The organism is Streptosporangium carneum, from assembly GCF_027922005.1.
In the GTDB taxonomy this organism is placed as follows: domain Bacteria; phylum Actinomycetota; class Actinomycetes; order Streptosporangiales; family Streptosporangiaceae; genus Streptosporangium; species Streptosporangium carneum.
Map to the genome: position 1 here is coordinate 344,563 of NZ_BSEV01000005.1, position 46,715 is coordinate 391,277.

General features: G+C 70.2%; 40 protein-coding genes, 2 tRNA genes and 1 riboswitch (1 of these 43 running past the window's edge). Of the genes, 24 read left to right on the top strand and 18 right to left on the bottom strand.

What is annotated here, in order from left to right:
- Nucleotides 1–4,680: the 3' portion of an RHS repeat-associated core domain-containing protein gene (locus PKF00_RS15000; protein WP_271218108.1), read on the top strand. The gene continues 2,994 nt to the left of window position 1, outside the view; only the last 4,680 of its 7,674 coding nucleotides appear in the window; its start codon lies beyond the left edge, outside the window; it ends in the stop codon at nt 4,678–4,680.
- Between the two features lie 104 nt (nt 4,681–4,784).
- Nucleotides 4,785–5,375, top strand: a complete 591-nt coding sequence (locus PKF00_RS15005; protein WP_271218109.1) for a hypothetical protein — start codon at nt 4,785–4,787, stop codon at nt 5,373–5,375.
- Nucleotides 5,376–5,645: 270 nt separating this feature from the next.
- Here the strand turns inward: PKF00_RS15005 and PKF00_RS15010 are convergent, their stop codons facing one another.
- Genes PKF00_RS15010 through PKF00_RS15025 form a run of 4 tightly spaced genes read right to left on the bottom strand, consistent with a single transcriptional unit; the run spans nt 5,646 to nt 9,447 of the window.
- Nucleotides 5,646–6,605 carry an alpha/beta fold hydrolase gene (locus PKF00_RS15010; protein ID WP_271218110.1) on the bottom strand — a complete coding sequence of 320 codons (960 nt, stop codon included), beginning with the start codon at nt 6,603–6,605 and terminating at the stop codon, nt 5,646–5,648.
- A gap of 60 nt (nt 6,606–6,665) precedes the next feature.
- On the bottom strand, nt 6,666–7,427 hold the full coding sequence (locus tag PKF00_RS15015) for an SDR family NAD(P)-dependent oxidoreductase (RefSeq protein ID WP_271218111.1): 762 nt from the start codon (nt 7,425–7,427) through the stop codon (nt 6,666–6,668).
- Between the two features lie 60 nt (nt 7,428–7,487).
- The gene (locus PKF00_RS15020) at nt 7,488–8,549 is read right to left on the bottom strand and encodes a sigma-70 family RNA polymerase sigma factor (protein ID WP_271218112.1); all 1,062 of its coding nucleotides are present in this window, start codon (nt 8,547–8,549) and stop codon (nt 7,488–7,490) included.
- A 49-nt stretch (nt 8,550–8,598) separates the two neighbouring features.
- Nucleotides 8,599–9,447: a M23 family metallopeptidase gene (locus tag PKF00_RS15025; RefSeq protein WP_271218153.1), complete on the bottom strand. Its 849-nt coding sequence runs from the start codon at nt 9,445–9,447 to the stop codon at nt 8,599–8,601.
- 142 nt (nt 9,448–9,589) lie between these two features.
- On the opposite strand from PKF00_RS15025, the gene dnaG reads away from it, so the two are divergent.
- The 5 genes from dnaG to PKF00_RS15050 all read left to right on the top strand — a co-directional run bounded on the left by dnaG (nt 9,590) and on the right by PKF00_RS15050 (nt 16,271).
- The gene (gene dnaG, locus PKF00_RS15030; protein ID WP_271218113.1) at nt 9,590–11,470 is read left to right on the top strand and encodes a DNA primase; all 1,881 of its coding nucleotides are present in this window, start codon (nt 9,590–9,592) and stop codon (nt 11,468–11,470) included.
- Nucleotides 11,471–11,610: 140 nt separating this feature from the next.
- On the top strand, nt 11,611–12,759 hold the full coding sequence (gene rpoD / locus PKF00_RS15035) for an RNA polymerase sigma factor RpoD (RefSeq protein ID WP_425582284.1): 1,149 nt from the start codon (nt 11,611–11,613) through the stop codon (nt 12,757–12,759).
- A gap of 367 nt (nt 12,760–13,126) precedes the next feature.
- Nucleotides 13,127–13,984, top strand: coding sequence for an iron uptake system protein EfeO (gene efeO, locus PKF00_RS15040; RefSeq protein ID WP_271218114.1), 858 nt, complete (start codon nt 13,127–13,129; stop codon nt 13,982–13,984).
- Between the two features lie 257 nt (nt 13,985–14,241).
- Nucleotides 14,242–14,922, top strand: coding sequence for a response regulator transcription factor (locus tag PKF00_RS15045; RefSeq protein ID WP_271218115.1), 681 nt, complete (start codon nt 14,242–14,244; stop codon nt 14,920–14,922).
- A 2-nt stretch (nt 14,923–14,924) separates the two neighbouring features.
- On the top strand, nt 14,925–16,271 hold the full coding sequence (locus PKF00_RS15050) for a HAMP domain-containing sensor histidine kinase (protein ID WP_271218116.1): 1,347 nt from the start codon (nt 14,925–14,927) through the stop codon (nt 16,269–16,271).
- A gap of 84 nt (nt 16,272–16,355) precedes the next feature.
- Here the strand turns inward: PKF00_RS15050 and PKF00_RS15055 are convergent, their stop codons facing one another.
- Nucleotides 16,356–16,754, bottom strand: a complete 399-nt coding sequence (locus PKF00_RS15055; protein WP_271218117.1) for a hypothetical protein — start codon at nt 16,752–16,754, stop codon at nt 16,356–16,358.
- A 200-nt stretch (nt 16,755–16,954) separates the two neighbouring features.
- On the opposite strand from PKF00_RS15055, the gene PKF00_RS15060 reads away from it, so the two are divergent.
- Complete coding sequence (locus PKF00_RS15060) at nt 16,955–18,253, top strand: MGH1-like glycoside hydrolase domain-containing protein (RefSeq protein WP_271218118.1); 1,299 nt, start codon at nt 16,955–16,957, stop codon at nt 18,251–18,253.
- On the top strand, nt 18,250–18,711 hold the full coding sequence (locus PKF00_RS15065; RefSeq protein ID WP_271218119.1) for a hypothetical protein: 462 nt from the start codon (nt 18,250–18,252) through the stop codon (nt 18,709–18,711). The genes PKF00_RS15060 and PKF00_RS15065 overlap by 4 nt, the downstream gene beginning before the upstream one ends.
- Nucleotides 18,712–19,024: 313 nt before the next feature.
- On the opposite strand, the gene PKF00_RS15070 is transcribed toward PKF00_RS15065, so the two are convergent.
- A complete protein-coding gene (locus PKF00_RS15070; RefSeq protein WP_271218155.1) occupies nt 19,025–19,336 on the bottom strand; it encodes a YtxH domain-containing protein in 312 nt (103 codons plus the stop codon).
- Between the two features lie 164 nt (nt 19,337–19,500).
- Here PKF00_RS15070 and PKF00_RS15075 point away from each other — a divergent pair.
- Together PKF00_RS15075 and PKF00_RS15080 are read left to right on the top strand one after the other, a co-directional pair.
- Nucleotides 19,501–19,576, top strand: a tRNA-Asn gene (locus tag PKF00_RS15075).
- 372 nt (nt 19,577–19,948) lie between these two features.
- Nucleotides 19,949–21,049 (top strand): nitric oxide synthase oxygenase, encoded by a 1,101-nt coding sequence (locus tag PKF00_RS15080; protein WP_271218120.1) that lies wholly within the window; start codon nt 19,949–19,951, stop codon nt 21,047–21,049.
- A gap of 155 nt (nt 21,050–21,204) precedes the next feature.
- Here the strand turns inward: PKF00_RS15080 and PKF00_RS15085 are convergent, their stop codons facing one another.
- Nucleotides 21,205–22,143 (bottom strand): aminoglycoside phosphotransferase family protein, encoded by a 939-nt coding sequence (locus PKF00_RS15085; protein WP_271218121.1) that lies wholly within the window; start codon nt 22,141–22,143, stop codon nt 21,205–21,207.
- 262 nt (nt 22,144–22,405) lie between these two features.
- Nucleotides 22,406–22,909, bottom strand: coding sequence for a DUF402 domain-containing protein (locus tag PKF00_RS15090; protein ID WP_271218122.1), 504 nt, complete (start codon nt 22,907–22,909; stop codon nt 22,406–22,408).
- Between the two features lie 52 nt (nt 22,910–22,961).
- A riboswitch (SAM riboswitch) is annotated at nt 22,962–23,074 on the top strand.
- Nucleotides 23,075–23,111: 37 nt separating this feature from the next.
- Between PKF00_RS15090 and PKF00_RS15095 the strand changes: the two genes are divergently transcribed.
- The 6 genes from PKF00_RS15095 to PKF00_RS15120 are packed head-to-tail and all read left to right on the top strand — an operon-like array spanning nt 23,112 to nt 31,161.
- Nucleotides 23,112–24,053 (top strand): glutathione S-transferase C-terminal domain-containing protein, encoded by a 942-nt coding sequence (locus PKF00_RS15095; protein ID WP_271218123.1) that lies wholly within the window; start codon nt 23,112–23,114, stop codon nt 24,051–24,053.
- Nucleotides 24,050–25,810, top strand: a complete 1,761-nt coding sequence (locus PKF00_RS15100; RefSeq protein WP_271218124.1) for an FAD/NAD(P)-binding protein — start codon at nt 24,050–24,052, stop codon at nt 25,808–25,810. The genes PKF00_RS15095 and PKF00_RS15100 overlap by 4 nt, the downstream gene beginning before the upstream one ends.
- Before the next feature lie 56 nt (nt 25,811–25,866).
- Nucleotides 25,867–27,504: an ABC transporter substrate-binding protein gene (locus PKF00_RS15105; RefSeq protein ID WP_271218125.1), complete on the top strand. Its 1,638-nt coding sequence runs from the start codon at nt 25,867–25,869 to the stop codon at nt 27,502–27,504.
- Nucleotides 27,501–28,472, top strand: coding sequence for an ABC transporter permease (locus PKF00_RS15110; RefSeq protein ID WP_271218126.1), 972 nt, complete (start codon nt 27,501–27,503; stop codon nt 28,470–28,472). Before PKF00_RS15105 ends, PKF00_RS15110 begins: the two co-directional genes overlap by 4 nt.
- Entirely contained in the window at nt 28,469–29,554 is a 1,086-nt protein-coding gene (locus PKF00_RS15115; RefSeq protein WP_271218127.1) for an ABC transporter permease, read from the top strand. Before PKF00_RS15110 ends, PKF00_RS15115 begins: the two co-directional genes overlap by 4 nt.
- Nucleotides 29,551–31,161, top strand: coding sequence for a dipeptide ABC transporter ATP-binding protein (locus tag PKF00_RS15120; protein ID WP_271218128.1), 1,611 nt, complete (start codon nt 29,551–29,553; stop codon nt 31,159–31,161). Before PKF00_RS15115 ends, PKF00_RS15120 begins: the two co-directional genes overlap by 4 nt.
- Here the strand turns inward: PKF00_RS15120 and PKF00_RS15125 are convergent.
- A complete protein-coding gene (locus PKF00_RS15125; protein ID WP_271218129.1) occupies nt 31,107–32,363 on the bottom strand; it encodes an MFS transporter in 1,257 nt (418 codons plus the stop codon). The genes PKF00_RS15120 and PKF00_RS15125 overlap by 55 nt on opposite strands.
- Before the next feature lie 297 nt (nt 32,364–32,660).
- Between PKF00_RS15125 and PKF00_RS15130 the strand changes: the two genes are divergently transcribed.
- The gene (locus PKF00_RS15130; protein WP_271218130.1) at nt 32,661–33,194 is read left to right on the top strand and encodes a MarR family winged helix-turn-helix transcriptional regulator; all 534 of its coding nucleotides are present in this window, start codon (nt 32,661–32,663) and stop codon (nt 33,192–33,194) included.
- 337 nt (nt 33,195–33,531) lie between these two features.
- Entirely contained in the window at nt 33,532–35,184 is a 1,653-nt protein-coding gene (locus PKF00_RS15135; RefSeq protein WP_271218131.1) for a methionine--tRNA ligase, read from the top strand.
- Between the two features lie 290 nt (nt 35,185–35,474).
- Here PKF00_RS15135 and galK read toward each other — a convergent pair whose 3' ends face one another.
- Entirely contained in the window at nt 35,475–36,593 is a 1,119-nt protein-coding gene (galK, locus tag PKF00_RS15140) for a galactokinase (RefSeq protein WP_271218132.1), read from the bottom strand.
- 163 nt (nt 36,594–36,756) lie between these two features.
- On the opposite strand from galK, the gene PKF00_RS15145 reads away from it, so the two are divergent.
- Nucleotides 36,757–36,830 (top strand) — tRNA-Ile (locus PKF00_RS15145).
- 129 nt (nt 36,831–36,959) lie between these two features.
- Here PKF00_RS15145 and PKF00_RS15150 read toward each other — a convergent pair.
- A complete protein-coding gene (locus PKF00_RS15150; RefSeq protein ID WP_271218133.1) occupies nt 36,960–37,217 on the bottom strand; it encodes a site-specific integrase in 258 nt (85 codons plus the stop codon).
- Between the two features lie 210 nt (nt 37,218–37,427).
- On the bottom strand, nt 37,428–37,619 hold the full coding sequence (locus tag PKF00_RS15155) for a hypothetical protein (protein WP_271218134.1): 192 nt from the start codon (nt 37,617–37,619) through the stop codon (nt 37,428–37,430).
- Nucleotides 37,620–37,644: 25 nt separating this feature from the next.
- On the opposite strand from PKF00_RS15155, the gene PKF00_RS15160 reads away from it, so the two are divergent.
- From PKF00_RS15160 to PKF00_RS15175, 4 genes are all read left to right on the top strand, one after another.
- Complete coding sequence (locus PKF00_RS15160) at nt 37,645–38,313, top strand: hypothetical protein (protein ID WP_271218135.1); 669 nt, start codon at nt 37,645–37,647, stop codon at nt 38,311–38,313.
- Between the two features lie 213 nt (nt 38,314–38,526).
- On the top strand, nt 38,527–39,264 hold the full coding sequence (locus PKF00_RS15165) for a phosphotransferase family protein (protein WP_271218136.1): 738 nt from the start codon (nt 38,527–38,529) through the stop codon (nt 39,262–39,264).
- 100 nt (nt 39,265–39,364) lie between these two features.
- A complete protein-coding gene (locus PKF00_RS15170) occupies nt 39,365–39,613 on the top strand; it encodes a carbohydrate-binding protein (protein WP_271218137.1) in 249 nt (82 codons plus the stop codon).
- Nucleotides 39,595–40,068, top strand: a complete 474-nt coding sequence (locus tag PKF00_RS15175; RefSeq protein ID WP_344929723.1) for a GNAT family N-acetyltransferase — start codon at nt 39,595–39,597, stop codon at nt 40,066–40,068. Before PKF00_RS15170 ends, PKF00_RS15175 begins: the two co-directional genes overlap by 19 nt.
- Here PKF00_RS15175 and PKF00_RS15180 read toward each other — a convergent pair.
- The 6 genes from PKF00_RS15180 to PKF00_RS15205 form a co-directional block, all read right to left on the bottom strand.
- Nucleotides 40,005–40,751 carry a neutral zinc metallopeptidase gene (locus tag PKF00_RS15180; RefSeq protein ID WP_271218139.1) on the bottom strand — a complete coding sequence of 249 codons (747 nt, stop codon included), beginning with the start codon at nt 40,749–40,751 and terminating at the stop codon, nt 40,005–40,007. The genes PKF00_RS15175 and PKF00_RS15180 overlap by 64 nt on opposite strands.
- Nucleotides 40,752–41,115: 364 nt before the next feature.
- Complete coding sequence (locus PKF00_RS15185; protein WP_271218140.1) at nt 41,116–42,792, bottom strand: heparinase II/III domain-containing protein; 1,677 nt, start codon at nt 42,790–42,792, stop codon at nt 41,116–41,118.
- Nucleotides 42,793–43,055: 263 nt separating this feature from the next.
- Entirely contained in the window at nt 43,056–44,195 is a 1,140-nt protein-coding gene (locus PKF00_RS15190) for a CU044_5270 family protein (protein ID WP_271218141.1), read from the bottom strand.
- Nucleotides 44,188–44,781: an RNA polymerase sigma factor gene (locus PKF00_RS15195; protein WP_271218156.1), complete on the bottom strand. Its 594-nt coding sequence runs from the start codon at nt 44,779–44,781 to the stop codon at nt 44,188–44,190. The genes PKF00_RS15190 and PKF00_RS15195 overlap by 8 nt, the downstream gene beginning before the upstream one ends.
- 110 nt (nt 44,782–44,891) lie before the next feature.
- The gene (locus tag PKF00_RS15200) at nt 44,892–46,136 is read right to left on the bottom strand and encodes an NAD(P)/FAD-dependent oxidoreductase (protein ID WP_271218142.1); all 1,245 of its coding nucleotides are present in this window, start codon (nt 46,134–46,136) and stop codon (nt 44,892–44,894) included.
- Nucleotides 46,137–46,220: 84 nt separating this feature from the next.
- Entirely contained in the window at nt 46,221–46,409 is a 189-nt protein-coding gene (locus PKF00_RS15205; RefSeq protein ID WP_271218143.1) for a ferredoxin, read from the bottom strand.
- Nucleotides 46,410–46,715 lie beyond the last annotated feature (306 nt).

The window sequence follows — 46,715 nt, forward strand, 5'->3', positions numbered from 1 at the left end:
ACAGGTGCACAGGTCTCGGCGACCGACCCGATGGGGACTGTGACGACGTTCGGCTACTCCAAGCGCGGTGAGCCGATCACCACGACGCTGAAGAACTGGACCGGCAGCCCGCTCAATCCGAGTCCCGCCCAGGACGTGGTGCTGGAGTCCAACGCCTATGACCCCGGGGGCAGGCTGGACAGCCGGGTGGACGCGATGGGGCGCAAGACCTCCTACACCTACTTCACTGACAACCGCCTGTCGCAGGTGATCGCCGACGACGTCCGGCTCAACGGCTTCACCACTCCCACGGATGTAGTGCTGACCGACAACACCTACGACGCCGCGGGCAATCTCACCAGACAGATCGCGGGTGGCGGCAAGACCACCATCGACTACGCCTACGACGCCGCGAGCAGGAAGACCTCCAGCACGCTCGATCCCGCCACGCTCAAGCGCAAGACCGCCTACGTTTACGACGCGGCCGACAATGTCACCCGTGAGACCTTCACAGGTGCGGGAACCACACGCACCGAGACCACCGACTACGTTCACAACGCCCTGGGGGAGGTGACACGGCAGACGGTGGAGAACGGCACTGACGACCTGGTCTCCACCTGGACCTATGACGACCGGGGGCTGCTCACCTCGGCGACTGATCCACGGGGCAACGCCTCCGGCGCCACCGCGGCCGACTTCACCATCACGATGCGTTACGACATGGCCGGGCAGCTGGTGGAGTCGAAGTCCCCACAGGTGAAGATCGAAAAGAGCGGCACAGCTGCCGTCGACGGCAGGCCCACGATGAGGTACGGCTACAACAGCGAGGGTCTACGCACCCAATCGGTGGACGCCGAGGGGCGTGTCATCACCTCGGCTTTCGACAAGGCTGGACGCCTGGTCTCAAGCAGCTCGCCGTCCTACAGTCCTCCGGGCGGGACCGCGGTCATCCCGGAGATCAGCTACGGCTATGACGCGGCGGGCCGCTTGACCACGGCCACCGACGAGCGGGGATACGCCACCACGACGCAGTACGACGCGCTTGGCAACCCCGTGCGGGTGACCGACCCCGGTGCCTCGGGGCCCGCTGGTGTCTGGGTCTCGGAGTTCGACCTGTTGGGGGAAACCCTCGCCACGGTGGACCCCACCGGTGCCCGGAGCGAGGCGACCTATGACGACCTCGGTCGTAAGATCACCCAGACGCAGATCGAGCGTAAGCCGACCACTGCGGTGCTGACCACGACGATGACCTACGACGCCGCGAGCCGTCTCACCAAGCGCGTCGTGCCGGGCAACAAGACCACCAGTTTCAAGGTCAACGCCGTCGGCGAGGTTACGGAGATCACCGACCCCTTGCTCCACAGCGCCACTGCCGACTACGACATCCTCGGCCGGGCGACGAAGGCGACCGATCCGTTGGGCAACGCCTCCGAAGCCGAGTACGACCTGGCTGGGCGCAAGACCGCCATCAAGAGCCGCGACAGTGCTGGGGCGACGGTGCGTACCGTCAACTTCGGTTATGACGCGGTGGGCAACCCGACCAGCACCACCTCCGGCGAGGGGCACGTCATCCACCGCGAATTCGACGCACTGAGCCGGTTGACCTCACTGATCGAGCCGGTCACGGCAAGCAAGTCGATCACCACGACGTTCGGCTACGACGCCACCGGGGCGCGTACCCGTCTGACCGACGGCCGCGGCAACGTCACCTGGACCACCTACAACACTCTCGGTCTGGCCGAAACGATCGTCGAACCGGCCACCACCGCCCATCCGGCCGTGGCTGACCGGACCTGGACCACCGTCTACGACGTCGCCGGGAACCCGGTCGCCAACCTGCAACCGGGCGGGGTACGCATCGACCGGACCTTCAACCCGCTCGGCCAGATGCTCAAGCAAACCGGAACCGGCGCTTCGGTCGCCACCCCGGAGCGCACCTACACCTACGACCTTGCGGGCCGTACCACGGCGATCGGCGACTACACCCTCGAATACAACGACCGGAGCCTGCTGACCAAGTTGTCCAAGGCCACCGCCCCGGTGGCCACCTACGCCTACGACAACCGAGGCAATCCCACCCAGCGCGTCGACCCGACTGGTACCGCCACCTTCACCTGGGACGACGCCAGTCAGCTGAAAACCGCCAGCGACCCGGTGGCCGGGCGCACCTGGACCTACGACTACGACCACGCCGGCCGGCTGACCAGCCAGACCTCCAGCGGGACGGCCAACAGCCAGACCTACACCTACGACGCCGTCAACCGGCCCACCTCCCACACCTTGAAGAACGGCTCCGGCACTGAGCTGGCGAAGATCGTCTACGGGTGGGACAAGGACGACAACCTCACCACCAAGACCACCACCGGCACCGCTGGAGCCGGCACCAACGCCTACGGTTATGACCGTTCCGGACGGCTGACCTCCTGGACCGCTCCGGGCGGCGCGACCACCGACTATGAGTGGGACGACGCGGGAAACCGCACCAAGGCCGGCTCCAAGACCTTCGCCTACGACGAACGCAACCGCCTGCTGTCCGGGGACGGGGTCGATTACACCTATACCCCGCGCGGCACCGTGGCGACCGAGACCAAGAACGGCGTCACCAAGAACCTGGCCTTCGACGCCTTCGACCGGCTCATCTCCGATGGGGACGCCACCTACGGCTACGACGCACTCGACCGCCTCACCTCCCGCACCAAGGGCACCGACCAGCGGCGCTATGTCTACTCCGGCCTGGAGAACGACATCGCGGTCATCACTGACGGCGTTGGAGCCGTCCAGGCCAAGTACGGCCGGGATCCGTTCGGCGGCCTGCTCGGCCTGCAGGAGAACGGAACCACCGCACTCGGCGTGATGAGCGACCTGCATGGCGACGTCGTGGGGACCTTCTCCGGAACCGCGCTGGTCGACTCGACCGCCTACGACCCCTTCGGCCAGATCACTCACCAGACCGGCACCCAACGATCCCTCGGCTACCAGGGCGAGTACACCGACCCGGACACCGGCAAGGTCAACATGCACGCCCGCTGGTACCAGCCAGGCACCGGGAACTTCGCCTCCCGGGACGACTGGACTCTCAAACCCGATCCGTCAATCCAGGCCAACCGCTACGGATACGCCAACGGCAGCCCGCTGGTCTACACCGACCCCAGCGGACACAATCCTTTCTGCGACTGGCCGTGGCACCCTGCCTGTCCAATGGATTCAACAGCGGACGACGATGTCGCCAAGGGACCTTGCAAAAGCAATATGGACCCGCGTCCGCAGTGCGACGGTAACGAGCTGAAGGGGAGCACCGGCAGCGCCCCTACCGGCAAAAATGGTGCGAAAGGGACCGGCAACGGCGAAACCACCAACAAAAACGGCGCCAAGGGAACGGTCGGGACCGCTCCGACGGGAAAAAAGAACCCCTGTCACAACTGTGGCAATTCTGGCCCCAAGAATCCAGGGCCGAAGAAGCCGGGGCCGAAGAAGCCGGGACCTGAGAAGCCCGGACCATACAGGCCGGACGTTGACCCGAACAGCAAAACATTCAAGGACGACCCGAACAACGCGACGAGGGATCGCGGCCCCGGAGCAGACCGGACTGCGCGAGACTGGAATGACATCCTATGCACTTATGGGCCGTGCACGGGGAGCCATACCGGTCACCGCGGTATTGACATCATCGACGATGGCGGCGGTGAATGGGATCGCTTCTGTGCGGTGTGCCTGGTCGGGGTCATCGTCCCTGTGATAACGGAAATCGGAAGCGTTCCCGTTGGCGTTGTCTCTGTCATCGCAGGACCCGTCGGCGTCATATTGGACCTCCCGACACCTCCAGAGCCCCCACTCAACTCTCCTGATCCCCCGACGTCTTCGAAGTGCCCGCCTGCAGGCAACAGTTTCGTCCCCGGAACCCGCGTGCTGATGGCCGACGGAACACGAAAGCCGATCGAGGAGGTCAGGGTCGGAGATCAGGTGATCGCCGCCGACCCGGAGTCGGGGCAGGTCGCTGCGAAACCGGTCACTCACCTGATCGTCGGTGACGGTGAGAAGCACCTGATCCGTGTCGTCGTGGGGCCCATCGACGGATCGACCGGGAAAATCGGCGATGTGGCCGCCACGGACGGACATCCGTTCTGGGTGGTCAACCTCCACCGATGGGTCACGGCGAGCGAACTCCTGCCGGGCATGGTCCTGCGGACCGGCGCCGGCACCTACGTTCAGATCACCGCGCTGAAGAAGTGGACCGCTCACCAGCGTGTCTACAACCTGACGGTCGACGGCATCCACACCTACCATGTCGCCGCCGGCGGCCAGACGGTTCTCGTCCACAACGCGAATCCGTGCGAAGAGGGCTGGACGCCCGACGAGAACTACTCGCCGAAGGAAATCGCGGATCGAAGGGCCGAGGCCGAGAAATTCTACAAGGTGCCTCAGGATATTCACGATATCGTGAAGAAAATCCTCGATGATCCAAACTATAGGCAGCGGGTGACCGGCCCCGCCAATAATCGTCAGCCTGACTTCTATCGGGGAGGTAATTCCCGTGCTGGTAGGAGGTGGACGGACTCGAAGATTTATGACAACGGTAATTCGCAGAGTCAGGCCCGAGTTCTCGTCGATCGGGAAGGAAATATAGCGTATATCGGACGAACGAAAGACGGTGTCCACAACTATGACCAGGTAATTCCCTACCCGTGGGCAAAAGTGCGGTGATATAGTTACCGGGTGGTGAAGTTCTCTGGAGTGACGCAGGTGAAAGGGTATTTTTCCTGCGTCACTCCGGAAGCATTGAAAGTTTCGGTCGTCAGGGGTGCGATATGAAAGAAAGTGTTATCGAAGCCTCGTTGGCTGAGGCGGGATTGATTTTCATGGGCATGGTTGCCATCTCTGATCCGCTCATTCCGCCGGATCTTGCGACCCGCGCCAGCAGTTGTTTCTCGGAGGAGCTGACTCTTGCTGAGTCGGTGTATCTGGACGACCCCCTCCTGCTGGAGAAGGCGAATCGTGAATGGTATCGGATGTCTCGGGAAGGCGGGCTGTTCGGGGAGGGGGAGAGGAAGTTTCTGGTGGCCGTTAACTGTGCTGACGGCGACTCGCCCCAGATTTGGTGGTGGGCGAAAGCCGAACTGTCGGATCCGTGGGACATCATGGGTGCTGGAGCGGCCTCGGGTGCTCTCGGTGCTGCTCACTCTTACCCGGGGTTCGTCATGCTCTCTCTCGATGGAGATGTGATTGTTCGAGGAGACAGGGGCGAGGTGTCCATAGACCTGACTGTGGTGCGCGAACCTCATCGTCTCCCGATTTTTCTACGGCACGGTGAATGGTTGGCCGCGTGGCCTGATACTGATGAGTTCACGCGTGCCGCGCTCAAGCGATGGCTGGAAAAAGCCAGAAGTCGGGAGCTCTGAAGAGAGAAGGCGTCCGACCTCTGCCGAGATAGAGGTGAACTCACTATAAGAGTTCGCCGTGTCACCCGATGCTCAACATACTCTGTAAAGGCGAGGTGTCACCGATCGCCACGGATCAGCGTTGTCTCTTCGAAGCCGCAACCGCGTCACGGCTCGTAGCAAGCCGTTCATAGATCACATGTGCAACGAAGACGTGTTCGGCCACCACGTAGAAGCCGCGTCATGCGGATGCGGACAAGAGTTTCCGTATGACGCGGCGGTGTTCCGGTGTCATCCAGGCCAAGGACCCCTAGAGCGGATGGGGCAGTTCTTCGGGGGAGACGGTGCCGTGGTCGTCCCATGGAAGAACTCGGTGACGATCAGGGCGAGGGCGGCCGGGGTGAAACGGTGGGTCTGGCCCTCCAGCGTTCGGCGGCGGGCGTTGGGCAGGACGTCGGTGAGGGCCTGGACGGCGTTGCGTTGCCAGGCGGGGCTCTCGCCGCCGTCCATGACCAGGGTGGGGGCGGTGACGGAGGCGAAGCGCGCGAGCGCCGAGGGGGTTCCGCGCTGGGTGTCGCCCATGATCTGCCCGTCGTAGGCGATCGTGTGCACGACGCCTTCCAGCGCGGGCCACATGGGGTCGTCGCGGATCCCGGCGGCGGCCTCGGCGGGCAGGCCCACCGCGACGGTCATGAACATCGCGAACGCCTCGGCGCGCCGTCCCCGTGCCACGAGCTCGTCGAACCGCTCGAGGAAGTCGCCGGGCATCGGCGGCCTGCCGTCGTCGACGACGAACGGCGGTTCGTAACAGGCGAGCCGGGTGATCGCCAGTCCCCGCACCGCCGCCTCCAGGGCGAGGACCGCGCCGGACGACTCGCCGAGGACGAAGGCGCTTCCGCCCGCCATGCCGATCAGCGCGTCGAGGTCCTCGATCTCCCGCTCGACCGCGTACGGCGCGGCGTCCCCGCTCTCACCGCGACCGCGACGGTCATAGGTGATCACCGTGAAGTACGGTGCCAGCAGCGCCGCCAGCTCGGCCCCGGCCTCGTCGATCGCGCGGTACACGGTCGCGCCGCCGACGCAGATCAGCGGCGGCCCGTCGCCGACCCGGTCGAAGGCGATGAGCGTCCCGTCGCCCGACCGGACGGTGCCCGCCGCGCTTCCCACAGCCTCGCTCTCTGCCCGGTTTCCCGCAGGGACGGTGCCCGCCGGGACGGAGTTCTCCGCAGGGACGGTGCTCGCCGTACTCACGGTTGAGGTCGTCGACGGGGCGTCCGCCGTGCTTTTCGTGGAGTTCGTCATCGTCGTCCCTCAGTCCAGGACCGCGCCGCAGGAGATGTTGACGGCCGCGCCGGTGATCGTGCGGGCCAGGTCGGAGGCGGCGAAGACGGCCGCGTCGCCGACGTCCTCCAGGGTCGCCGCCCGGCCCAGCAGGGTGTGGCCGACGATGTCGCGCTCGATGGCCTCGCGCTGATCGAAACCGGCGGGGATGCTCTCCGGCACGCCGCTGGTCCGCAGGGTGACGACGCGGACGCCGTGTCGTCCCAGCTCCGAGGCGAGCTGGCGGCGCATGGACTCGACGGCGTCGAACGCGGTCAGCAGGCCTCCCAGGTCGTAGCGGCGGGAGGCGGTCGGGTCGCCCGCGCCGCCGAACGCCAGGATCACCCCCGACCGCTGCCGGACCATGTGGCGGGCGGCGGCGCGTGAGGTGAGGAACTTCGAGGTCACGGCGGTCACGACCGGACTCAGGTAGTCCTCCAGCGACATCTCGATCATCGGTGTGCCCTGCACGTCTCCGTCGGAGATCACGTTGACCGACACGTCGAGGCTTCCCGCCTCGGCGGCGACGGCGTCCGCGTGCTCGTCGACGGAGCGTTCGTCCAGCGCGTCGACCCGGGCCGTCTCCGCCAGGCCTCCGGCGGCGCGGACCTGGTCGGCGACCCGTTCCAGGGTGGACAGGGTGCGTCCGGCGAGGAAGACCCGCGCCCCCTCACGGGCGAAGGCGCGGGCGATCGCGCCGCCGACCGATCCGCCCCCGCCGTAGACGATCGCGTTCTTTCCTTCGAGCAACATGGTTCTCTCCTGCGTGTGCACGGCTCTGTCAGCACGTACAACCCGCACGGGATCCGGAACTCATCGCTCGAGGCCCGATTGCTCGCGGATCTCGCGAGGGAGCCCGAACGCGGTGAGGTCGGCCGTCAGGAAGGCGACGACCTCGGCGATCCTCGAGCCCCGCAGGACGAGCAGGTCGAGCCCGGCAGGGACGTAGGCCGCCCTGGCGTCGTCCCACATGTAGGTGCCGAAGGCGAGCTGTCCGTTGGCGTGGGCGGGCAGGAAGTGCCACCGCCGGGTCATCGGCCCCTCGGACAGGAAGGCCCTGATGCCCTCGTGCCCCTCGTACCAGGCGGTCAGCGGCGGCATGCTGTACCTGGCGTCGTCGGTCAGCATCGCCACGACGGCCTCCACGTCGCCGGTCTCCCACGCGGTGGCGTAGCGGTTCGCCAGCCTGCGGACCTCCTCCGCGCCCAGGGAGCCGAGGGCCGCCTGCTGGCTGTCGCCGGGGAGCCGCTCGTCGAGGGTCCTGCGTGCCCGCTGCAGCGCGCTGTTGACCGACGCGACCGTGGTCTCCAGGAGGTCGGCGACCTCGCGAGCGGAGAAGGCGAGGACCTCGCGCAGGATCAGGACGGCCCGCTGGCGGGCCGGCAGGTGCTGGAGCGCGGCGACGAAGGCCAGCTCCACCCCCTCACGCGCCACATAGCGGGCCTCGGGGCCGAGGTCGGCCAGGCCGAGCCTCTCGTCGGGGTACGGCTCCAGCCAGGTGGTCTCGGCGAGCGGGGCGGCGCCCGGGCTGAGATCGGCGGGCAGCTCCCGGCGGGCCCGGCGCTCGATCAGCGTCAGGCACCGGTTGGTGGCGATGCGGTACAGCCAGGGCCGGATCGACCCGCGATCCTCGAACCGCTCCAGGCTCCGCCAGGTCCGCGCCAGGGTCTCCTGGACGGCGTCCTCGGCGTCGTGGAGCGAGCCGAGCATCCGGTAGCAGTGCGCCTGGAGCTCGGCACGGAACGGGCCGACCAGGCGCGCGAAGGCGTCGGGGTCGCCCGACCGCGCGGCCTCCAGCGCTTCTGTTTCGCGTGTGGAGCCACCCGCCCGCGCGGCCTCCAGCGCCCCTGCTTCGCGTGTGTCGTCCCTGAGCATCCGCGACCCCGTCCGTCTCGATGTCCTCCGGAAGGTCCCGACGAGGGGGTCAGTTGCCCAGGGGGATCTTCTCCTCCGGGGTGGGGGAGGGCTTCTTGGCGGGCTTCTCGGTCGCGCCGGGCTTGGAGGAGCACAGGGTCGAGCACCTGGGGGAGGCGCCGACCTGGTTCATCACGGTCCGCACCTCCTCGGCAGGGGAGAGCGTGCGGTTGCCGTCCATCCAGGCGTCGAGGTACTCCCACGGCTTGACCATGCCGCGCCGTACCCACCAGAGCGAGGGGTCGGTCTTCCAGGAGATCGCGAAGTAGAGGTTGCTGGCGGTCGAGCGGGCGTTGCCCGAGTTGCCGACCTGGCCGAGGACCTGGCCCGCGCTGACCCTGACCCCCGGCTTGATGCCCGGGGTGACCTTGTCCAGGTGGCCGCCGAGGTAGCGCACGCCGTCGTCGCCGACGACGGCGACGAAACGGCCCTCGCGGTCGGCGCCCCTGTCGGTCGAGGGCTTCCACTGGTTCTTGGTGTTGACCTCGTCGACCACCCCGCTCACGGGGGAGACGAACGGGCAGCCCTTGCCGGTCCAGATCGTGGTCTTCGGCAGCACGAGCAGCCTGCTCTCGTAGGTCACCTTGCAGTCCTTCACCGGGAAGGCGTAGGTGAACTTCGACAGCTTCGGCGGCGGCACCTGCACCGGGTCCTCGCCCTTCGGGCGGGTCACGCTCGCCTGGGGCATCGGGGTCGGCGTCGGAATCGTCGCCGTGACCGCCCCGGGGGCGGCGGCCGCCATCTCAGCGGCGGGGGGCAGGGTGCTGATGCCGGCGACCCCGCCGGGGGACGCGCAGGCCCCGGTGACGAGCAGCGCACCGGTCGCCACGGTCAGTCGTGCTATGTGCCCCGATCGCATGATCTCCACCAGGGTAACGTTATCGAGAATCAGCCTTTACCTTTGTAACCGACCTCCCGATTGGTCATGGCCCGTTCGGAAAAGTCGGAGCTCCATCCTGCCGGACTCGGAGCTGTCGGGGGGGCAGCACTAGACTCACGGCGTGGCAGGCCGGATCAGTGACGAGGACATCGCGCTCGTGCGGGAGCGCTCGCCGATCGCGGACATCGTGGGCGAGCACATCCAGCTCCGCAACGCGGGCGGCGGCAACCTGAAGGGGCTGTGCCCCTTCCACGACGAGAAGAGCCCCTCCTTCAACGTCACCCCCACCCGCGGCTACTGGTACTGCTTCGGCTGCGCCGAGGGCGGCGACGTCATCACCTTCGTCAGACGCCTGGAGCACCTGTCCTTCGGCGAGGCCGTCGAGCGGCTGGCCAACCGGGCGGGCATCCAGCTCCGTTACGAGCAGGGCGGTTACGTGCCCGGCCGCGAGCAGGGGGAGCGCAGCCGCCTGATCGAGGCGCACCGGGCCGCGGCGGAGTTCTACGCGGAGAGGCTGTCGTCGCCGGAGGCCGCGATCGGGCGCAGGTTCCTGTCGGAGCGCGGCTTCGAGCGGGTCGACGCCGAGCACTTCGGCGTCGGTTACGCGCCCGCCGAGTGGGAGGCGCTCTCCCGGCACCTGATGGCCAGGGGCTTCACCGCCGCCGAGCTGATCAAGGGCGGTCTGGCGAAGGAGGGGCGGCGCGGGCCGATCGACCGGTTCCGCGGGCGGCTCGTCTGGCCGATCCGCGACATCACCGGAGACGTGATCGGCTTCGGCGCGCGCAAGCTGAACGACGCCGAGGACGGGCCGAAATACCTCAACACCCCGGAAAGCCCGCTCTACAAGAAGAGCGAGGTCCTCTACGGGGTCGACCTGGCCAAGCGGGAGATCTCCAAGCGGTCCCAGGCGGTGATCGTCGAGGGATACACCGACGTGATGGCCTGTCACCTGTCCGGGGTGCCGACGGCGGTGGCCACCTGCGGCACCGCGTTCGGCCAGGAGCACATCAAGGTGCTGCGGCGGCTGCTGCTCGACCAGTCGGGGTCGCAGGGTGAGGTGATCTTCACCTTCGACGGCGACGCGGCGGGGCAGAAGGCGGCGCTGCGGGCCTTCGCCGACGAGCAGAAGTTCGTCACCCAGACCTTCGTGGCCGTCCAGGGAGACGGGCTCGACCCGTGCGACCTGCGTGTCACGCGCGGCGAGGCCGCGGTGCGCGACCTGATCGCGAGCAGGGAGCCGCTGTTCGCGTTCGCCATCCGCAGTGTGATCTCCCGTTACGACGTGAGCAGCAACGAGGGCAGGCTGTCCGCGCTGGACGCCGCCGCGCCGATCGTGGCCGGGATCAAGGACCGGGCCCTGCGCCAGCTGTACGCCGTGGACCTCGACCGCTGGCTCGGCTTCAACAACGAGCGGTTCGTGGTGGACCGGATCGCCGAGATCTCCGTCAACGCCCAGCCCACGGCCCAGACCCAGGCTCAGGCCCAGGCACGCGCGCAACGCCCCGCGGGGCCGCGCAAGGTCGCCGAGCTGACCGACCCCGGAGTGCGGACCGAGGCCGAGGTGCTGAAACTGGCCGTGCAGCGTCCCGCGCTGCTCGGGCCGGGCTTCGACGCGATCGGCTCCGAGGCGTTCACGCTGCCCGAGCACGTCGCCCTGCACAAGCTGATCGCGGACGCCGGTGGCGCGGCGGCGGCGGGCCCCGGAGGGCGGGAGTGGGTCGACCGGCTGCTCGACGGCGTCACCGACGCCCTGCGTCCCGTGGTCACCCGTTTCGCGGTCGAGGAACTGCGCGCCGACGTGGCCGGTGAGGAGAGATACGCCTCGGCCATGCTCGCCGCGCTGGAGCTCATCTCGGTCGCGCGGGTGATCGAGCAGCTGAAGTCGCGCATGCAGCGGACCAACCCTGTCGAGGAGCAGCAGGAGTACAACCGGCTGTTCGCCGAGCTCGTCGCGCTGGAGCAGCAGCGGCGGGTGCTGAAGGAACGCGCTTCGGGAAGCTGATCACGTAATTGGCTTTAATTTCCATACGCCGATTCGACCAAACCCCAATAAGGTCTCGGTTCGATAATGATCGCGGCCTTACCTTCGGTGACAAAAATAGGTCTGCCATTTAGGGGACCGAATACAGCAGACTGTCTCCCGTGGGTGCATCGGTGCTGCCAAGTGGGCCGCCATCGGTAGACCAGGTGGCCGACCTCGTCGCGAAGGGAAGGGAGCGCGGAAGCGTCACGGTCGATGACGTGGCCGCCGCTCTCGACAAATCCGAGCTGCCGTCGGACGCGCTTGAACGCGTCGTGCGCATGCTCGCCGAGCACGGAGTGGAGGTTCTCGAGCCACAGGGCGATGAGGAGACCACCCGGTCCGATGAGGAGGATGTCGGTAAACGGGCCCCGACCAGCGATCTGGTCCGCATCTACCTGCGGGAGATCGGCCGGGTCCCCCTGCTCACGGCCGAAGAGGAGGTGGAGCTCGCCAAGTCCATCGAAGCCGGGCTGTTCGCGGAGGACAAGCTCACCAGCGTCGTCTCGCGGCTGGCGTTCCCCGAGTTCAAGGAGCTCGTCTGGGAGGGCACGCGGGCCAAGCAGCGGCTGATCGAGGCCAATCTGCGGCTCGTCGTCTCCATCGCCAAAAGATACGTGGGGCGCGGGATGCTGTTCCTGGACCTGATCCAGGAGGGCAACCTCGGGCTCATCAGGGCGGTCGAGAAATTCGACTACACCAAGGGATACAAGTTCTCCACGTACGCCACGTGGTGGATTCGCCAGGCGATCACGCGGGCCATCGCCGACCAGGCGCGCACCATTCGCATTCCGGTGCACATGGTCGAGACGATCAACAAACTGGTCCGGGTCCAGCGACAGCTCCACCAGGACCTCGGCCGGGAGCCCGCGCCCGAGGAGATCGCGCTGGAGATGGATCTCCCGATCGACCGCGTGATCGAGATCCAGCGCATCGCGCAGGAGCCCGTCTCGTTGCAGTCGCCCATCGGCGAGGAGGACTCCGACCTCGGCGACTTCATCGAGGACGCGGACGCGGTCGTGCCGATGGAGGCCGCGGCCTTCATCATGCTGCAGGACCAGCTCGACGACATCCTCGCGACGCTGTCCGAGCGGGAGCAGCGGATCATCCAGCTGCGCTTCGGTCTCGCGGACGGACACCCCCGGACGCTGGAGGAGGTCGGCCGGGAGTTCGGCGTGACGCGGGAGCGCATCCGGCAGATCGAGTCGAAGACGCTGGCGAAACTGCGTCATCCGACCCGGGCCCAGATGCTCCGCGACTACCTCGACTGAACGCCCCCGTACGGCGGAGGCCCCCGGAAGGAGCACGTCCCGGGGGCCTCCGCCGTGTCCGGGGTCCCGGCGCGGCCGGGGGCGTCGCCGGACCGTCCCTCGCTTCTCCGCCGGGTCACTCCTCGGGATGTCCGCGACGGCGTCTCCCCGGTCGCTCCTCGGGATGTCCGCGACGGCGTCTCCCCGGGCGTCCGAAGACACGCCACGGCCACGTCCCTTTGCCCCAAGTGGTGGATTCGAGGGTTTTCCTCCGCGCCTTCTTCCGGAAACCCGGCGGCTGATCGTCATGCTGATCGGCACGTCGCCGGGGCTGTGACGTGCGACTACAGGATTATGGAGGCCCCACGACAGACATTCAGGAGCGTCCATGCCCGCTGTCCTCCGCCCCGTCGCAGCCTGCGGCCTGCTCACCCTCGTCCTCACCGCGTGCGGCCCGAACGGCGCCGGCACGAGCCAGGACACCACGGCCCAGGGCGGAGCCGCCCAGATGGCCTCGTGGGCCGCGAGCGCGGTCAAGGAGTACCGGACCTACGCGGAGAAGCAGGTCTACGACACCATTGCGAGAACCGCCTACTTCGTCGCCGCGATCAAGAAGGGCGACGTGAGGAAGGCCAGGGCCCTCTACGCGCCGAGCCGCCTCGGCTGGGAGCGGATCGAGCCGGTCGCGGAGGCGTTCCCCCACATCGACGCCAAGGTGGACGCGCGCGAGGCCGATCTCGGGGAGGAGGCGAGGTGGACGGGGTGGCACCGTCTGGAGAAGGCGTTGTGGTTGGCGCCGAAGACGGTCGGGAAGGAGGCCGTGTACGGCGACGAGCTGCTGGTCGACCTCAGCACGCTCAGGGCCGAGCTGCCCCGCGCGGAGATCACCGTGGCCTCCATGACGGCGGGTGCGAAGGAGCTGCTCGACGAGGTGGCGACCGAGAAGGTGACCGGTGAGGAGGAGGCCTTCTCGCACACCGACCTGTGGGACTTCAAGGCCAATGTGGACGGCGCGTTCAAGGTCTACGAGATCCTGCGGCCGGTCGTGCAGGAGAGGAACGCACCGCTCGTCGTGACCCTGGACACCGAGTTCGCCGACCTGCGAGGCCTTCTCGCCAAGCACGCCAAGGGGGAGGGATTCGTCTCCTACACCGACCTGTCCAAGGACGAGGTCAAGGAGCTCTCCGACGCCCTCAACGCCCTGGCGGAGCCGCTGTCGGGCCTGGCCGCGATCACCGCGAGCTGACCCCGCCCGGGTCGCGGCCCGCCCGGGACAGAGAGCCGGGGGCGTGGTTCGCGGAGAATCTTGGTTCGAATGTGATTCGTTCCTTTATGTGCATCGATATAAATGATTGCGAACATCAGGTGGATATGTTGTTCGTCCTCGCAGAAGGTTGGGAGTGATCTCAGGAAGCCCTTGAAGTTCTCCTCGAATCCCGAAAGGGACACGGGAGAACGTGGGGCGCGCGGGAGGAGCGCGGGGGAGCGCGGGGAAGAAGGTCCATGCGGGTTCTGCTGATCGAGGACGAGCCGAGGATCGTCGACATCGTGCGCAGAGGCCTCGCCGTTCACCACATCGCCATGGACGCCAGGGCCGACGGGATCGGCGGGCTGCGCGCCGCCACCGAGAACGACCACTACGACGTGATCGTCCTCGACATCATGCTGCCCGGGCTGAGCGGCTACGACGTGCTCAGGGGCCTGCGGGAACGGCGAGTGTGGACGCCGGTGCTCATGCTGACCGCCAAGGACGGCGAGTACGACGAGGCTGACGCCTTCGATCTCGGCGCCGACGACTACCTGACCAAACCCTTCTCCTTCGTGGTGCTGGTCGCCCGGCTGCGGGCGCTGGTACGGCGCGGCGGTCACGAGCGGCCCGCCGTCATGGCCGCCGGCGACCTGACGGTCGACCCCGCCCTCCGCAGGGTCGCCAGGGGGCAGGTGGAGATCTGCCTGACCCCGAGGGAGTACGACGTGCTGGAGTTCCTGATGCGCCGCAAGGGGGAGGCCGTCGCCAAGAGCGACATCCTGGCGGGAGTCTGGGACGCCGACTACGAGGGCGGCGAGAACGTGGTCGAGGTCTATGTGCGTTACCTGCGCAGAAAGCTCGACGAGCCCTTCGGCCGACGCGCCATCCGCACGGTCCGCACGGTGGGCTACGCGCTCGACCCGGCCGGAGGATGACCGTGGCGCGGTTCTGGGACGGCGTGGGGGTGCGTCTGCGGACGGCCTGGGTGGCCGTGCTGGTCACCGCCGTGGTCCTGGTGCTCGGGGCGGTCGGCGGGGTGTTCGTCCTGCGCAGGACGCTGACGGACGCGATGACCGACACCCTGGTCACCGCGGCGAGGGACCTCGCGGACCAGGTGAGCCAGTCCGACGAGAGGGACCTGGCGGACCTGGAGTGGACGCTGGGCCTCCGCACGGGGGTCGCGCAGATCGTCGACGCGCGGGGCGCGGTCGTCTGGGGATTCCCCGGGCGAGCCCCCTTCACCACCTCCCGCCCCCCGCCCGGAGGAGAGGCCGCCGTCGAGCGGGCCGGGGGCATGCTCGTCGCCGTCCAGCGGGCCGACGTCGACGGCACCCCCTACACGGTGATCGTCGCCGATTCGCTCCAGCCCGTGAACCTCACCACCTTCACCGCCGTCGGCCTGCTGGCGGTGGCCGTCCCGGTGTCGCTGCTGTTCGTCGGAGGGCTCACCTACCGCCTCTCCGGGCGGGCGCTGGCGCCGGTCGAGGGGATCCGCAGCCAGGTCGCCTCCATCGGCGGTGGCGGCGGAGACCTGTCCGCCCGGGTCCCGGTGCCGCCGACACGGGACGAGGTCGCGGGGCTGGCCACGACGATGAACCAGATGCTGGACCGGCTGGAGTCGGCGCAGGCGGCCCAGCGGAGGTTCGTCGCCGACGCGAGCCACGAACTCCGCAGCCCTCTGACCAGCGTGCTGGGCGGCCTCGAACTCGCCGAACAGGACGGCTGGCGCACCGATCCGGAGACCCTGCGGACGATGCGGGCCGAGGCGGTACGGCTGCGCGGCCTGATCGACGACCTGCTGCTGCTCGCCCGCGCCGACGAACGGAGAACGGGAGCGCCACGGGAGGAGGTCGACCTGGACGACGTCGTCGCGCAGGAACGGAGCAGACTCCGCCGTACGAGCACGCTGCTGGTACGCGCCCGGCTGGTGCCGGTCAAGGTCGACGGGGACCGTCAGGCGCTCGTCCGGCTGGTCCGCAACCTGGTGGACAACGCCGCCCGCCACGCCCGCACCACGATCACGCTCGCCGTACGGCCCGACGGCGACACGGCGGTCGTCGAGGTCGCCGACGACGGCCCCGGCGTGCCGGACGGGGATCGCGAGCGCATCTTCGATCGTTTCGTCCGGACGGACGGGGCGAGAGGCAGGGAGGCGGGCGGCGCGGGTCTCGGCCTGGCCATCGTGGCCGAGATCGCCCGCAGACATCACGCCCGGATCGAGGTGGGAGACTCACCCGGCGGCGGAGCGCTGTTCCGCGTCCGCTTCCCCCGGCACGCCGAATGACCTGAGGGGCGTGCCCCTGCGGGACCTGCCGCCTGTCCCGGCCTCTCGGGTCTTCAGGTCCTCGCCGGCCTCCCGGGCGCTGGGTCAGTAACCTCCCCGGCCTCCGGCTCCGCCCTGGCCGCCTCCGCCGCCTCCCCCGCCGCCGGCGCCTCCGGCTCCGCCCTGGCCGCCCTGCCAGACCTGGCCGTCCTGGCCGTCCTGGCCGTTCTGCGCGCCCTGCTCGTCCTGCTCGTCCTGCTCGTTCGGGTTCTTCTGCTGATCGTCTCCCGGCTGCCCCTTCTCGCCGTCCTGGCCTTGTTCGTCCTGCTCGTACGGGCACTCGTCCTGCTTGTTCTGGTCAGGACCGGGCGGTGCGGTCGAGGTGCCGTTGTCCGGGGGCGAGGGTGGGGGAGTGTCGGCGTTGGCGATGGACAGAGTGCCCGCCGCTCCTCCCAGGGTGACGAGAGAAAGTGCACCTATCAGGATTTTCCGCTTAATGTCCATGAGTGCCCCCTTTGGGATGTTCTGCCCGGCGTTAGCCGCCAGCACTCCCAGGCTGCACCCGGGGGCGGAGAAAACGACAACGCCTCTCAGCCGCCCTTAAGCCTTCTGAGGTGCGGCCGAAGACCTTTCGCGGGGAGGCTGAGGGAGGCAGAGCGGGCGAAGCACTGTTTTCTTGGCGAATACAGGCGCAGACTGGGCGAATGGAAGGGCGCTCGGCAGTGGACGACGCCGCGCTCGGGCGCGAGGCCTGGTCCGTGCTCGACGCGAACAGGTCGGGGGCCGCGACCGTGCCCGCGCCCGGTCTCTACCCGCACCAGTGGAACTGGGACTCGACCTTCGTCGCGATCGGAGTCTCCCGCTGTGACACCCGCAGGGCGGGAGCGGAGCTGATCAGCCTTCTGGACGGGCAGTGGCGCACCGGCATGGTGCCGCACATCGTCTTCCACCAGGCCCGCGCCGACGGCTACTTCCCCGGACCGTCCGTCTGGTGCTCCCAGGACCATCCGGACGCCCCCAACGGGGTGCTCACCTCCGGGCTGACCCAGCCGCCCCTGCACGCCCTGGCCGTCTGGTGGATGTGGCGGCACGCGACGGACCGCGACGAGGCGGAGGCGCTCGTCCGCAGGCTGTACCCGATGCTGGTGGCCCAGCACGACTACCTGGCCACGACCAGGGACCTGGGCGGGGGAGGGCTGGCCTCGATCGTCCATCCCTGGGAGTCCGGGATGGACGACAGTCCCGTGTGGGACGCCCCGCTGGACGCCCTGGCCCCCGTCTCCCACGCCTACCGCCGTGAGCCGGTCCCCGGCCACCCCCTCGACAGCCACCACGACCGCTACGTCTGGCTGGCCCTGCGCTACCGCGACTCCGGCTACGACGGCGCCTACCTGCGCGAGGACCACCCTTTCGCGGTCGAGGACCCGATGTTCAACGGGATATGGCTCGCCTCGTGTCAGGCGCTCACCGAACTGGCCCCGCTGGCGGGCGCCGACCCCGGGCCGCACCGGGAGGCCGCGGAGCGCATCCGCGCGGGACTGCTGGAACGACTGTGGTCCGGCGAGGCGTTCCACGCCCTCGACCTGCGGGCGGGACGGCTCAGCCCGGTCTGCACCGTCGGTGGCTTCGGGCCGATGCTCGATCCCGGCCTGCCCGCCGACCTGGTGGCGAAACTGGTGGGAGTGCTGGAGTCGGCGCGTTTCATGGGGGCCGCGGGGTACCCCGTGCCGAGCTGCGAGATCCGTGCCGCGCAGTTCGACCGGTCCCGCTACTGGCGGGGGCCCTCGTGGGTGAACACCAACTGGCTGCTGCGGCGGGCGGCGACCGTCCACGGGCTGACCGGACTGGCGGGGCTGCTCGGCGCCTGCACGCTGCGCCTGGTGCGGCAGTCGGGCTTCAGGGAGTGTTTCGACCCCTTCGACGGCAGCGGCAGGGGCAGCAGGGACTTCTCCTGGTCGGCCGCGCTCACCCTCGATCTGCTCGCCGATAACGTGGACGCATGAAGCTCTTCAACCGGACGCCCGCCGAGGTCCGCACGGCCGTCGCGCCGACCGACCGGGTGCTCACCTACGCCGAGGGACCGGACGGCTACGTGATCGCGACGGACAAGGCGCTCTACCTGGGCGGGCTCCGGCTGCCGTGGTTCCAGGTGGATCGGGGCGTGTGGGACGAGGAGGGGCTGACGGTCGTCACGACCGCGGGGCAGACGCACCGGGCGCTGCTGCCGGAGCCGGGCCGGATTCCCGAGGCGGTGCGGGAGCGGGTGACCGCCTCGATCGTGGTCAGCCAGTACGCCCCGCTGGACGCCAGAGGGGGAGTGCGGCTGGTGGCCAGGAAGACCGACGACGACCGGATGATCTGGGAGTTCGTGTTCGACTCCGGGATGGACCCGCAGGACCCCGGCCTGCGGGCGCTCGCGGAGCAGGCTCTGGAGGAGACCCGCCGCAGTTTCGGCGTCTGAGGAGCGTGCGGCGTGTGAAGCGCCGGAAGCGGTCGAAGCGGCCGAAGTGTTCGGGAGCGTGAAGGGTCCGCCGCGTCCGGGAGCGTGAAGGGTCCGCCGCGTCCGGGAGTCTGAAGGGCCGTGAAGCCCGTCTCCGGGGCGGGCTCGGAGACGGGCTCCACGGGCCGCGCATCGGCAGGGCGGATCGCCGCGGACGCGCGGAAGGCCCCCGAGGGGGCCTTCCCGGCTTGTTCGTGCTCCCGGTCTCCCGCGCCGCCGTCTCCCACGCCGTGACCGTTGGGGGGGAAGGGGGCGAAGGCGTGTGGGCGCGGCTCTAATGGGGAGTGACGGCTTTTTCGTCCTCCGGCCAGCCGGTGCCCGTGTCGTCATGCTTTTCCGCCTCCCAGCCGTTGTGCGGCTGGAGGAACGGCAGCCGGCTCCTGGCCACGTCGCTCACCTTCGTCTTGGCCACGTCGGTGGCCTTGGAGACGCGGGCGCCCACCAGTCCTGCGGCTTCCTGGACAGCGGGGCTGTCCGACACCCGGCGAGCCGCTCGCTTGAGCTGCTCGTAACGCTCCCGGCCCGCGCGGCTCCCAAGGATGTAGCCCACCGCAAGGCCAACGCCGAACATCAGTCGGTAACGCATCTCCACCTCCACAGCCGTCCTTCGCCGGACCCTACCCGCGGATCACGAGTCCTCTCGGACCTACCCCGGAGTATCGATGCGACACACACTCCCGGAGTGCGCTAATCTATTCCTGCGCCGCAAGGAACGGGGAAAACACCCCGCCCGACCAGCGCAAAGCACGATCCCGTGTAGCTCAATCGGCAGAGCAGCCGGCTGTTAACCGGCAGGTTATAGGTTCGAGTCCTATCGCGGGAGCCATACCGGAGGCCCCGGGAGCACAGCCCCCGGGGCCTCCGTCGCGTCATGTCCTGTTTCGGGGACAAATCACGGTGAATCACAGAAAATGAGGGACGTTGCGTCCCGTGTCATCATGCGTTCGTTCGGTGACGCGGGCGCAGTGCCGCGGACCACAGCGATCACAGTGGGGTTGGGCCACTGTGTTGAGGGCACGATGCCGCCCGGAACGGCACCCTGTGCCCGTGATTTCCATTAGGTGGTTTTTCTGTGCCGACCTGGCCGAGGTCATGGCGTCACGCGCCTGAGACGCTTCACGGTGTTCAAACGGAGGTTTACGAGGATGCTCATCAGCGGGCCCGTGGCGGGCCGCCGCCGGAGCACCCGGCGCCGCACGTGGACGTGGCGGCCGCCGAGGAGTACCTGAGGCTGTTCCACGCGGAGAACCCGGCCGCGGGCCCTGTGAGGTCGCGGCTGCGCGAGGTGCGGGCGGAGATCGCGAGGACGGGAACCTACACGCACACGCCGGACGAGCTCGTCTTCGGCGCCCGGGTGGCCTGGCGGAACAGCGGAAGATGCATCGGGCGGCTCTACTGGCACTCGCTGCGCGTACGCGACCGGCGCAAAGTGAGCACGGCGGAGGGGGTCGCCGTCGAATGCGTGAACCACCTCCGCGAGGCCGTGTCCGACGGCAGGATCAGGCCGACGATCACGGTGTTCGCCCCCGACCGCCCGGGTGTTCCCGGGCCGAGGATCTGGAACGAGCAGCTCATCCGCTACGCCGGATACGAGATGGACGACGGCTCCGTCGTCGGGGACCCCCGCTACGTCGGCTTCACCACGATGCTGCGCAAGCTCGGCTGGCAGGGCGGCTCGGGCACGCCCTTCGACGTGCTTCCGCTGGCGATCTCGATGGGTGAGGGGACGCCGCTGCTGTCCACGGTCCCCGGGGACGCCGTGCTCGAGGTGCCGCTGTCCCACCCCGCCTATCCGTGGTTCGAGCGGCTGGGGCTGCGCTGGCACGCCGTACCGGCCATATCGAGCATGTGTCTGGAGATCGGCGGAGTCTGCTATCGGGCGGCGCCGTTCAACGGCTGGTACATGGGCACCGAGATCGGGGCCCGCAACCTGGCAGACTCCGACCGTTACGACCTGGTGCCCCTGATCGCCGGATATCTGGGCCTGGACACCCGCAGCGACCGCTCGCTGTGGCGCGACCACGCCCTGGTGGAGCTGAACGTGGCGGTCCTGCACTCCTTCGACAGGGCGGGGGTGACCGTGACCGACCACCACACCGAGGCCCGGCGCTTCCTGACCCACGTGGAGCGCGAGGAGAGGGCGGGCCGGGTCTGTCCTGCCGACTGGAGCTGGATCGTCCCACCCATCTCCGGCTCCGCGACGCCGGTCTTCCACCGCTACTACGACGACGTGGAGCTGTCGCCGAGCTTCGTCACCCACCCCGACTCCCAGGAGCGTGCCCTCGGTCACCGACCATGACGGGACGAGGGACGGCGGCGGGCCGCCAGGGGCGGGCGCTCGGTGGGGCCGTTGCGGGCGGTCCGCCGTCGTCTCAGAGGCGTCCGGGGGCGTCCGGGGGCCTCCGGGGGGCGCCCGAGAGGCGGCGATCCAGACGATGAGGCGATCAGGCGGGATCAGGCGGTCGGCGGGGAAGCGGTCTGGAGATCGGCGACGAGCTCCTCGAGGTGACGCAGCGCGACGGCCGCGCGGGCCGGGTCGTCGAAGAAGGGGTCGTCGGGGGAGGGCAGGGAGGCCGCCAGTCCCCAGCCGCGGCCCCTGGCCCAGGTCGCGTCGTCGACGTCGAGCGCCGCGCGGAAGACGTTCCGCGCCTCGGCGGGCAGGAGCTTCCACGCGGGCAGCAGGTCGACCGCGGGGTCGCCGACGGCCAGTGTCCCGAAGTCGATGACGGCGCTCAACCTGCCGTCGGCGGCCAGGAGGTTCCCGGGCGCGAGGTCCCCGTGGATCCACACCGGCGGGCCGTCCCACGCGGGCGCCGCCAGCGCCGCCTCCCACACGGCCGTCACCGCGTCGGTGTCGATCACGCCCTTCAGCGCCGCGATCTTGGGGCGGACGCGCGCCTCGGTGGCCAGGGAGTCGCGCTCGTCGCCCATGGGCACGCCGCGGAAGGCGTTGCTCCACTCGGGGCCGGGGCCGCCGGTGGGGTCGATCCTCCGCAGGGCGGTGACGAACCCGGCGAGGTCGGTCGCGGCCTGGACCGGGTCGGCGAGGCGGTCGGCGGTCGCGGTCTCGCCTTCCAGCCACCGGTAGACCGACCAGGGGAAGGGATAGCCCTCGGCGGGCTCGCCCATCGCGAGGGGCTCGGGAACGGGGAGCGGCAGATGCGGGGCCAGCCGCGGCAGCCACCGGTGCTCCCGCTCCACCTGCCCCACCCACCGGGGATAACGGGGCAGCCGTACGGACATGTCCTCGCCCAGCCGGAACGTCGCGTTGTCCATGCCGGACAACGGGACCGGCGAGAGGGGCAGGTCCGCCCACCGAGGGAACTGGGCCGCGAGCAGCCGGCGCACCAGGGGCGCGTCGATGGACACCTCGTCGGCGCCGCCGGTCGACATACGCGTCTCCTCACCGTGGACGGCGACGTCGTGAACGACGCTGTGAACGCCGACGCTGTGAACGCCGACGCTGTGAACGCCGACGCTGTGAACGCCGACGCCGTGAACGCCGACGCCGTGAACGCCGACGCTGTGAACGCCGACGCTGTGAACGCCGACGCCGTGAACGCCGACGCCGTGAACGACGTCCTATCCCACCGTCCGGGAGGGCGCCTGTCCACCGGATTTCCGTCCGCGCCCCCGGACCCGGGGGCGCGCGAGGTCAGACGACCTGTGCGAGCCAGTGGGGGGCCGAGGCGAAGGGGGCGAGGCCCGAGGCGACGGCCTCGAGCAGCGTGGCGGCCGAGGCGCGGGCGTTCTCGACGACGTCGGGAGGATAGGCGTAGCGGACACGGTGGTCCTCGAACTCGTCCTCGTCGTCCAGGAACACCCGGCCGTCCGCGCGCATGCGGATCACGTCGAGGTCCAGGTCGATCATCGTCACCTCGCCGTCGTTCCAGCGCGGCACGGTCGAGACGTCGCAGTAGATCTCGGTCTTGTACGGCGCCGCGTTGAAGGTGGCCGTCCACCAGGCGTCGCGGGGGAAGAGCATCACGAACGGCTGGTCCCAGACGATCGGCGGCTCCTTCCCCCTCCTGCCGCTGCTCCCGGCCGGGCAGCCGACCCACACGCCGTGCTCGTCCTCGCCGAGAAACAGGGCCGGGTGGTTCCAGTGCAGGGAGCCGTCGTACTTGCGGTAAACCACCTTCACGATCTCATGAGACATCCCCCGACTTTAAGGGTTGACAGAGATCTATGTATTTCCTACCGTCTAACTAGGTTAAGAGCGTCAGTGCAAAGCCCCGGCTGGCTGACCGGCAACCCTCGCGCCGCGGCGGGGTGCCCCCGGGGGAGACCGGGCGGCACGGTGGGCGTGTCGCAAGCGCGGCCCTCTCAAGGGGTCACCGAGGCATGCCTGGGAGTGCCAGATGTCCGAGATCACGCTCAACTACGCGAGCCCCGTCGACCTGGACACGCACGGTCGTTACCGGCCGGGTGACCGGCCAGGCCCCCGCTACCCCTTCCAGGGGCGGATCGCCGACGACGGCTCGGGGGAGTTCCCCGCCGAGCCCGGGCGCTACCACCTCTACGTCGCGGCGGTGTGCCCCTACGCGCAGCGCGCGGCGATCGTCCGTTCCCTCAAAGGACTGCAGGACGTCGTCTCGCTGTCCTACGTGGACGACGACCGCGACGGCAGGGGCTGGGCGTTCCGCGAACGACGCGGAGCCGACCCGGTGAACGGGTTCGCCACCCTCAGGGAGGCCTACGAGGCGACCGAGCCCGGCTTCGACGGGCACGTCTCGGTGCCGGTGCTGTGGGACAGGCGGAGCGGGCGCATCGTCAGCAACGACTTCCCGGACATCACCCTCGACCTGGGCACGAAGTTCGGCGGCGACTCCGAGGTCGACCTCTACCCCGAGGAGCTCAGGCCCGAGATCGACGCCCTCAACGCGAGGATCTACGAATACGCCAACACGGCGGCGGGCCGCGTCGCCTCGGCCACGACCGAGGAGGAGTACCACGAGGCGAGGAAGGCCGTGATCGCCTTCCTCGAGGAACTCGACGCCAGGCTCGCCGACCGCAGGTTCCTGTTCGGCTCGGGGATCACCGAGTCGGACGTGCGGCTCTGGCCGACGCTGCTCAGGTTCGACCTGAGCGACAACCCGGCCGCCAGGATCAGCGAGCGCCCGCTGACCGCCTTCCCCAACCTGTGGGACTACGCGAGGGACCTCTACCAGCACCCCGCCTTCCGCGACAACACGGACTTCGCCGCGCTCTCCGCCCCCACGGGGGAGACCGACCCCTGGCGCGTCCCGGTCGAGCCGCTGCGCGCCGACTGGGACCGGCCCCACAGCAGAGCCGCGGTATGAGCGCCTCCATCGCGATCGTCGGCGCGGGGCCGACCGGTACCTGCCTGGTCGAGCGGATCTGTGCGAACGCCGCGGAACTGCTCAACTGGCCGTCGCTGGACATCCACGTGATCGACCCGTACCCGCCGGGCGGCGGCCGGGTCTGGCGCAGGGAACAGAACGAACTGCTCTGGACGAACTCCGCCGCGGCCGACGTGACGCTGTTCGCCGACGAGTCCGTCCAGTGCGTGGGCCCGGTGCGTCCAGGCCCCTCGCTGGCCGAGTGGCTCGGCTGCGACCCGGGCCGCTTCGTCTCCCGTCCGGTGCAGAACGCCTACCTCTCCCACGCCTTCCAGCGCGCGGTGGACACCGCCCCCCGCGGCGTCCGGGTGCACGTGCACGCGACCCGCGCCCTCGACCTCGTCGACGTCCCCGGCGGCCAGGCCGTGAGGCTGGAGGACGGCCGGACGCTCGAGGTGGACGCGGTGGTCCTCGCCCAGGGGCACGGGGACGTGACCCCGACCGCGGAGGAGCGGCGGCTGGCGGCGCTGGCCGAGAGCGGCGGACTGCACTACGTGCCCACCGGGTACACCGCCGACCTCGACCTCGGCCAGGACCGTCTGCCCGCGGGCGAGCCGGTGATCGTGCGCGGCATGGGCCTGGCCTTCATCGACCTGATGGTGCTGCTCACCTCGGGGCGGGGCGGCCGGTTCGTCCGCGAGTACGACGGCGAGCTCGTCTACCTGCCCAGCGGGCGGGAGCCGCTGCTCCACGTGGGGTCGCGGCGCGGCGTGCCGTACCACTCGAAGACCGCATACCCCTTCAAGGGCACGCGCCCGCCGGTGCCGCGCTTCCTGACCGCGGACGCCCTCGGGGAGGGGCCGTGGAACTTCCGGCGGGACGTGTGGCCGCTGGTCGCCAAGGAGCTGGCCTTCGCCTACTACCACGAGCTGATCACCTCCCACCCCGAGCGGTCCCGGCTGGGCTGGGAGGAGTTCGAGAAGGGATTCGCCGGCGAGAGGTGGCGCAGCGCCGGGATGCGGACGCTGATCCGCAAGGCCGTGCCCCGGTACGCCGACCGCCTCGACTTCGACAGGCTCGACCGGCCGCTCGAGCGGATACGGTTCGGCGACCAGGCGGGGCTGCACAGGTGGATGGACGGATACATGGGCGCCGACCTGGAACGGCGCTCGGATCCCGCGCACAGCGCCGACTACGCCATGATCCTCGGGCTGCTGTCCGTCCACGGGGTCCTGGCCGAGCTGGGCATCTCCGACCCGTGGTTCAACGGCCTGTTCAGCTATGTGGCCAGCGGCCCGCCCGGACCACGTCTCGAGGAGCTCAAAGCCCTGGCCAGGGCCGGTGTGGTCACCTTCCTCGGGGCCGACCTCAGGGTCGACCACCACGCGGGACGGTGGCAGGCGCAGAGCCCGACCGTGCCCGGCGCCGTCACCGCCAGGACCCTCGTGGAGGCCAGACTGCCCGCGCCCAGCGTCAGCCGGGCGACCGACCCGCTGATCACCGCGCTCCGCGACCGGGGCGAGGTGGACGAGACTTCCGGGCTGTTGAAGGTACGGCCCGCGGACCGGCGCCTGCTCGACAGAGGGGAAACCCCGCACCCCCACCGTTTCGCCTTCGGCCCCTGGGTCGTCGGCGGCCGGGCCACCGGAGGCTTCGCCAGGCCCGGACTCAACGCCCCGCTCTTCCGCCACGCCGACGCCCTGGCCCGGATCGTGCTGTCCGAGGCCGTCACCACCCAGATCAGACACGTCGCGTGAAGCGACGCTCAGAAATGTCGCGTGAAGCGATGCTCGAACCCCCCGAGGAGAAGTACGTGAAAGTGCAATTGGGCGTCCTGGCGCTGGCCGGGACGCTGACGCTCGCCGCCTGCGGGGCCGACACCGGGGCTCAGAACGCGGCGGCCGGTGGCGAGGGCGGCGGCGAGGGCGGGTCGCTGGTGTGGGCGGTCGAGACGCAGCCCATCACGTTCAACCCCCAGCAGTGGGGCCAGAACAAGGCCCGTCTGCTGGTGCACAACCAGTTCGACGCGTTGATCGCCCGGGGCAAGGACGGCGAGTTCCTGCCGTGGCTGGCCAAGTCCTGGGAGGTCTCGAAGGACGGCCTGACCTACACCTTCGAACTCCGCGAGGACGTGACCTTCCACGACGGGGAGAAGTTCGACGCCGCGTCGGTCAAGGCCAACCTCGACCAGCTGGTCTCGCCGGGCTACAACGCCGCGGTCGCCGCGATCCAGCTGCGCGACTTCTCCTCCGCGGAGGTGACCGGGCCCTACAGCCTGAAGGTCACGCTGAAGGCGCCGGACGGCCTGTTCCTGGACTTCCTGGCCTCGCCGTACGCGGGCCAGGTCTCCCCGAAGTCACTGAAGAACGCCAAGGACCTCAAGGCGGGCGGCCCCGACCTGGTCGGCACGGGGCCGTTCATCCTGGACCGCTTCACGCCGGGCCAGGAGGCCCACTACAAGCGCAACCCGAAGTACAACTGGGCGCCCCCGAACGCGGGCCACCAGGGCCCCGCGCACCTGGCGGAGATCACCTACCGCTTCCTGCCCGAGGCGGCGGTCCGGGTCGGCGCGCTCACCTCGGGCCAGGTGCAGGTGATCGAGGGCGTGCCCGCGACCGAGCTCGGCCTGCTCAAGAGCGACCCCAAGGTGAAGGTCGAGACCAGCCTCAACTCCGGCAGCGCGTTCTCCTACTACTTCAACGTCTCCCACCCGCCGTTCGACGACAAGCGGGTACGCGAGGCCTTCAGGGACGCCGTCGACGTGGACACCGTGCTCAACTCGGTCTACCAGGGCACGGCGAAGCGGGCCTGGAGCGTCATCGGCCAGGGCAGCCCGCAGTTCTACGACGCCTCCCTGGAGAACACCTTCGGAAACAACGCGCAGCGGGCCAACAAACTGCTCGACGAGGCGGGCTGGGACAAGCGAGACGCGGAGGGTTTCCGGGTCAAGGACGGCAAGCGGCTCACCGTCCGCTCGGTCGAGTCCGCGCCCTACGTCAGGGACCGCCGCGACATCCTCGCCCAGGCCGTCCAGGCCGCGGTCAAGCAGAGCGTGGGCATCGACTTCCAGCCCAAGGTGGTCGACCAGGGCACCCAGCTGAAGGCCCTGCAGGAGGACCAGTACGAGGTCTTCCAGAACTCGCGCGGCGACACCGACGCGGGCGCGGCGCTCAACCTGATCCTGCCGAAGGGCGCCGCGATCAACCGCACCCACTTCGAGAACGCCGAACTCGACAAGCTGCTCGCCGACGCCTCGGCCAGCTCCGACCTGACCAGGCGCAAGGAGCTCTACGCCAAGGTGCAGAAGATCGTGGTCACCGACGAGGCGCTGCTCCTGCCGCTCTACGTGCCCGCCGACCAGGTCGCCTACGGCGCGGAAGTCACCGGGATCACCTTCGAGCCGGTCTCCGGCACCCCCAACAGTGCTTACGACATCCGGACAGGAACGTGAGCACCCTCACACTCACCCGGCGGCGGGGGCTGGCCGCCGCCGGGTGGGCAGGTCCGGTGGTCAGGCGGCTCGGAGCCGGCGTCGCCGTGCTCTGGGCCGCCGCCACCGCGGCCTACCTCGCCCTGCTGCTCGTCCCCGGCGACACCGTGGACGTCCTCATCGCCGACGGCGTCGACACCCCGGAGCGGCGGGCGCAGATCATCACGGAGTGGGGGCTCGACCGCTCGCAGGCGCGTCAGTACGTCGACTACCTGGTACGGCTCCTGCACGGAGACCTCGGCCGTTCGTACGTCCTGCAGCGCGGCGTGGGCGACCTCCTGGCCACACAGGTCGGGCCGACCATCAGGCTCGCGCTCACGGCGGCGGTCTTCGGAGTGGTGCTCGCCCTGGTGCTCGCGCTGACCACCGCGGGCCGCCGATCCTGGTTCGGCGGCCTGGCCGGAATGTCGGAGCTGGTCGCGGTCTCGATGCCGCCGTTCCTGGTCGGGCTCCTGCTGCTGGCCGTCTTCTCCTTCACCCTCGGCTGGTTCCCCGTCTCAGGGGACCGCGGGTTCGTCTCGCTGGTGCTGCCCGCCGTCGCGCTGGGACTGCAGATCTCCGGCGTCCTGGGCCAGGTCCTGCGCGAAGGACTGGAACGGGCCCTGGAGGAGCCGTTCGCGGTGACCGCCCGCTCGCGCGGCATCACCGAACGGCGGCTCGTCGCCGGGCACGCCCTGCGCCACGCGCTGCTGCCCGCCGTCACCCTCACCGGCTGGTTCGTCGGAGTCCTGTTCGGCGGGGCGATCATCGTCGAGGCCGTCTTCGGCCGCCCCGGCCTCGGCCAGCTCACCCTCTCGGCGGTGACCGGCAAGGACATGCCCGTGGTCATGGCGCTCATCCTGCTGTCGGCCGTGGTCTACGTGACGGTCAGCACCATCGTCGACCTCTCCTACCTCCTGATCGACCCCCGGCTGAGGAGGAGCGGATGACCATCTTCGACAAGGAGTCGGCCTTCGGCCACGAGCCGGGCAGGACCGTGCCTCCGGCGCGCCGGGCGGCCGACGACGCCGACCTTCCCGGCCTGACCCTCGGCTCCGCCGGTGAGCCCGGCGGCAGGCGGGGCGGCGAGCCCCACGGGGGGCCGTCGGCCGTGGCGCCCCCGCCCCCCGCCGTCGCCGCCTCCGCCTCTCCCGCTTCCCCCGGCGTTCCCGTCTTCCCCGCTTCCTCCGCCGTCCTCGCCTCCGCCGCACCGGTCAGGCGCCGGTACGGCCTGCGTCCGGGGCTGGTCGCCCCGCTGCTGTTCCTGGTCGTCGCCGCGGTCGCGGCCCTCGCCCCGGGACTGCTGAGCGGAACGGACCCGCTGGCCGCGGACCCACTGCACGCGCTCGCCCCACCGAGCGCCGAGCACTGGTTCGGCACCGACCACCTCGGCCGCGACGTGCTGGCCCGCATCGTCCACGGCGCCGGGCACTCGCTGGCCATCGGCGCGGCGGCGATCCTGTTCGCCGCCGTCGCGGGGACCGTCCTCGGCGCGCTGGCCGGGCTGTCCCCCCGCTATCTCGACGAGGTGTTCAGCCGCCTGTTCGACATCCTGGCCACCTTTCCCGAACTGCTGCTGGCCCTGCTGGTCATCAGCGTCACCGGACCGGGCACCGGCAACGTGATCCTCGCGATCGGGCTGGTCCAGCTTCCGAACTACGCCCGCGTGATCAGGGCGCAGACCTTCGTGGTCCGCCGGTCGGGATACGTCGAACAGGCCGTCACCTTCGGCCTGCCCAGGCCGGTCCTGATCCTGCGCCACGTGCTGCCGAACGTCCTGGGCCCGCTGCCGGTGATCGCCACGATCGGCATGGGCACCGCCATCATCGCGACCTCGGGACTCAGCTTCCTCGGCCTGGGCCCGCTGCCGCCCAGCCCCGAGTGGGGCTCGATGCTGGCCGAGGCCCGCAACTACCTGCGCGTCGCGTGGTGGACCGTCCTCTTCCCCGGCCTGGCCGTCACGCTGAGCGTCGTCAGCCTGACCCTGGTCGGCAGACACCTTCAGCGCCGTTTCGAGAGGAGACTCCCATGAGCCTCATCGAGGTCGAGGACCTGCGGGTGGCCTTCCCCAAGGCAGGGGTGCAAGCCGTACGGGGGGTGAGCCTGTCGATCGCCGAGGGCGAGTGCGTGGCGATCGTCGGGGAGTCGGGCTCGGGCAAGAGCGTCACGGCCAGGACCCTGGTCGGGCTGACCGGCCCCGGCGCGACCGTCACGGCGGGAAGGTTCAGCGTGAAGGGCAGGGACGCGCTCCGGTTCGGGCAACGCGGCTGGCGGCGGCTGCGCGGCAGGTTCGCCGGGCTGGTGCTGCAGGACGCGCTCGTCTCGCTCGACCCGCTTCGCAGGGTCGGCGACGAGATCGCCGAGGTGCTCGCCGCCCACGACGTCGTGCCGCGCGCGGGCCGGGCCGCGAAGGCCCTCGAACTGCTCGAGGCGGTCGGCGTGCCGGAGCCCGAACTGCGTGCACGGCAGTACGCCCACCAGCTGTCCGGCGGCCTCCGCCAGCGCGCGCTGATCGCCTCGGCCATCGCCGCGGACCCTCCGCTGCTCATCGCCGACGAGCCGACGACCGCGCTCGACGTCACCGTGCAGGCCCAGATCCTGCGCCTGCTGGCCGCGCGCAAGGCCCAGGGCACCGCGCTGCTGATGATCAGCCACGACCTGGCGGTGGTCTCCTCCATCGCCGACCGGGTGCTGGTCATGAAGGACGGGGTGGTCGTCGAGGAGGGGCCGACCGCCCGCGTGCTGTCCGACCCCGACGACGACTACACCAAGCTGCTGCTGGCCGCCGTCCCCTCGGCCGCCTCGCGCGGCACCCGCCTGTCGGCGATCGCCACCGGAGGCGTCTCACTGCGCACCCCGCTGCCGGAGCGGAAGGTCGACCACGGCTCGCCGGTCGTCGAGGTCTCCCGCCTCTGCGCCGCCTACGGCCCCCGCAAGGTGGTCGACGACGTCTCCTTCGAGGTGCACGCGGGGGAGACCGTCGGCATCGTGGGAGAGTCGGGGTCGGGCAAGACGACCGTCGCCCGGCTCGTCCTCGGCCTCATGACGCCCGTCTCCGGGCAGGTGCGGCTGAACGGAACCCCCTGGTCGACGGTCTCCGAACGAGAGCGGCGTCCCCGCCGCTCGAGCGTCCAGCTGATCTCGCAGAACCCCCTCGACTCCTTCGATCCCCGCTACACCGTCGGCCGCCTGATCGCCGAGCCCCTCGGCGGACCGTCGCGGGAGCGCAGGGACCGCGTGGCCGAACTGCTGGCCAGGGTCGGGCTGCCCGCCGACCTCATGACGAGCCACCCCCGCCGTCTGTCCGGCGGACAGCGTCAGCGGGTCGCCATCGCCAGGGCCCTGGCCCCGCAGCCCCAGGTGCTCGTCTGCGACGAACCGGTCTCCGCGCTGGACGTCTCGATCCAGGCGCAGGTGCTCGACCTCCTCGGGGAGATCCAGGCCGCCGACGGAACCGCCCTGATCTTCATTTCCCACGACCTCGGAGTGGTCCACCACATCAGCGACCGCGTCCTGGTCATGCGCGACGGACAGGTCGTCGAGGACGGGCACGTGGACGAGGTGTTCTTCCTGCCCAAGCACGACTACACCAGGGAACTGCTCGGCGCGGTCCCCAAACTGGTCTCCGCCGAGCTCTGACCGAGACGGCGGATGTCGGGCAGGAGCAGGACCCCCAGGCAGGGAAGCGCGATCACGGCCGCCGCGCCGTACAGGGCGGGGGCCGTGCCGACCGCGCCCGCCAGCGGCCCCGCCAGGGCCATGCCGAGAGGGGTCAGCCCGATCGAGAGCATCCAGTCGTAGGCGGACACCCGGGAGATCGCCTCGGCGGGGATGTGCTCCTGCACGGCGGTCTCCCACAGGGGCGACATGAAGGCCAGACCTCCCGTCATCAGCCCGTAGGCCGCCGCGACGGCCAGGGCGGGCGCGCCGGCGGCGAGCAGGGTCAGGGGCAGCGCGCCCAGCGCCAGCGCCAGGTTGGCCGCGACCAGCGGCCGCCTGGGCCGGGCCCGCAGCGCCAGCAGCGCGCCGCACAGCGCGCCCACCGTGCCGCCCTGTACGATCGTGCCCCACGCCAGCTCACCGCCGAGGCTGACGACGGCGACCACGGGGCCGATGGTGACCAGGGCGCAGCGGCCCAGGTTCCACAGGGAGTGGCCCACGAGGTTCGTCCAGTACCAGCGGTGACGGCGCAGCTCCGCCCATCCGTCGGCGAGCTGCCGGGTGAAGCGCTCATGCGGCGCGGGCGCGATCGGCGTGAGCCTGAGGCGGCCCAGCAGAGCCGCGCTGGCCAGGAACGTCACGGCGTCCAGGACCAGGGCCCAGCCCGCCCCCACGGTCAGCGTGACGGCGGTGGCGATGCCCGGGCCGAGCAGCACCGAGCCGCGCTGCGCGATCGCCATGAGCGCGTTGGCCCGGGGGAGGTGCTCGGGCGCGACGGTCGCGGGCACCAGGCCGGCCGTGGCGGGCAGGAAGAACGCCGACGCGGCCCCCGAGACGGCGGCCAGCGCCGCCAGGTGGACGACCTCGACCCCGCCGACGATCAGCTCGACGCCCATGACGGCATGGGTGAGCCCGCGGACCAGGTCCGCGACCAGCATCACGCGCTGGCGGGGCAGCCGGTCGGCCCAGACGCCGCCGGGCAGCATCAGCGCCACGGTCGCGACCGACTGGGCCGCGAGCACCACGCCGAGGTCGGTGGCCGAGCCGGTGGCGGTGACGATCGCCAGGGCGAGGGCGACGGAGGTGACGGCGTCACCGACGTGCGACAGGCTCTGCCCGGTCCACAGCAGGCGGAAACGGGGATCTCGCAGGGGGGCCCAGGTGTCTCGGAGAAGCGTCATGGGCCAGAAGTTACTACGATCTCAAAATATATGCATTCATATTAATTGTGGACGGGGGCTCGTGGGTCACGGGGCCGAGGGGACCCCGGCCGGGCGGGTCCGGGAAGCCAGGGCGTCTTCGGTCTTCGGTCTTCGGCAAGGCCGGACGCCTCCGGGAGGCCTGAGCGCCCGCCCGAGTACGGAGAGTCGGCGCGCGCCGGGGCGGGAGCGCCGGGGCGGGACGACGCGGAGCGAGGCGGTGTGCCGGGGCCGGAGCGAGAGCGGGATGGGCCGGGGGCGGCCGTTACCCTGTGGGGCATGTCAGAGCCCGACTCCATCGACCGTCACATCGCGCACTGGTCACGCGAGCTGTCGGATCTCGACCCTCAGCTTGAGGGGATCGTCACCCGCATGCAGATGCTCGTGCGGTTGCTGAAACGGAAGAAGGACATCTGGCTGGCCGAGGGCGGACTCAAGCCCTGGGAGTTCGACGTGCTCCACCACCTGGTCGCGGCCGGGCCGCCCTACCGGGTGTCTCCCACACTGCTGGCCGAGCAGCTCGACACCCACCCGGCGACCCTGACCAACCGGCTCGACCGCATCGAGGAGGCCGGATACATCCGCCGCGAGCACGACCCCTCCGACCGCCGCCGCCTGCTCGTCGCACTGACCTCCGCCGGACGCGCGGTCTGGCAGGAGCGGATGGACGAGGGAGACAGGACGGAACGGGCCCTGCTCGGCACGCTCACCTCCGAGGAGCGCGAGCTGCTCGACGACCTGCTGCGACGTCTCGTCCAGGGAGCGGAGGCGGAAGGGCCCCCGCTCATGCCCGACTGGTCCTCGGGCGGATGACGCCTGCCTGCGCGGGGCGCCCTTGGAGGGCATGGAACGGCGGATGCGCCGGTCGGTGGGCTGTCGCCGCGTGGGAACCGGGGTGCGGGGCACGGGTGTGAATCGGATACCGGTGGGGGCGTGGAACGGCGGTGGGCGCGCCGGTCGGCCGGCTGCCGACTGCCGGGTGGGCGGCCGGGGCGCGGGCGTAAACCGGATGCCGGGGCGGGGACGGGCTCGTTAGCATGAGGGCATGACGACTCCGGTGACGATGCCCCGCTGACCGCGGGTCGCGGACGTCTTCCAGAGGCCCTGAGACGGGGCCTCGACGCTTCTCGGAGCCCCCATGGAGGTTCCGATGCCACGAATCCTGCTGACCACCACCATTCCCTACGTCAACGCACGTCCGCACCTGGGCTTCGCCCTGGAACTCGTCCAGGCAGACGTGCTCGCCCGGCACCACCGCCTGCGCGGGGACGAGGTCAGGCTGCAGACGGGGACCGACGACAACTCGTTGAAGAACGTGCAGGCCGCCGACGAGGCGGGCCTGACCGTACGGGATCTCGTCGACCGCAACGCGGCCGAGTTCGCGCGGCTGGGCGGGCCGCTGTCCCTGTCGTTCGACGACTTCATCCGCACCAGCGCCGACCCCCGGCACAGGGCGGGAGTCGAGCGCTTCTGGCGGGCCTGCGCCGACGACCTGTACCGGGCGCGGTACGAAGGCCTCTACTGTGTCGGCTGCGAGCACTTCTACCAGCCCGGCGAGCGATGTCCCGAGCACGAGGCCCCGCTGCAGCGGGTGTCCGAGGAGAACTGGTTCTTCCGGCTCTCCCGCTACCAGGACGAGCTGTACTCGCTGATCGCCGACGGCCGGATCCGCATCGAGCCCGCCGAGCGCCGCAACGAGGTGCTCGGTTTCGTCGCGGGAGGCCTGGCCGACTTCAGCGTCTCCCGGTCCCGCGCCAGGGCGCGCGGCTGGGGCATCCCGGTCCCCGGGGACCCCGATCAGGTGATCTACGTGTGGTGGGACGCGCTCGGCAACTACCTGACCGCGCCGGGGTACGGCACCGGCGGGCACGGTCACTGGTGGACCCGGGCCGACCGGCGGGTGCACGTGCTCGGCAAGGGCGTCCTGCGCTTCCACGCGGTCTACTGGCCCGCGATGCTGCTGTCGGCCGGGGAGGCGCTGCCCACCGACCTCCTGGTCCACGACTACCTCACGGTGAACGGGCGCAAGATCAGCAAGTCCGGCGGGGCGGCCGTCGACCCGATCGGGCTCGTCGAGGCGTACGGCGTCGACGCGGTCCGGTGGTGGCTGTTGCGCGACCCGCCCAGGGTCGGCGACGCCGACTTCACCGTGGAACGGCTCATCGCGCGCTACGACGACGAACTCGCCAACGGGCTGGGCAACCTCGTCAACCGGGTCGTCAGCATGGTCCACCGGTACCGCGGCGGCCTCATGCCGGAGACGCCGGTGAGCGCCTCAGAGAACGCGGCCTCGAGCGTGCCCGACGGCGCGTCCCACGACGCGTCCCGAGGCGTGCCCGGCGGTGCGCTCCAATGCGTGTCCCCGGCTGTGTCCGGCGGCGTGTCCCCGGCTGTGTCCGGTGGCGCGTCCCGGGACGTGTCCGGCGGGGGAAGGGCTGCTCTCGACAGGGGCAGGGCGCGGGCCCGCGACGTCGTCGCGGACGCTCTGCGCGACTTCGACTTCCGCACGGCCACCGGGGCCGTCCAGGGGGTCGTCGACGAGGCCAACCGGTATGTGAACCAGGTCAAGCCATGGCAGCTGGCCCGCGAGGGCTCGGCGTCGCTCGACCCGGTTCTCGGCGTCCTCGTGGCGACCTGCCGGGAGGTGGCGGACCTGCTGTCACCGTTCCTTCCGGACGCGGCCGCGCGTGTCGCCGCGCAGTGCGCCGGAGAGAGACTGGCTCCCGCGAGCCCGCTCTTTCCCCGCATCGGGCAGAGCGGTGGACACGGGCGGAGCGGCGAAGAGACGCAGCCGGCCAGGTAGCCGTCCCAAGGCTTCCTCGAAAAGCCCCGAGGCGGCGTTCCCTGGGGAGCTCTGAGGTCCTTGTTGTCGGCGTTCCCGGGGGACTCCGAGGCCCCTCCCATCGGCGTTCCCTGGGAGCTCCGAGGCCCCTCCCGTCAGCCTTCCCCAGGAACTTCTGAGGTCCTTGCCGTCGGCGTTCCCTCGCGGTCCGTCGGCGTTTCGTACGGCCAGGCCGAGGCCAGGCCGGGGCAGGGCCGGGGCAGGGCCGTACGAGGCCCCTTCCGCCGTCTCGGCTCGCGCCCGACCTCGGGTCAGGTCAGGCGGCGGGCCCCCGAGGCCGGGGTCGCCGGGTAGATCTCCGGCGCGGCCCAGCCGCGTTCGGCGTAGGCGCCGGTCACCGAGTCCCGAACAGCTCGCACATGCTCGTCGGCGACCAGCGCGATGGCCGACCCGCCGAATCCGCCCCCGGTCATCCTGGCCCCTCTGGCCCTGCCCCTGAGCGACGCCTCGACGGCCACGTCCAGCTCGGGGCAGGAGACCTCGAACTGGTCCCTCAGCGACAGGTGGGAGGCGTTCAGCAGGCCGCCGATCTCCCCGACGACTCCGGCTCTCAGCAGCCCGATCACCGCCTCGACCCGGTGGTTCTCGGTCACGACGTGCTGGGTGCGCCTGCGCTCGTCGCCGCTGAGCCTGCTCAACGCGCCCGACAGGTCCGTGACGTCGCGCAGCGACGCCACCCCCAGGCGCTTGGCGGCGTTCTCGCAGTCCTGCCGACGGCGGGCGTACTGGCCGTCGGCGAGCTCGTGGTGCACCCCGGTGTTGATGATCAGCAGCTGGAAGCCGTGCCGGGCCAGGTCGAACGGGACGTTCCTGACGCCGAGGCTCCGGCAGTCCATGAACAGCGCCTTCCCCTCCTCGGCGAGCGCGGAGGCGGCCTGGTCCATGATCCCGCACGGCATGCCGACGAAGTCGTTCTCGGCCCGCTGCGCCGCCAGGGCGATCTCCATCTTGGTCAGGGCCAGGCCGTACAGCTCGTTGAGCGCGGTCCCGACGGCGACCTCGAGCGCCGCGCTCGACGACAGCCCCGCCCCCTGCGGCACGTCCCCGTCGACCACGAGATCCGCGCCCCGCACCGGGTGCCCGGCCTCGCGGAGCGCCCAGAACACGCCGACGACGTAGCGTGCCCATCCCTTGGCCTCGTCTAGCTTCTCGACGGTCAGCGGCTCGCCGGCCTGGAGCGACCGCACCCTGACGACGTCGTCCTCACGCGGCGAGACGGCCGCGGTGACCCCCCACGGCACCGCGAACGGCAGCACCAGCCCGTCGTTGTAGTCGGTGTGCTCCCCGATCAGGTTCACCCGTCCGGGGGCGTGCCACACGCCTGCCGGCTCCCCGCCGAAGGTCTCACGAAAAGCCTCAACAACGCGCATGATCGAACACTCCTCAACAACGTCCCCCCGTAGGGTAGCGACTCCGAGGAGCCTCGGTTCCTCCGTCCGGAGCCGTTCAAGGTCACATCTTGAACCCGTCCCGCTCGGCGGATGTGCGAAGAGCGCCGACCTTTGGTTGAATGCGGCAGTACGGTGTGCACGAGGGGCGGTAGCTCAGCCGGTTAGAGCAGGGGACTCATAATCCCTGGGTCGCGGGTTCGAGTCCCGCCCGCCCTACCTCTCGTGACCACACGAAAAGCGCCCCTGACCTGCTCCTTCACGGTCAGAGGCGCTTTCTTCGTGTCCGGCTGTCCACGGCTGTCACCGATCGTTTGCGGCTGGCTCTCCCAATGCCCTTCCAAAGGATCATGTCTCCCTGAGCGCGTCGGAGATCCGACGCCGAGCGGCCTCGTCCTGGCCGACGATGCACTTGGCGTAGATCCGCAGCAGGACCTCCACGCTGTGTCCCGCCCACTGGGCCACCTGGGTGGCCGGCACCCCCGCGTTGAGCCACGTCGAGACGCAGGCGTGCCGAAGGTCGTAGACCCGCTTGGCCAATGGTGAGGCGGCCTCGGCCGGGGGGAGCGCCTTGGCTCGCGCCGCAGCCCACGCGCGCCGGGACATTGAACGTGCGGAGGCTGACGGCCTCCTCAGGGCGCAGACCGGCGTAGTACATGACCGCGAAGAACGCCTTGAGCCGCTTGCCGCTCGGCTCCTGAGCCGCGACGGCGGCCAGCAGTGCCCGCGCCTGGGCGTGGTTGACGACGCTCCGGCGGTCCACCTCATAGGAGGTCTGGGGACGCTTCCACTTCAGCTCTTTGATCGGGTTCCTCGTCAGGAGCTGAGCTCGACGGCATAGTCCGGGGCATTCTGCAGGATGGTCTTGTTCCGCAGGACAGTGCTCGTCGCCGACCTCTTACCGTCGAGGCGGGTCGTCGCGGCCTCCAGCAGATCGCCCACGGCATCGGCGGGCCGCTCGCCCTGCTCGCCCAAGCCCTGCGCCGAGACGTCACCGTGGACGGGCACCGAAGAAATGAGTAACGTGACGCCCGTGCCTCGAACCCCTTTTATGGCTGCTGCCCTCACGTTTTCGGTCTGCCTTGCGAATGCCTCAGCGGTAAGCGCAGCTCCATTGTCGCCGACCCGGGCGTCGATGGGTGCTGCTCACGCATCGACGTCAGCCGAACCGGGCCTGCTGCAGAGGTCGCAAACCTTGGTCACGCCCAAGCAGGCGACCATTAATAAGATCAAAACCCTGCTGACAACATTCTTTACCGATCAGCAGCTGTCCAAAACCTTGGACGCGATGGCGGAAAACATCTACGCCAACAAACCTTTTAAAGAATCCTTCGACACTCTCACCGCCTCGGCCGATCTCACCGGAAGTCAAATGGCGATCATGGTGAAGGTGAGGAGCGGCCTGCAGAAAGATCTCGGGTCGGCCTCCGGGGTTCCGCTGACAAAGGTCCGCGCAGTCCTTCTCCGCAGGCTTGAGCCATATTACAATGATATGAGCAAGACGATTCTCGCAATGAGAAGTAGCCGGAGGACGAAGGCGGAATGTGCCAACCAGGTTTACGTGATGGTGAATAAATATCTCACCAAAGCTAATGTCGATCCGGTTCTGGCCGATATTAAAAGCAGTCTGACGTCGAAAGAGTGGCAGTCTGTAAGAGCTCATGGCGCAGCACTGTTTCTTTGGAGTAGGTACGGGTTGTAGGGCCGCCTGGTCTGCGCCGGCCGAAGTGGCGATCATCCAGGCGCGCCAAATGTCCCTGACCCGGCTTTGCGGGCAGGGGCTCCTTTTTCGTTTCCGGCTGCATACGGCTGTCACCGGTCGGTGTCGTGCACGAGGCAGCCGGGCAGCGGGACGCGGTCAGCCGCGCGGTCGCACGCGACGAACCCGGTGACGTCGGTGGTCATCCCCGTGAGAATGGCCGACGTGGAGGAGGTCGAGGTCGTCGTCGCCCATCATGAGCGCGCGACCCTGCGCGTCGGCGACGTGTTCCTGAAGATCGACGCTGATCAGACGCGCACCGACGTCGAGGTCGAGGCGATGGCCATGGCGCCGATCCCGACTCCGGAGGTCCTGTGGCGCAAGCCGCCCGTGCTCGCGCTCGCCGCCCTCCCGGGGACGGCGCTCGGCCGCCTCGGGGAGCCGTCGACCGCGTCGTCGGCGGCGTGGGCCGCGGCGGGTGCCGCCGCACGGAAGCTGCACGACGCGCCGCTGCCGCCATGGCCCGGTCGGAGCCTCGACGAGATCGCATCGCACCTCGACGGCGAATGCGAGTGGCTCGTCACGAACGGCGTCCTTCCCGCGGACCTGGTCACGCGCAACCGCCGGGTCGCCGAGGCCGCGCTCCGGCCGTGGACACCGGTGTTCACGCACGGCGACCTGCAGATCACCCATGTGTTCGTCGACGGTGACGAGATCACCGGCGTGATCGACTGGTCCGAGGCGAGCCAGGGCGATGCCCTGTACGACCTCGCCACCTTGACGCTCGGACACGAGGAGCGGCTTGGCGACGTCGTCGCCGGCTACGGCGCCGACGTCGACCTCGACGTGATCCGCGCGTGGTGGTCGCTGCGAAGCCTGCTGGCGGTCCGCTGGCTGGTCGAGCACGGCTTCGACCCGTGGCCCGAGGTCGCCGTGCTGAGATCCCGGCTGTGAGGCCGCACGAGCCCGGCGGCCACGAGTGCCGTTACACCGGCGACCACAGCGCGGGAGTCGTGTCCGGCCGCCAGATGATCATCTACCTGAGGAGTCACACATGATTCGCAAGCTGTCCGCCGCGGCCGTACTCGCCGCAGCGCTGAGCATCGGCGCCCTGCCCGCCGCCACACCCGCCGCAGCCGCCACCACCGCGGCCCTCGAGGCCCAGTGGGCCCCTGATACCGCCTACAACGCCGGCGACCTGATCATCTACAGCAGCCGCACCTACGAGTGCCGTCAAACGCACCTGTCCACGAGCGGCTCGACACCGGACACGGCCTCCACCCTGTGGCAGCCGGTGGAGTAAGCGCCTCGCCGCCTCACCTCACCCGAGGTGAGGCGGCGAGCGCGGAGCCGGAGTCGATGCGCACCGCGTCGACGCGCAAGCGGAGCGGGATCGCGTCCCTGCCGCTGGAGCACATCATCACCGAGGCCGGAGGCATGGGATTCACCCGGCTGAGCCTTGAGACCGGTGCGGCCGAGTCCTTCCGGCCCGCCAGGAGGCTGTACGAGAAGTTCGGGTTCGACTACCGCGAGCCCTTCGCCGACCACCGGCCCGACCCGTACAGCGTGTTCGTGACCAGGGTGCTTTTAGAAGATCCTGATCCACAGGCCGGGACCGTCGCCTCCCGGACCTCGGGGAAGCCCGCCGAGGGCGGGCGGCTCCGGAAGGCCCGCCCGCGCCCCGGTCAGCCCGGTCAGGCGACCTTGGAGGAGGGGGCCTTCCAGGTGTTGCAGGAGCCCGCGCGTCCCGACCTGTAGCCCTGTTCGAACCAGTGGAGACGGTTGGCGGTCTTGCCGTCCCAGTTGAACCTGTCGTACTCCTTCGGCGTCTCGGCGTCCAGGAGGGGCTTCCAGTTCTTGGCCGAGCGCCCCAGGCTCTTCAGGGACACCCCGCTCAGGCAGTCGGCCTGCAGGTGGAAGCGGTGCGTCTGCTCGTCGATCTCGGCCTGTTCCCCGTTGTGCCGCAGCGCCCACCAGGCCTCGCTGATGCCCGTCTGCGCCTGGACGAACCCGCCGTAGGCGCGCGTCAGCTCGACGATGACGGCCTGGTCCGACTTGGCCTTGATCCAGTCGGACCGGAGCTGCACCTGGATGCCGCGGTTGCAGGAGGTGGCGAAGGAGCCGGAGATCTCCATGCCGCTGTAGCAGGGGCCCTGCTCGTGGGTGTCCTTGATGCTCAGGCCCGCGGGGACGAAGTCCTTCATGATCTTGCCCCAGGCGGAGTTCAGACAGCCGACGACCTTGTTGAGGTACTTCGTGGTCGACGACTTGGTGGTGCCCTTCGTCGCCTTGCACGAGACGGAGGGAACGGCCCTCAGCTTGTAGAGGGCGTTGTGGGTCAGCTCGGGCGAGCCGGTGACGGGATAGGCGGACGCGGCGGCCGTACCGGAGAGAAGCAGGGTGAGGGCTCCGGCGGTGGTCGCCAGTGCGCGAATCATCATGAAGCATGATCGTAGGGGCGAGGTGCCGCTCAACCATCCGGATGACCAGGAAGAGGGCAGATCGTGATCACGACGTGTCGCGACACGGCCGTGTCCGACGCGCCGCCGGAGTTAAACCATGTGCGAACTGTCGGTGCGACAGGCAAGAATGCCGCACATCATGGTTAACTCCGCTTCGCTTCCGTTCACCGCCACGACGTCACCGAACGGTGACATCGTGGTCTTCTACGTCGGCCCTGAGCCGCGCATGACCCCGGAGCAGGCGCTCCTGTTCGCCGACCAGCTCCGTGACATGGCGGCCGAGGCGTCGCGCCGGGCCGCCGCGCGTGCCGGGCGGTCGACGGACGGGCCGCTTCACTGGGGGTCAGGTGAGGGCGAGCCGGTCGGGGGAGAGCGTCAGGCGGACGGGGCCGCCGGGGGCGTGGACGGTCAGTCTCCCGTCGGAGCACGAGACCTCCGGATCGTCCGCGCCAGGAACGACCAGGGTCAGCAGCGCCCCGGCCGCAGGGGAGAGCAGCGTCGCCGTCGTCGCCGTCCTGAGATAGCCAAGTGAGATCGTGCCCGGCCGCACCGCCTGGCCGTCGACCGGCAGGCACGAGGGCGCCGCGAGCTGGATCAGCGTCGCCCGCCAGGGGCCGTCGGCCAGCACCACTCTGCCGCCGTGGTTGGAGATCACCTTGAGCGACGGGGCGAAATGCCACAGGTTGCGCAGCGTCGATCCCGCCTGGGCCGTGTCCAGCACGGCCATCAGGTCGGCGCCGTGGCTGACCAGGACCGAGCGCGTACGGCTGACGCCGTACGCCTCGTCGGCGAGCAGATAGGACTGGCGGTCACGGTCCACCGAGGACCTCACCAGGCGCGTCGCCACGCCCTCCTGGAACTCCGCGCCCACCACGACGGGGACGTTGTGCGCCTCCGGCGAGGTCGTCCACGCCCGATACTCCGTCCGCTCGTAGGAGTGGAAGCCCGCCTCGACCAGGATGTCCCTGCCGTGGGCGTAGTAGGTGACGCCCAGGTGGTCCTCGTGGCCGTGGAGCCTGCGCCCGGGGCCGAACCTGATCGAGTAGTACGCCGACCCCGGGTCGTCCCAGGCCGTCCTGCCGAAGACGTAGCCGCCGTCGAAGACCTTCGTCGTCGGCTCCTCGTGCCGGAAGCCCTTCGGGCGCGCGTCGGCGGGGCTGTCGCCGATCGGCGTCAGGCGGCCGTCGGGCTGGGTGGCGTGGCTGACGTAGGTCTCCAGTGACCTGCGCCGCGCGGCGAGGCTCTCGGGGATCCCGGCACCGCACCTTCTGACGGCCTCCAGCGCCGTGCCCAGCCGCTGGTGGACGTAGACGCCGTATCTCGGAGCCTGCTCGTGCAGCACGCCCTGCGCGTCGACGGCGAGTTCGGCCGAGTCTGTCATCCGGCGGACGGCCAGGTCCTTCCACGGCTCGTGGCCGAAACGGCAGCCGATCGCCAGCAGCGCGATGTCCTGGTCGAGGCCGTGGTTGTGGCCTCGCCGGTAGAGCGCGGGATCGGCCAGGAGCTCGGCGTGCTCGACCAGGCTGTCCGACAGCCAGGCGTCGCGCACGTACGCGCTGAGGCTGACCAGCGCCGGGGCGCGCAGCGCGACCGGGTGTTCGGCCCAGGCCCACGGACTGACCCCGGCCCCGCCCCTGGGGTTCTTCCGTGCCCAGTGCTCGGCGATCTCGGCGGCGCGGTCGAGGTACTCCCGTCTGCCCGAGCGTTCGTGCTCCACGACCAGCCGTCCCATCCACCTCAGCGCGTGGAGGTTCAGCGCCCACGAACGGTTCCGGTGCGGGTCGGCGAGCCAGTCGATGTCCGTGCCGAGGTCGACGGCGGGCAGGCCGACGAACCTGACCCGCCCCTCCATGACCTCGGCCACCTCGATCGCGGGGAACCGGTCCGCGCCCCCGACGACCGGCCCCTCGCTCGTCGCGAGACAGAACGCGGGACGGGCCCCGTCCGGGACCGGGCGCTTCGCGTCCGTGAGAGGACGCTTCGTGATCAGGCGTAACGCCGTGCGGGCATGACGAAACAAGCGTTTGCTCCAGAGAATGGCGCGAGCGGCCCCTGCGCGCCCGCGAACGGTGCGAACGGATGGTGCGAGACGGTGCGGGCCGATGGGAGGCAGGGGATCGGCCGTTGGGCCAGGAGACGGGCGCGCCGGGTGAGCCGGTGGTGTCACCGGGATCGTTCACACCGGCGCGCGTCGCCTGCCCGCGCCGCTCAGGCGTGCCTCACCGTTCGCCGTGCCGGCGCCCCCGGGAGCCGGCAGACGTGGTGAGGGCGTGCCGTTCCCCGCTAGGGAACGGCGGGGACGGTCGGCTCGGTGTTCGTCCAGGCCGCTTCGAGGACCACCTCGACCTGGTCGCCGACGCCCCCGGGCAGACCCGTGACGGTCGAGGACAGCACCTGGGAGGTGCCGGAGTCGATGATCAGCGTCCGCCGGACGGTCGCGGCGGTCTGTGCGGCGTCCGCCGCCCGCGGGCCGTCCGCGGCCGGGGAGTCGTCCGTGGCCGGTGAGCCGATCGTCGCCCGTGAGAGGTCCGTGGCTCGCAGGGTGAACGAGAAGGCGGCCCCCTGCCTGCCTCGCTCGTCCGTGGTCCTGCCCAGGTAGCGGACGTTCGGCAGCTCCGCGAGAGCCCGGTAGGCGGCCGCGCGGACGTCCGGCGGCGACGGCTTGCTCCACAGCAGGCCGCCGAGCGCGTCCGCGACGACGCCGTCGGCCGAGCCCGCCGGTGTGTCCCGGACCGTTTCCGTGACCCACCGCCGCAGGGCTTCGGGGTCGGTCGGGAGAGCCCGGATCTGCTGGATGGTCATGTCCCGTCCCGCCATGCTGAAGGGCGCCTTGCCGGTGACGGCGGTGAGCGCCCCCTTCCCCGGCGACGTCGACAGCGGCCGCCCCCGCCATGTGGCGGGGGAGCCGTCGCGACGCCAGGCCTCCTCGTCGGCTCCACTCCCCGGGGCGGCTCCGAGCGCGCGGGAGCCGGACCAGACCCTGCCGTCCTCGGTGACCCACTGCTCGGTGAGGCGCGACTCCACCATCCAGTAACGGTTGGCGCCGCTGCCCAGCCTCTCCGGGTATGTCCGCCGGTTCAGTTTCCTGACGTGCCAGTAGGCGCCTGTCGCCGAGGGGCCGGACTCGGCGGTCGTCGCGGCCGCGAGCAGGATCGACCGTCCGGAGACCGTCGAGGCCGGGCTCGACGCTCCCGCCTTCCCGGTCGCCCCGGGCGGCTCCCCGGTCACCCGGGGAAGCGCGACCACGACCGCAGCGGCCGTGACAGCCGCGGCGGTGGCGAGACCGGCCAGTCCCACCGTCCACGGAAGCAGCCCGCGCCGCCGCCGGGGCTCGGCGTCCAGCAGCCCGCGCACCCTGGCCTTGAGGAGCGGGTCGGGCGGCGGCTCGCCGTACAACTCGCGGACCGTCCTCAGCTCATCCACGGTCGGTCTCCTCGGCGTCGAGCATCGGGTTGGTCTCGCCCAGCGTGGCGCGCAGCTTCCGCCTGGCCCGGTTCAGCCGTGACCCCACTGTCCCGTACGGGATGCCCAGGGCCGTGGCGATCTCCTCGTGGCTGAGGTCGGCCAGGGCGACGAGGAGCAGGACGTCGCGATCCCGCTGGTGGAGCGCGGCGACGGCGGCCGCGAGACTCGGCCGCAGGCTCTCCGCGCTGACCCGTACCGCGACCCGTTCCTCGTGCCCCGGAGGATCGGGATCGGGGCCGTGGCGTCCGAGCGCGCGCAGCGTGCGCACCTCGAGCCTGCGGTGCTTGCCGATGAGGTTGGTCGCGATGCCGTACAGCCACGCCCGCACGGTGGCGCGGGACGGGTCGTAACGCGCCCGCTTGCGGAAGGCGGTGAGGAACGTCTCCGCGACGATGTCCTCCGCGCCGTCGGCGCCGAGTCGCTGGGTGACATAGCGGTGGATCTCCCCGAAATAGGCGTCGAAGATCGCACTGAAGCCCTCGGACTCGTCGAGGGAACGCTGGACGACCTCGGCGTCCTCCGCCGGATGAGCAGTCCAGGACATCGTGGTCACGATGGTCTCCCCGTCAGGTGCGGTCTTCGGATGCGAGTGGCGATCACTCCTTATCACCCGATCCGCGGGTTCGCTTTCACGGGCCGCACGACGGTTTCGCGTCAGACCGTGACCGGGGCGCGCATCAGCTCGGCGCGGTAACGGGACACCGCGGCGGGAAGGCCGATCATGACGACGCCGACGAGCGCGCCGCCGTCGTGGTAGCCGACCACGACCTCTCCGTCGAGGTCGCCCTCGAGCACCCTGATGTCGTCCGCGCCGAGCGCGGGAGCGCCGAAGGACTGGATCCGCAGGCCGTACTGGTCGCTCCAGAAGGTCGGCAGCGGCGCGAAAGGAGCCGGGTCGTGCGCGGCGTGGCCGAGGTCGGCCAGCAGGCTGACCGCCGCGCGCTTGGCGGTGTCCGTGGGAATGCTCCAGTGCTCGACCCGCCGCGCGACCCCGTCGTAGCGGGGGTTGGGGAAGCGGGCCACGTCGCCGACCGCGACCAGGCAGGAGCGCCCCTCGACGCGCAGCGCGTTGTCGCAGAGCACGCCGTCCGACAGGTCGAGGCCGTTGCCGTCCAGCCATTCGGTGTTGGACGTCGAGCCGACGGCCTCCACGACCACGTCGGCCTCGACCACGGTCCCGTCGGACAGCTCCGCGCCGCTCACCCGCCCCGCCTCCGTCGCGGCCGGGGCGTCGCCGTCGGCGGGGACGCCGGTCCGGTGGTCCTCGCCGAGGAAGCGGCCGACCGTACGGCCCAGCAGGAAGCGCACCCCCTCCGCCTCGTGGCGGCGCCGGAGCGCGGCGCCGAGGTCCGCGCCGAGCGGGCGGAGCATCGGGACGGCCTCGGGCGCGACCACGGTGACCGGGCAGCCGAGCAGGCGGGCGGTCGCCGCGACCTCGCAGCCGATGAACCCGGCCCCGATCACGAGCACCCGGGGCCCCGGCCGCAGCTCCGCGCGCAGCGCCGCCGCGTCCTCCAGCGTACGGACCACGTGTCGTCCGGCCGCGGGGCCGGGCGTGGGCAGCCGCCGGGGACGCATCCCGGTCGCCACGACCAGGCCGTCACAGGCGAGCTCCGTGCCGTCGGCCAGCCGTACGACACGAGCCGCCAGGTCCGCGGCGGCGATCGGGACGCCGAGCCGCCAGGTCACGTCGGCCACGGCGGGACGGAGCCTGAAGGCGACCGCCTCGTGGACGACCTCGGAGGCCAGGGCCTCCTTCGACAGCGGCGGCCGGTTGTACGGCAGGTGCGTCTCGTCGCCGATCGCGACGATCTCACCGGTGAAGCCGCCCGCCCGTAGCCGCTCGGCCGCGCGCAGGCCCCCCATGGAGGCGCCCGCGATCACGATGCGCTGGCTCATTGTCACCCTCACTTCCTCGGCCGCCTGTGCGGGCCGTACCGGGAGCCGCCCCGGGGAGCCGTTCGGGACCGCCCAGGGAAAGGACTAGCCCTCGACCGTGATGGCCTGGAGCGGGCACACGTCCGCGGCCTCCTCGACGGCGTCACGCAGCGACTCGTCGGCCTCGGACTCGTAGACCAGACGGCCGCTGTCGCTGATCTGGAAGACCTCGGGCGCGGAGAAGACACACTGGCCGTGGTCCTTGCAGACGTCCATGTCGACGATGATCTTCATTGCACAACTCCTGATGAATCTGATGGATCCGGTGAATCGACGCCGGGACGCGCGGCTGCCGCGAAGCTCCCGGTCGCCGCCGAAGGCGGTCGAGACGACCTCCTCGGACTCGGCGGGCTGGGCGCGGCAGTCGTCGCGGCTCGGCACGGGGCCTGTGACGACGCGTCAGGTCAGGACGGGTAGGGGTAGGGGTAGGGATCGTCCGAGGGGTCGGTGCGGCGCGGCGCCGGGAACCCGCCGGCCGGCCGGTCGAACCACAGATGCACCTGCCCGGTGCCCACCGAGTTCTCGTACTCGCCGTACTGA

Coding starts and splice junctions, on each gene's coding strand:
- PKF00_RS15125 (WP_271218129.1), bottom strand. CDS start 32,363: ATGACGCTTCTCCGAGACACCTGGGCCCCCCTGCGAGATCCCCGTTTC.
- PKF00_RS15205 (WP_271218143.1), bottom strand. CDS start 46,409: ATGAAGATCATCGTCGACATGGACGTCTGCAAGGACCACGGCCAGTGT.
- PKF00_RS15170 (WP_271218137.1), top strand. CDS start 39,365: ATGATTCGCAAGCTGTCCGCCGCGGCCGTACTCGCCGCAGCGCTGAGC.
- PKF00_RS15055 (WP_271218117.1), bottom strand. CDS start 16,754: ATGGACATTAAGCGGAAAATCCTGATAGGTGCACTTTCTCTCGTCACC.
- PKF00_RS15180 (WP_271218139.1), bottom strand. CDS start 40,751: ATGATGATTCGCGCACTGGCGACCACCGCCGGAGCCCTCACCCTGCTT.
- PKF00_RS15135 (WP_271218131.1), top strand. CDS start 33,532: ATGCCACGAATCCTGCTGACCACCACCATTCCCTACGTCAACGCACGT.
- PKF00_RS15200 (WP_271218142.1), bottom strand. CDS start 46,136: ATGAGCCAGCGCATCGTGATCGCGGGCGCCTCCATGGGGGGCCTGCGC.
- PKF00_RS15060 (WP_271218118.1), top strand. CDS start 16,955: ATGGAAGGGCGCTCGGCAGTGGACGACGCCGCGCTCGGGCGCGAGGCC.
- PKF00_RS15045 (WP_271218115.1), top strand. CDS start 14,242: ATGCGGGTTCTGCTGATCGAGGACGAGCCGAGGATCGTCGACATCGTG.
- PKF00_RS15095 (WP_271218123.1), top strand. CDS start 23,112: ATGTCCGAGATCACGCTCAACTACGCGAGCCCCGTCGACCTGGACACG.
- PKF00_RS15015 (WP_271218111.1), bottom strand. CDS start 7,427: ATGTTGCTCGAAGGAAAGAACGCGATCGTCTACGGCGGGGGCGGATCG.
- PKF00_RS15115 (WP_271218127.1), top strand. CDS start 28,469: ATGACCATCTTCGACAAGGAGTCGGCCTTCGGCCACGAGCCGGGCAGG.
- galK (WP_271218132.1), bottom strand. CDS start 36,593: ATGCGCGTTGTTGAGGCTTTTCGTGAGACCTTCGGCGGGGAGCCGGCA.
- PKF00_RS15020 (WP_271218112.1), bottom strand. CDS start 8,549: ATGCTCAGGGACGACACACGCGAAGCAGGGGCGCTGGAGGCCGCGCGG.
- PKF00_RS15090 (WP_271218122.1), bottom strand. CDS start 22,909: ATGTCTCATGAGATCGTGAAGGTGGTTTACCGCAAGTACGACGGCTCC.
- PKF00_RS15150 (WP_271218133.1), bottom strand. CDS start 37,217: ATGTCCCGGCGCGCGTGGGCTGCGGCGCGAGCCAAGGCGCTCCCCCCG.
- efeO (WP_271218114.1), top strand. CDS start 13,127: ATGCCCGCTGTCCTCCGCCCCGTCGCAGCCTGCGGCCTGCTCACCCTC.
- PKF00_RS15070 (WP_271218155.1), bottom strand. CDS start 19,336: ATGCGTTACCGACTGATGTTCGGCGTTGGCCTTGCGGTGGGCTACATC.
- PKF00_RS15120 (WP_271218128.1), top strand. CDS start 29,551: ATGAGCCTCATCGAGGTCGAGGACCTGCGGGTGGCCTTCCCCAAGGCA.
- PKF00_RS15195 (WP_271218156.1), bottom strand. CDS start 44,781: ATGTCCTGGACTGCTCATCCGGCGGAGGACGCCGAGGTCGTCCAGCGT.
- PKF00_RS15100 (WP_271218124.1), top strand. CDS start 24,050: ATGAGCGCCTCCATCGCGATCGTCGGCGCGGGGCCGACCGGTACCTGC.
- PKF00_RS15085 (WP_271218121.1), bottom strand. CDS start 22,143: ATGTCGACCGGCGGCGCCGACGAGGTGTCCATCGACGCGCCCCTGGTG.
- PKF00_RS15165 (WP_271218136.1), top strand. CDS start 38,527: ATGGCCGACGTGGAGGAGGTCGAGGTCGTCGTCGCCCATCATGAGCGC.
- PKF00_RS15025 (WP_271218153.1), bottom strand. CDS start 9,447: ATGCGATCGGGGCACATAGCACGACTGACCGTGGCGACCGGTGCGCTG.
- PKF00_RS15065 (WP_271218119.1), top strand. CDS start 18,250: ATGAAGCTCTTCAACCGGACGCCCGCCGAGGTCCGCACGGCCGTCGCG.
- PKF00_RS15005 (WP_271218109.1), top strand. CDS start 4,785: ATGAAAGAAAGTGTTATCGAAGCCTCGTTGGCTGAGGCGGGATTGATT.
- PKF00_RS15130 (WP_271218130.1), top strand. CDS start 32,661: ATGTCAGAGCCCGACTCCATCGACCGTCACATCGCGCACTGGTCACGC.